This window comes from Streptomyces roseolilacinus, assembly GCF_014649335.1.
Classification (GTDB): domain Bacteria; phylum Actinomycetota; class Actinomycetes; order Streptomycetales; family Streptomycetaceae; genus Streptomyces; species Streptomyces roseolilacinus.
In genome coordinates this window covers 1-54,767 of sequence record NZ_BMSV01000005.1, presented here as the reverse complement: position 1 = coordinate 54,767, position 54,767 = coordinate 1, and the positions used below count along the sequence as shown (strand labels likewise).

At 75.6% G+C, this 54,767-nt stretch carries 54 protein-coding genes (1 of these 54 running past the window's edge); 23 read left to right on the top strand and 31 right to left on the bottom strand.

Annotated features, from left to right (window positions below):
• Window positions 1–85 carry the 3' portion of a DUF1360 domain-containing protein gene (locus IE106_RS13145; RefSeq protein WP_189533347.1) on the top strand. It extends 440 nt beyond the left edge of the window, so only the last 85 of its 525 coding nucleotides appear in the window; its start codon lies off the left edge, out of view; the stop codon is at window positions 83–85.
• 61 nt (window positions 86–146) lie between these two features.
• Here IE106_RS13145 and IE106_RS13140 read toward each other — a convergent pair whose 3' ends face one another.
• Both IE106_RS13140 and IE106_RS13135 read right to left on the bottom strand, forming a co-directional pair.
• Entirely contained in the window at window positions 147–611 is a 465-nt protein-coding gene (locus IE106_RS13140; RefSeq protein WP_189533344.1) for an SPW repeat protein, read from the bottom strand.
• A gap of 57 nt (window positions 612–668) precedes the next feature.
• The gene (locus IE106_RS13135; protein WP_189533342.1) at window positions 669–1,637 is read right to left on the bottom strand and encodes a Rieske (2Fe-2S) protein; all 969 of its coding nucleotides are present in this window, start codon (window positions 1,635–1,637) and stop codon (window positions 669–671) included.
• Window positions 1,638–1,836: 199 nt separating this feature from the next.
• Here IE106_RS13135 and IE106_RS13130 point away from each other — a divergent pair, with 199 nt between their 5' ends.
• Window positions 1,837–2,508, top strand: a complete 672-nt coding sequence (locus IE106_RS13130; protein WP_189533340.1) for a GNAT family N-acetyltransferase — start codon at window positions 1,837–1,839, stop codon at window positions 2,506–2,508.
• A 58-nt stretch (window positions 2,509–2,566) separates the two neighbouring features.
• Window positions 2,567–2,956: a thioredoxin gene (gene trxA, locus IE106_RS13125; RefSeq protein ID WP_189533338.1), complete on the top strand. Its 390-nt coding sequence runs from the start codon at window positions 2,567–2,569 to the stop codon at window positions 2,954–2,956.
• A 66-nt stretch (window positions 2,957–3,022) separates the two neighbouring features.
• Here the strand turns inward: trxA and IE106_RS13120 are convergent, their stop codons facing one another.
• The 3 genes from IE106_RS13120 to IE106_RS13110 form a co-directional block, all read right to left on the bottom strand.
• Entirely contained in the window at window positions 3,023–4,207 is a 1,185-nt protein-coding gene (locus IE106_RS13120) for a thiolase family protein (RefSeq protein ID WP_189533336.1), read from the bottom strand.
• 135 nt (window positions 4,208–4,342) lie between these two features.
• The gene (locus IE106_RS13115; RefSeq protein ID WP_189533334.1) at window positions 4,343–4,630 is read right to left on the bottom strand and encodes a hypothetical protein; all 288 of its coding nucleotides are present in this window, start codon (window positions 4,628–4,630) and stop codon (window positions 4,343–4,345) included.
• A 239-nt stretch (window positions 4,631–4,869) separates the two neighbouring features.
• Window positions 4,870–5,694 carry a TIGR02452 family protein gene (locus IE106_RS13110; RefSeq protein ID WP_189533332.1) on the bottom strand — a complete coding sequence of 275 codons (825 nt, stop codon included), beginning with the start codon at window positions 5,692–5,694 and terminating at the stop codon, window positions 4,870–4,872.
• A gap of 138 nt (window positions 5,695–5,832) precedes the next feature.
• On the opposite strand from IE106_RS13110, the gene egtA reads away from it, so the two are divergent.
• From egtA to egtD, 4 genes are read left to right on the top strand one after another with little or no spacing between them, the layout of a single operon-like run.
• A complete protein-coding gene (gene egtA / locus IE106_RS13105; RefSeq protein WP_189533330.1) occupies window positions 5,833–7,218 on the top strand; it encodes an ergothioneine biosynthesis glutamate--cysteine ligase EgtA in 1,386 nt (461 codons plus the stop codon).
• Complete coding sequence (gene egtB, locus IE106_RS13100) at window positions 7,215–8,537, top strand: ergothioneine biosynthesis protein EgtB (protein ID WP_189533328.1); 1,323 nt, start codon at window positions 7,215–7,217, stop codon at window positions 8,535–8,537. Before egtA ends, egtB begins: the two co-directional genes overlap by 4 nt.
• Window positions 8,538–8,544: 7 nt before the next feature.
• Complete coding sequence (egtC, locus tag IE106_RS13095) at window positions 8,545–9,363, top strand: ergothioneine biosynthesis protein EgtC (RefSeq protein ID WP_189533326.1); 819 nt, start codon at window positions 8,545–8,547, stop codon at window positions 9,361–9,363.
• A complete protein-coding gene (egtD, locus tag IE106_RS13090) occupies window positions 9,360–10,325 on the top strand; it encodes an L-histidine N(alpha)-methyltransferase (protein WP_189533324.1) in 966 nt (321 codons plus the stop codon). The genes egtC and egtD overlap by 4 nt, the downstream gene beginning before the upstream one ends.
• On the opposite strand, the gene IE106_RS13085 is transcribed toward egtD, so the two are convergent.
• From IE106_RS13085 to IE106_RS13075, 3 genes are all read right to left on the bottom strand, one after another.
• Window positions 10,220–11,227 (bottom strand): lysophospholipid acyltransferase family protein, encoded by a 1,008-nt coding sequence (locus tag IE106_RS13085; RefSeq protein WP_189533322.1) that lies wholly within the window; start codon window positions 11,225–11,227, stop codon window positions 10,220–10,222. The genes egtD and IE106_RS13085 overlap by 106 nt on opposite strands.
• Window positions 11,227–12,009: a GNAT family N-acetyltransferase gene (locus IE106_RS13080; protein WP_189533320.1), complete on the bottom strand. Its 783-nt coding sequence runs from the start codon at window positions 12,007–12,009 to the stop codon at window positions 11,227–11,229. The genes IE106_RS13085 and IE106_RS13080 overlap by 1 nt, the downstream gene beginning before the upstream one ends.
• 156 nt (window positions 12,010–12,165) lie before the next feature.
• Window positions 12,166–13,416 carry an extracellular solute-binding protein gene (locus IE106_RS13075; protein WP_189533318.1) on the bottom strand — a complete coding sequence of 417 codons (1,251 nt, stop codon included), beginning with the start codon at window positions 13,414–13,416 and terminating at the stop codon, window positions 12,166–12,168.
• Window positions 13,417–13,625: 209 nt separating this feature from the next.
• Between IE106_RS13075 and IE106_RS13070 the strand changes: the two genes are divergently transcribed.
• Complete coding sequence (locus IE106_RS13070) at window positions 13,626–13,853, top strand: dodecin (protein WP_189533316.1); 228 nt, start codon at window positions 13,626–13,628, stop codon at window positions 13,851–13,853.
• Between the two features lie 104 nt (window positions 13,854–13,957).
• Here IE106_RS13070 and IE106_RS13065 read toward each other — a convergent pair whose 3' ends face one another.
• Entirely contained in the window at window positions 13,958–14,446 is a 489-nt protein-coding gene (locus tag IE106_RS13065; protein WP_189533314.1) for a phosphatase domain-containing protein, read from the bottom strand.
• 47 nt (window positions 14,447–14,493) lie between these two features.
• Here IE106_RS13065 and IE106_RS13060 point away from each other — a divergent pair, with 47 nt between their 5' ends.
• Complete coding sequence (locus tag IE106_RS13060; RefSeq protein ID WP_189533312.1) at window positions 14,494–15,534, top strand: MsnO8 family LLM class oxidoreductase; 1,041 nt, start codon at window positions 14,494–14,496, stop codon at window positions 15,532–15,534.
• Window positions 15,535–15,583: 49 nt separating this feature from the next.
• On the opposite strand, the gene IE106_RS13055 is transcribed toward IE106_RS13060, so the two are convergent.
• A complete protein-coding gene (locus IE106_RS13055; RefSeq protein ID WP_189533310.1) occupies window positions 15,584–17,686 on the bottom strand; it encodes a laminin G domain-containing protein in 2,103 nt (700 codons plus the stop codon).
• A 790-nt stretch (window positions 17,687–18,476) separates the two neighbouring features.
• On the opposite strand from IE106_RS13055, the gene IE106_RS13050 reads away from it, so the two are divergent.
• The 3 genes from IE106_RS13050 to IE106_RS13040 are packed head-to-tail and all read left to right on the top strand — an operon-like array spanning window position 18,477 to window position 22,063.
• Window positions 18,477–19,565, top strand: coding sequence for a radical SAM protein (locus tag IE106_RS13050; RefSeq protein WP_189533309.1), 1,089 nt, complete (start codon window positions 18,477–18,479; stop codon window positions 19,563–19,565).
• Window positions 19,565–20,878 (top strand): preATP grasp domain-containing protein, encoded by a 1,314-nt coding sequence (locus IE106_RS13045; RefSeq protein WP_189533307.1) that lies wholly within the window; start codon window positions 19,565–19,567, stop codon window positions 20,876–20,878. The genes IE106_RS13050 and IE106_RS13045 overlap by 1 nt, the downstream gene beginning before the upstream one ends.
• A 12-nt stretch (window positions 20,879–20,890) precedes the next feature.
• The gene (locus tag IE106_RS13040) at window positions 20,891–22,063 is read left to right on the top strand and encodes an MFS transporter (RefSeq protein ID WP_189533305.1); all 1,173 of its coding nucleotides are present in this window, start codon (window positions 20,891–20,893) and stop codon (window positions 22,061–22,063) included.
• A 38-nt stretch (window positions 22,064–22,101) separates the two neighbouring features.
• Here the strand turns inward: IE106_RS13040 and IE106_RS13035 are convergent, their stop codons facing one another.
• The 12 genes from IE106_RS13035 to IE106_RS12980 all read right to left on the bottom strand — a co-directional run bounded on the left by IE106_RS13035 (window position 22,102) and on the right by IE106_RS12980 (window position 33,564).
• A complete protein-coding gene (locus IE106_RS13035) occupies window positions 22,102–23,325 on the bottom strand; it encodes an MFS transporter (protein ID WP_189533303.1) in 1,224 nt (407 codons plus the stop codon).
• Window positions 23,326–23,361: 36 nt separating this feature from the next.
• A complete protein-coding gene (locus tag IE106_RS13030; protein ID WP_189533301.1) occupies window positions 23,362–24,186 on the bottom strand; it encodes a class I SAM-dependent methyltransferase in 825 nt (274 codons plus the stop codon).
• Window positions 24,183–24,767, bottom strand: coding sequence for a flavoprotein (locus IE106_RS13025; protein WP_189533299.1), 585 nt, complete (start codon window positions 24,765–24,767; stop codon window positions 24,183–24,185). The genes IE106_RS13030 and IE106_RS13025 overlap by 4 nt, the downstream gene beginning before the upstream one ends.
• A 2-nt stretch (window positions 24,768–24,769) precedes the next feature.
• Window positions 24,770–25,819 carry a hypothetical protein gene (locus IE106_RS13020; RefSeq protein ID WP_189533297.1) on the bottom strand — a complete coding sequence of 350 codons (1,050 nt, stop codon included), beginning with the start codon at window positions 25,817–25,819 and terminating at the stop codon, window positions 24,770–24,772.
• A gap of 6 nt (window positions 25,820–25,825) precedes the next feature.
• Entirely contained in the window at window positions 25,826–26,875 is a 1,050-nt protein-coding gene (locus IE106_RS13015) for a MarR family transcriptional regulator (RefSeq protein WP_189533295.1), read from the bottom strand.
• A gap of 1 nt (window position 26,876) precedes the next feature.
• Window positions 26,877–28,325 carry a YcaO-like family protein gene (locus tag IE106_RS13010; RefSeq protein WP_189533293.1) on the bottom strand — a complete coding sequence of 483 codons (1,449 nt, stop codon included), beginning with the start codon at window positions 28,323–28,325 and terminating at the stop codon, window positions 26,877–26,879.
• Window positions 28,322–29,080, bottom strand: coding sequence for a SagB family peptide dehydrogenase (locus tag IE106_RS13005; RefSeq protein ID WP_189533291.1), 759 nt, complete (start codon window positions 29,078–29,080; stop codon window positions 28,322–28,324). The genes IE106_RS13010 and IE106_RS13005 overlap by 4 nt, the downstream gene beginning before the upstream one ends.
• An 11-nt stretch (window positions 29,081–29,091) precedes the next feature.
• Complete coding sequence (locus IE106_RS13000; protein ID WP_189533289.1) at window positions 29,092–30,168, bottom strand: SagB/ThcOx family dehydrogenase; 1,077 nt, start codon at window positions 30,166–30,168, stop codon at window positions 29,092–29,094.
• 21 nt (window positions 30,169–30,189) lie between these two features.
• Window positions 30,190–31,278: a SagB/ThcOx family dehydrogenase gene (locus IE106_RS12995; protein WP_189533287.1), complete on the bottom strand. Its 1,089-nt coding sequence runs from the start codon at window positions 31,276–31,278 to the stop codon at window positions 30,190–30,192.
• A 4-nt stretch (window positions 31,279–31,282) separates the two neighbouring features.
• Window positions 31,283–31,879 (bottom strand): GNAT family N-acetyltransferase, encoded by a 597-nt coding sequence (locus IE106_RS12990; RefSeq protein ID WP_189533285.1) that lies wholly within the window; start codon window positions 31,877–31,879, stop codon window positions 31,283–31,285.
• Window positions 31,880–31,958: 79 nt separating this feature from the next.
• Window positions 31,959–32,108, bottom strand: a complete 150-nt coding sequence (locus IE106_RS12985; protein ID WP_189533283.1) for a hypothetical protein — start codon at window positions 32,106–32,108, stop codon at window positions 31,959–31,961.
• Window positions 32,109–32,469: 361 nt separating this feature from the next.
• Window positions 32,470–33,564 carry a ParB/RepB/Spo0J family partition protein gene (locus tag IE106_RS12980; protein ID WP_189534085.1) on the bottom strand — a complete coding sequence of 365 codons (1,095 nt, stop codon included), beginning with the start codon at window positions 33,562–33,564 and terminating at the stop codon, window positions 32,470–32,472.
• A 522-nt stretch (window positions 33,565–34,086) separates the two neighbouring features.
• Here IE106_RS12980 and IE106_RS12975 point away from each other — a divergent pair.
• The 4 genes from IE106_RS12975 to IE106_RS12960 all read left to right on the top strand — a co-directional run bounded on the left by IE106_RS12975 (window position 34,087) and on the right by IE106_RS12960 (window position 37,327).
• Window positions 34,087–34,611 (top strand): hypothetical protein, encoded by a 525-nt coding sequence (locus IE106_RS12975; RefSeq protein ID WP_229840365.1) that lies wholly within the window; start codon window positions 34,087–34,089, stop codon window positions 34,609–34,611.
• Between the two features lie 139 nt (window positions 34,612–34,750).
• Complete coding sequence (locus IE106_RS12970; protein ID WP_229840363.1) at window positions 34,751–35,284, top strand: hypothetical protein; 534 nt, start codon at window positions 34,751–34,753, stop codon at window positions 35,282–35,284.
• Window positions 35,274–36,449: an MAB_1171c family putative transporter gene (locus tag IE106_RS12965; protein ID WP_189533281.1), complete on the top strand. Its 1,176-nt coding sequence runs from the start codon at window positions 35,274–35,276 to the stop codon at window positions 36,447–36,449. Before IE106_RS12970 ends, IE106_RS12965 begins: the two co-directional genes overlap by 11 nt.
• A gap of 113 nt (window positions 36,450–36,562) precedes the next feature.
• On the top strand, window positions 36,563–37,327 hold the full coding sequence (locus tag IE106_RS12960) for an SDR family NAD(P)-dependent oxidoreductase (protein ID WP_189533279.1): 765 nt from the start codon (window positions 36,563–36,565) through the stop codon (window positions 37,325–37,327).
• A gap of 93 nt (window positions 37,328–37,420) precedes the next feature.
• Here IE106_RS12960 and IE106_RS12955 read toward each other — a convergent pair whose 3' ends face one another.
• The 4 genes from IE106_RS12955 to IE106_RS12940 form a co-directional block, all read right to left on the bottom strand.
• A complete protein-coding gene (locus IE106_RS12955) occupies window positions 37,421–37,573 on the bottom strand; it encodes a hypothetical protein (RefSeq protein ID WP_189533277.1) in 153 nt (50 codons plus the stop codon).
• 289 nt (window positions 37,574–37,862) lie between these two features.
• The gene (locus IE106_RS12950) at window positions 37,863–38,609 is read right to left on the bottom strand and encodes a succinate dehydrogenase/fumarate reductase iron-sulfur subunit (RefSeq protein WP_189533274.1); all 747 of its coding nucleotides are present in this window, start codon (window positions 38,607–38,609) and stop codon (window positions 37,863–37,865) included.
• Window positions 38,606–40,555, bottom strand: coding sequence for a fumarate reductase/succinate dehydrogenase flavoprotein subunit (locus tag IE106_RS12945; protein ID WP_189533272.1), 1,950 nt, complete (start codon window positions 40,553–40,555; stop codon window positions 38,606–38,608). Before IE106_RS12945 ends, IE106_RS12950 begins: the two co-directional genes overlap by 4 nt.
• A gap of 1 nt (window position 40,556) precedes the next feature.
• The gene (locus tag IE106_RS12940) at window positions 40,557–41,288 is read right to left on the bottom strand and encodes a succinate dehydrogenase cytochrome b subunit (RefSeq protein ID WP_189533270.1); all 732 of its coding nucleotides are present in this window, start codon (window positions 41,286–41,288) and stop codon (window positions 40,557–40,559) included.
• A gap of 96 nt (window positions 41,289–41,384) precedes the next feature.
• Between IE106_RS12940 and IE106_RS12935 the strand changes: the two genes are divergently transcribed.
• Window positions 41,385–42,293, top strand: a complete 909-nt coding sequence (locus IE106_RS12935; RefSeq protein WP_189533269.1) for a LysR family transcriptional regulator — start codon at window positions 41,385–41,387, stop codon at window positions 42,291–42,293.
• Between the two features lie 23 nt (window positions 42,294–42,316).
• Here IE106_RS12935 and IE106_RS12930 read toward each other — a convergent pair whose 3' ends face one another.
• Window positions 42,317–44,485 carry a putative bifunctional diguanylate cyclase/phosphodiesterase gene (locus IE106_RS12930; RefSeq protein ID WP_189533267.1) on the bottom strand — a complete coding sequence of 723 codons (2,169 nt, stop codon included), beginning with the start codon at window positions 44,483–44,485 and terminating at the stop codon, window positions 42,317–42,319.
• Complete coding sequence (locus tag IE106_RS12925) at window positions 44,482–45,294, bottom strand: SAM-dependent methyltransferase (protein ID WP_189533265.1); 813 nt, start codon at window positions 45,292–45,294, stop codon at window positions 44,482–44,484. The genes IE106_RS12930 and IE106_RS12925 overlap by 4 nt, the downstream gene beginning before the upstream one ends.
• A 1,410-nt stretch (window positions 45,295–46,704) precedes the next feature.
• Here IE106_RS12925 and IE106_RS12920 point away from each other — a divergent pair.
• The gene (locus tag IE106_RS12920) at window positions 46,705–47,469 is read left to right on the top strand and encodes a bestrophin-like domain (protein ID WP_189533263.1); all 765 of its coding nucleotides are present in this window, start codon (window positions 46,705–46,707) and stop codon (window positions 47,467–47,469) included.
• Window positions 47,470–47,632: 163 nt separating this feature from the next.
• A complete protein-coding gene (locus tag IE106_RS12915; protein ID WP_189533261.1) occupies window positions 47,633–48,154 on the top strand; it encodes a hypothetical protein in 522 nt (173 codons plus the stop codon).
• A gap of 105 nt (window positions 48,155–48,259) precedes the next feature.
• On the opposite strand, the gene IE106_RS12910 is transcribed toward IE106_RS12915, so the two are convergent.
• Window positions 48,260–48,745, bottom strand: a complete 486-nt coding sequence (locus tag IE106_RS12910) for a hypothetical protein (protein ID WP_189533259.1) — start codon at window positions 48,743–48,745, stop codon at window positions 48,260–48,262.
• Window positions 48,746–49,055: 310 nt separating this feature from the next.
• On the opposite strand from IE106_RS12910, the gene IE106_RS12905 reads away from it, so the two are divergent.
• Window positions 49,056–49,733, top strand: coding sequence for a class F sortase (locus IE106_RS12905; protein ID WP_189533257.1), 678 nt, complete (start codon window positions 49,056–49,058; stop codon window positions 49,731–49,733).
• A 55-nt stretch (window positions 49,734–49,788) separates the two neighbouring features.
• Here IE106_RS12905 and IE106_RS12900 read toward each other — a convergent pair whose 3' ends face one another.
• Together IE106_RS12900 and IE106_RS12895 are read right to left on the bottom strand one after the other, a co-directional pair.
• Window positions 49,789–50,640, bottom strand: a complete 852-nt coding sequence (locus IE106_RS12900; RefSeq protein WP_229840362.1) for a polysaccharide deacetylase family protein — start codon at window positions 50,638–50,640, stop codon at window positions 49,789–49,791.
• Window positions 50,641–50,750: 110 nt separating this feature from the next.
• Window positions 50,751–51,938 (bottom strand): CapA family protein, encoded by a 1,188-nt coding sequence (locus IE106_RS12895; RefSeq protein WP_189533255.1) that lies wholly within the window; start codon window positions 51,936–51,938, stop codon window positions 50,751–50,753.
• Window positions 51,939–52,198: 260 nt separating this feature from the next.
• Between IE106_RS12895 and IE106_RS12890 the strand changes: the two genes are divergently transcribed.
• The 3 genes from IE106_RS12890 to IE106_RS12880 all read left to right on the top strand — a co-directional run bounded on the left by IE106_RS12890 (window position 52,199) and on the right by IE106_RS12880 (window position 54,691).
• On the top strand, window positions 52,199–52,774 hold the full coding sequence (locus IE106_RS12890; protein WP_189533253.1) for a sigma-70 family RNA polymerase sigma factor: 576 nt from the start codon (window positions 52,199–52,201) through the stop codon (window positions 52,772–52,774).
• A gap of 194 nt (window positions 52,775–52,968) precedes the next feature.
• Complete coding sequence (locus IE106_RS12885; protein WP_229840361.1) at window positions 52,969–53,451, top strand: hypothetical protein; 483 nt, start codon at window positions 52,969–52,971, stop codon at window positions 53,449–53,451.
• Between the two features lie 139 nt (window positions 53,452–53,590).
• Window positions 53,591–54,691 carry a carboxylate-amine ligase gene (locus tag IE106_RS12880; RefSeq protein ID WP_229840359.1) on the top strand — a complete coding sequence of 367 codons (1,101 nt, stop codon included), beginning with the start codon at window positions 53,591–53,593 and terminating at the stop codon, window positions 54,689–54,691.
• Window positions 54,692–54,767: the final 76 nt, after the last annotated feature.

Below are 54,767 nucleotides of genomic sequence, written 5' to 3'. Positions count from 1 at the left end.
CGCCCTCACCGCCCTCGCCGGGGCGGACGTCCTCCAGCTGGCCTACAGCGCGCTGACCGAGAAGGTCACCGGCGGAGACGACTGACGGCGGCCGCGCACCGGCGCGGCCGCCGTCGGGAGCGTGGCGGGGCCCCGGCCCCGCCACCTCACCGTTTCCGGTGCCGTCCGCTCCCGGCGCCGCCCCGGGCGGAGGCGCCGCCCCGGGCGGAGGCGCCGTACAGCAGGAGCGAGACGGCCGCCAGGACGATCAGGACGCTTCCCGCGGCCACGTGGAACACGTGCGCCCCGTCGGCGAAGATCACGGTGTCGCCCAGTCCCAGCAGCCATGGGGAGGCGACCAGCCAGACACCGGCGGCCAGTACCGTCAGGTCCGCCCACCTGCCCAGGTGCCACTTGAAGCGGGCCATCGCCACGAACAGCACGAGCATGCCGACGGCCAGCTCGTTGCGGTGGGCGTCCTTGGCGCTGTCGGGCTCCCCGTTGACCCACGGGGCGACGAACAGCGCCACGGCGGTGAGCACCAGCAGCAGACTGACGAGCTGGTCCCGTTGTCCCTCCCTCAGCACCCGCCGGGTCTCGGGTGTGAGCGGTTCACGCGTTCTCGATACCACTTGTCCGACCATGTCCTGCGCTCCCTTCCACTGCGCTTCCCCCCGCGCCGTGCTGCCTCACGCCGCCTCGCCGGCGTCGTCGCCCGCCTCGGCGAGGTGCCGGAGACGCACCTCCAGGCGGTCGCCGACGACACGGGTGTCGAAGGACGGCTGGGGCGCCGTCGCGGGCCCGCGGACGTTCCATCCGTCGGCCAGCCGGAACACGCTGCCGTGCCAGGGGCAGCGCACGCAGCCGTCCTCGACGTCGCCCTCCGACAGCGGCCCGGCCATGTGGCTGCACCGGTCGGCCAGCACGTGGACGGCGCCGCCGTCCTCCCGGACCACCATGACCGCCACCTCGCCGACGTGGCGCCGTACCGCGCGCCCCACCGGGAAGTCCCCGAGGTTCCCCACGGCGTGCCAACCCGCCTCGGTCACGTGCGCGACGTACTCGGCGTGGTTGGCGCCGGACGCCTGGCGGTAGGCGAGGTGGCCGCCCAGCGCGCCGCCGACGCTGACCACGGACAGCCCGGCGAACCCCAGCGCCTTGCCGCGCCCCGCCCGCCCGCGGCGCCTCGCGGCGTACGAGGCCGCGTACAGGGCGACGGCGGTGACGTTGGCCGCCGCGTGCACCAGCCCCACCCGCTGCTGCTCCCTCGGCAGCTCGGCCCAGTCGGTCCAGCCGGCCAGCGCCGCCGGCCCCGCCGCGGCCAGCCCCACCCCGACGAGGGTCCGCGCTCCGCGGCGGTGGCCGGGCAGTGCGTCGAGCACCGCCGCCGACAGCCACGTGCCGAGGGGCAGCTGCACCATCAGCGGGTGCACGGGGTGCCCGAGCCAGCGCCCGTGCAGCAGGTCCCGGCCGGCGCCCAGGGGGGCCGCCCGGACCGCCGCCCGGATCCCACCGATCAGCCGGTCCGCCCCGGGCCACCGTTCCAGCCGGTCCACGCTCCGCAGGACGCGCCCGGGCCCGTCGGACGGCGGGAGGAGCCGCCGCGCGGCCTCGGCCGCGCGACGAGGGGTGAGTGAACCCGTGAGTGATCGTTCCATGCCATGGCGAGTAGCCCGTCGCGGGCGGGGGAAACGGCGGGACCGCCGGCTTCCGGCGCGCGGCCGGACCGGCACGCCCCCGAGCCACCGGCCCGGCGCCGGGAAGGGGGCACGAGCGCGTCGCCCGACCTCGCCCCCCTCTTTTGCACTAGTACATTCACCGGTTGAAGCTAGTGCAATGACCGACTAGGGTGCGTCCATGACCGCCACGAGACCCTCGCCCACCACCCTCACCGGCCGCCATGTGCGTCTGGAGCCCTTGGACCCGCGGCACCTTCCGGACCTGTTCGCCGCCGGCGGGCGGGACGAGGAGGTGTGGCGGTGGCAGGGCGGGCCCGCGCCGCGCACCGAGGAGGAGCTGGCCGTCAAGCTCCGGGAGGTACGGGCGGGGGCCGAGCGCGGGGAGCTGGTGCCGTTCGCCGTCGTGCACCGCGCGGAGGACCGGGCCGTCGGGTGGACCTGCTACATGGACGTCGCCGTGGACGACGAGCGCCTGGAGATCGGCTGGACCTGGTACGGACGCGCCTACTGGCGCACCGCCGTCAACACCGAGTCCAAGCTGCTGCTCCTGACCCACGCCTTCGAGGAACTCGGCATGGGCCGCGTGCAGTGGAAGACCGACCACCTCAACCACCGCTCGCAGGCGGCGATCGCCCGGCTCGGCGCGCGGCGCGAGGGGGTGCTGCGCCGGCACCGGCGGCGGCCGGACGGCACGTGGCGGGACAGCGTCTACTTCTCGCTCCTCGCCGACGAGTGGCCGCCGGCGAAGGAGCGGCTCTCCGCGCGGCTTCGAGGAAGCCTGGCGGACGGGCGGGACGGCGCGCCGCAGGGGCCGGCCGCGTGGCACCGCTCCGGAGGGGCAGGGGAATAGCGACGGCCCCGGGCACCGTTGTGCGGGGCACCGACGGACCCCCTGAGAGGCGGACGGCATGAGCACGATCGAACTGACCAAGGAGAACTTCGACCAGGTCGTGTCGGACAACGACTTCGTCCTGATCGACTTCTGGGCGTCGTGGTGCGGCCCGTGCCTCCGGTTCGCTCCCGTCTTCGAGAAGGCGTCGGAGCGCCATCCCGACCTGGTGTTCGCCAAGGTCGACACGGAGGCGCAGCAGGAGCTCGCCGCCGCCTTCGAGATCCAGTCGATCCCGACCCTCATGATCGTCCGGGAGAACGTCGCCGTGTTCGCCCAGCCCGGCGCGCTGCCCGAACCCGTCCTGGAGGACGTCATCGGGCAGGCCCGCGGACTGGACATGGACGCCGTGCGGAAGTCGATCGACGAGGCCGCGGCGGACGGCCGCGCCTCGGGCGCCGACCGCTGACGCTCCGCGGGGGGCGGGTGCGGCGGGGCCCCGCCCCCGGCGTCGCGGGGCGGGGCCCCGCGGCGCTCACCGCTCCAGGACCACCGCGATGCCCTGGCCCACCCCGATGCACAGCGCCGCCACGCCCGTGCCCGAACCCGCAGCCGCCAGCTGGTGGGCGACCGAGCCCGCGAGGCGGGCGCCGGACGCGCCGAGCGGGTGGCCGATCGCGATGGCGCCGCCGCGCGGGTTGACGATCGCCGGGTCCAGGTCCGGCCACTCCGCCAGGCAGCCGAGCGCCTGCGCCGCGAACGCCTCGTTCAGTTCCATGACGGCCAGGTCGGCGAAGGTGCGGTCGGACCGGCTCAGGGCCCGCTGGACCGCCTCCACCGGGCCGAGCCCGAACAGCTGCGGCTCGATGCCCGTCACGGCCGACGTGCGGATCCGGGCGAGCGGCTCGCGGCCGCAGGCGCGCAGACCCGCCTCGTCGACGAGGAGGAGGGCCGCCGCGCCGTCGTTGAGCGGCGAGGCGTTGCCCGCGGTCACCGTGCCGTCCGTGCGGAACGACGGCTTCAGCTTGGCCAGGGCCTCCATGGACGTCGTGTCGCGGACGGACTCGTCGCGGGCGAGCTCCACGCCCTCGTACGGGGCGATCTCGCCGTCGAAGAGTCCGTCCGCCCAGGCCCGGGCGGCCTTGCGGTGGCTGTCGAGCGCGAAGGCGTCCTGCTGCTCGCGGCTGATGGCGTGCTTGTCGGCGATCTGCTCGGCGCCCTCGCCCAGCGACACGGTCCACTCGGCCGGCATCCTCGGGTTGACCATGCGCCAGCCGAGCGTCGTCGAGTACATCTGCTGGTGTCCGGCGGGGAAGGCCCGCTCGGGCTTCGGCAGCACCCAGGGGGCGCGCGACATCGACTCGACACCGCCCGCCAGGACGACCGACGCGTCGCCCAGGGCGATGGCGCGGGCGGCCTGCACGACCGCTTCGAGGCCGGAGCCGCACAGGCGGTTGACGGTCACGCCGGGGACCGTGACGGGCAGTCCGGCCAGCAGGACCGCCATGCGGGCCACGTCGCGGTTGTCCTCGCCGGCGCCGTTGGCGTCGCCGAAGTAGACGTCGTCGATGCGCGCCGGGTCGAGGTCGGGCGTACGGTCGACCAGCGCCCGTACGACGTGCGCCGCGAGATCGTCGGGGCGCACCGAGGAGAGGGCGCCGCCGAACTTGCCGATCGGCGTGCGGACGGCGTCGACGATGTAGACGTCGCGGATGCTCATCGGGGCTCTCCCACGGCCTGGTGCGCGCATGCGGGCCCGCACGCGCGCGTACGTACGGTGAACGGATGTTCACTACCGACGGGGCGAGTCTCCGGCCCCGGGGCGGTCGGTGTCAACGGCCGCCCGGCGCCGGCCTCAGTCCCCGCGCGGCCGCGCGACCCGCGCCGACAGGCCGTAGTCCAGCTCCGACCCGTCCACCAGGAGCGCCTCCACGGTGGAGGTCTCCGGGTCGATGTCCGCGACCATGCCGCCACCGGCGTACCGGGGGTAGCCGGAGGCGCCCGTCTCGCCGGTGGCGTCCACCACGGCCGAGCGGATCGCCACCTCCGCGAGGTGCGCGGCGTCGTGCCCCTCCGCGTGCTCGGGCACGATCAGGATCTCCAGGCGCCGCGGGGGCTGGGGGTGCTGCCGATGTGTGTCCATGGTCGTGACGCTAAGGAGGTACGGCGCCCCGCGCACGCAGGGACGTGTCGGAAGGGTGCGCGCGCCGTCGGGCGGGAGGGCCCGCGGCGGGCGCCGTGACGGCGCGCTCCCCCGCCGTCCGGGCGGCCCGGCCCGGGTGGTCCGGTCCCGTCCCGGCGGTCGGGTCCCGTCGTGCCGGTCCGGTCCGGGCGTGGCCGCCGAGGCCGCCGACGAGACCGGCCGGGGCGTGGCCGCGCCCCCTACGCCGCCGCGAACACCGTGCGGAACGCCGTCAGCGTCCGCTCCTCGCGGGTCCGGTCCAGCACCGCGAACACGACCTCGTCGAAGTGGCCCGCGAACCGGCCCTCCCCGGTGAGCAGCGCCCGGAAGGCGCCCGCCACGTCGGCCGGGTCGTTGCGGAAGACGCCGCAGCCCCAGGCGCCCAGCACGAGGCGCCGGTAGCCGTGGGCGACGGCGGTCTCCAGGACGCGCTCGGCGCGCGACGCCAGGGCGCCCGGTATGCGGGCGGCCCGTTCGGGCGTACGGGCGCGGATGACGCCCGCGTTGGGCGCCGGCGAGGTCAGGAAGCCCACCGTGTAGGGGCGGTCGAGGAGCCGGCCGCGGTCGTCGCGGAAGACCGGCACGTCCGGCGAGTGGATGACCCGGTCCGTGTAGAACGGGTCGCGGTCGGCGCGGTGGTGGTCGTAGTACCCGGGGGCGCGCAGCAGCGTGGCGTAGAGCGCGGAGGCGCGGCACAGGGCCTCCTCCTGGGCCTGGGCACCGTTGAGGTAGCCGCCGCCGGGATTGCGGGCGGAGGCGAAGTTGAGGACGGCGACGGGGTCGCCGGGGGCGGCGGCGGTGAGCCGGCGCGCCGCCTCGGTGCTGGACTCCCCGGTGACCTCGACACGGGTGGCCCGCCCGGTGTCCGGGGTGGCGGGGACCGGATCGGGACCGTGCAGGGCGGTGCCCTCGACGGCCCGGGCGACCAGCTCGGCGATGCGGACCTCTCCGCCGGGGGTCCGGTACCAGCCCGCCGCGACGATCTCCTCCGTCTCCCGTGCGATACCGCGTAGACGTGCGCTCATACCCCGCATCCTTCGCGGTCATACGGACGGACCGCAACGGATTTACCCGGCACGGGCCGTTCACCCAGGCGCTCTTGTGCGGGTCCGCCACGGTGGCTTAGGTGGGACGGTACGCCCCGCGACACGAGGAGCCGCCCCATGCCTTCGAACGCCTTCCCCGACGGCGGTCCGCCGCTGTCCGAGGACGAGGCCGAGGACCTGCTTCGGTGCATCTGCTTCAAGACGGGCCCGCCCCGCGCGGTCGGGGTCGAACTGGAGTGGTTCGTCCACGACCTGCACCATCCGTACCTGCCCGTCTCCCCCGACCGCCTGCGCGGCGCCTTCACCGCCCTGCGCGCCCTGGGCCCGGGGTCGTCGCTCACCCTCGAACCCGGCGGACAGCTGGAGCTCAGCTCGCCGCCCGCCGCCTCGCTCGCCGAGTGCGTCGCCACCGTCTCGGCCGACCTCTCCGCCGTACGCGCCGCGCTCGCCCGCCTCGGGCTCGCCCTCACCGGCTCCGGCACCGACCCCTGGCTCCCCACGAGGGACCGGCTGCTGCGCGAGCCGCGCTACGACGCGATGGAGGCCTACCTCGACCGCTGGGGATCCGCCGGGCGGTCCATGATGCGCGACTCGGCGTCCGTGCAGGTGTGCGTGGACTCCGGGTACGAGGAGCCGGGCCCCCTCGGGTACGAGCGGCGCTGGCGGCTGGCCCACCTGCTGGGTCCGGTGCTCGTCGCCACGTTCGCCAACTCGCCCTCCCTGCACGGCCGTCCCACCGGGATGCGGTCCGCGCGGCAGGCGCTGTGGGCGGACATCGACCCGTTACGGGGCCTGGCGCCGCCCCTCGGCCGGGAGCCGCGCGCCGCGTGGGCGCGGCACGTGCTGGACACGCCGGTGATGTGCGTCCGCACGGCCGACGGGCCCTGGGTGGTACCGGAGGGGTTGACGTTCCGCGAGTGGCTGCGCTCCCGGGTGCCGCGGGAGCCGACCCGCGCCGACCTCGACTACCACCTGACGACGCTGTTCCCGCCCGTACGGCCGCGGGGCAGCCATCTGGAGCTGCGCATGCTGGACGCGCAGTCCGGCGACGACGGCTGGGTCGTCCCCCTGGCGGTGACGACGGCGCTGTTCGACGACCCGGAGGCGGCCGACGCCGCGTACCGCAGGCTGCTGCCGCTGACGGAGACCGCCGGGCCGCTGCCCCCTCCGAGGGACGCGCACTGGCGGGCGGCGGTCCGGGACGGGCCGGACGCGCCCGCGCTGCACCGGGCCGCCGTGGAGTGCTTCCGGCTCGCCCTCGGGGCGCTGGACCGCTCGGGCGCGCCCACCTCCGTGCGGGACGCGGTGGCCGCCTTCCAGGAGCGGTTCGTGCTGCGGCGCCGCTGCCCCGCCGACGAGCAGCGCGCCACCCCCCGCCCCCGCCCCTCTGCGGCACCGGCCCCCGCCCCGACGTCGTCTCCCCCGCGTTCCGGCCGTCCCGCCCCCACCGCCACGACCGCTTCCGGTTCCGGCCCCGACTCCGGGAAGGACCCCCGCACATGACCGTTACCGCCTCCCCCGAGACGCTCCGGCGACGGGCGTACGACGCGCTGGCGGCGGCACGGGCGCGCACCACCCTGCTCACCGACTGCGTCGACGACGGCGAACTGGCGGCCCAGCACTCGCCGTTGATGTCGCCGCTGGTCTGGGACCTGGCGCACATCCCCAACCAGGAGGAGCAGTGGCTGCTGCGCGCCGTGGGCGGCCGCGCCGCGTTGCGGCCCGAGATCGACCCGCTGTACGACGCGTTCCGCCACCCCCGCGCCACCCGCCCGTCCCTGCCGCTGCTGTCGCCGCGCGAGGCGCGGGCGTACGCCGCCGAGGTGCGCGACCGGGTCCTCGGCGTCCTCGACGAGTCCCGGCTGGAGGGCGACCCGCTGGTCGACGCCGCGTTCGCGTTCGGGATGGTCGCCCAGCACGAACAGCAGCACGACGAGACCATGCTGATTACCCATCAGCTGCGCCGCGGACCCGTCGCGCTGACCGCGCCGGAGCCGCCGCGCCCCGCCGACGACCCGGCCGGGCTCCCCGCCGAGGTGTGGGTCCCGGGCGGGGCGTTCACGATGGGCACCTCGCACGACGAGGAGCCGTGGGCGCTGGACAACGAACGCCCCGGGCACGTGCGGCACGTGCCCGGCTTCCACATCGACACGGTGCCGGTGACGTGCGGCGCGTACCGGCGCTTCGTCGACGAGGGCGGCTACCGCGACCCCCGCTGGTGGGCGCCCGAGGGCTGGGAGCAGATCCGGCGGCACGGCATCGGTGCGCCGCTGTTCTGGCGGCGCGAGGGCGGGCAGTGGCTGCGGCGGCGCTTCGGCACCGTGGAGCCCGTACCGGACGACGAGCCGGTGCTGCACGTCAGCTGGTACGAAGCCGACGCCTACGCGCGCTGGGCGGGCCGGCGGCTGCCGACGGAGGCCGAGTGGGAGAAGGCCGCCCGGTACGACCCGGTGTCCGGCCGGTCGCGGCGCTACCCGTGGGGCGACGCCGAGCCGTCCCCGGACCACGCCAACCTGGGGCAGCGGCACCTGCGCCCCGCGCCGGCCGGCGCCTACCCCGCCGGGGCGTCCCCGCTGGGGGTGCGGCAGCTGATCGGCGACGTGTGGGAGTGGACGGCCAGCGACTTCCTGCCGTACCCGGGGTTCGTGGCGTTCCCGTACCGGGAGTACTCGGAGGTGTTCTTCGGGCCCGAGCACAAGGTGCTGCGGGGCGGTTCGTTCGCGGTCGCGCCGGTGGCGTGCCGGGGGACGTTCCGGAACTGGGACCTCCCGGTGCGGCGGCAGATCTTCGCCGGGTTCCGCACGGCGCGGGACGCGGGGTGAGGCGCTGATGTGCCGTCACATCGCCTGGGTCGGTGACGAGCCGGGGCCGCTCGGGGAGCTGCTGGTGGCACCGCCGCACGGGCTCCACCGGCAGTCGTGGGCACCGCGCCGCCAGCGGCACGGGACGGTCAACGCGGACGGTTTCGGCGTCGGCTGGTACGCCCCGGACGACCCGGTGCCGGCGCGCTACCGGCGGGCGGGGCCCGTGTGGGCGGACCCGTCGTTCGCGGACCTGGCCCGCGTGGTGCGCTCGCACGCGGTGCTGGCCGCCGTGCGGGACGCGACCCTGCCCGGCGCGGACGGGGAAGCGGCCGCCGCGCCGTTCGCGTCCGGGCCGTGGCTGTTCAGCCACAACGGGGCGGTGGCCGGCTGGCCCGGCACGGTCGCCGCGCTCGCGGCCGGGCTGCCGCCCGCCGAACTGCTCGCCCTGGAGGCCCGCAACGACTCGGCGCTCGTGTGGGCGCTGGTGCTGCACCGGCTGCGGCGCGGCGAGGCGCCGGCCGACGCGCTGGCCGGGGTGGTCCGCGACGTGGCCGCGGCGGCGCCCGGGTCGCGATTGAACCTGCTGCTGACGGACGGCCGGGCGGTCACCGCGACCGCGTGGGGCGACACGCTGTGGTACCTGGCCGGGCCCGGCCGCCGCGCGGTCGTCGCCTCGGAGCCGTACGACGACGGCCCCGGCTGGCGCGAGGCGCCGGACCGGACGCTGCTGACCGCCACGGCGGACGGCGTCACGGCCCGCCCCCTGGACGCGCCTCCCTCTCCCTCCGCTGATCCGCACGCCCGGCGTGCTGCCGCCGAACCGCTCGAGGAGTCCCCCGCGTGAGCCCGTTCCTGCTGACCCGCACCCTGCCCGAGGGCACCACCGGCGCCGATCTCCGCGCCGACGTGCTCAACGGCCTGACCCGCACGCCGAAGGAGCTGCCGCCGAAGTGGTTCTACGACGCGCGGGGCAGCGAACTGTTCGAGGAGATCACCCGGCTGCCCGAGTACTACCCGACCCGCGCCGAGCGGGAGATCCTCGTCGCGCGGGCGGCGGAGATAGCCGCGGCGACCGGCGCCCGCACCCTGGTGGAGCTGGGGTCGGGCTCGTCGGAGAAGACGCGGCACCTGCTGCGGGCGCTGCGGCCCGGGCTGGTGGACTACGTGCCGGTCGACGTCAGCGAGTCGGCGCTGACCGGCGCGGCCGGGGCGCTGACCGAGGAGCTGCCCGAGCTGCGGGTGCACGCGCTGGTCGCCGACTTCACGCGGGGCCTGGCCCTGCCGGGCGCGCCGGGGCCGAGGCTCGTGGCGTTCCTCGGCGGCACGCTGGGCAATCTGCTGCCGCGCCAGCGGGCGGTGTTCCTGCGGTCGGTGCGGTCCCTGCTGGAGCCGGGGGACGCGCTGCTGCTCGGCACCGACCTGGTGAAGGACGAGGCGACGCTGGTGGCGGCGTACGACGACGCGGCGGGGGTGACGGCGGAGTTCAACAAGAACGTGCTGTCGGTGCTGGCGCGGGAGCTGGGCGCGGACGTCGATCCGGACGACTTCGACCACGTCGCCGTGTGGGACCGGGACAACGAGTGGATCGAGATGCGGCTGCGGGCGCGGCGCGCGCTGACCGTGAAGATCCCGGAGCTGGACCTGGTGGTGCCGTTCGCCGCGGGTGAGGAGATGCGGACGGAGGTGTCGGCGAAGTTCCGTCAGGAGGGCGTCGCGGCGGAGCTCGCGGCCGCCGGGCTGGAGCTGTCGCGGTGGTGGACGGACGAGGAGGGGCGGTTCGCGCTGTCCCTGGCGGCGGCGGTCTGACGCGGCGGGACGGCGGTCCGGCGCGACGGGGCGGTTGCCTGGCGCGGTAAGACGGCGGTCCGGCGCGACGGGGCGGTCACCTGGCGCGGCGGGGCGGTGGTCGCGGTGGTCCGGGCGGCCGTGACCGCCGGGCCGGCGACCGCCGCCCGGGCGGCGCGGGCCAGGGCACGGCGGTCGGGGTGGGTGCCGTACGGGATCGGGGCGAGGAGCCGGATCTCGGCGGTGATCCGCCCGGCCGTCGCGATCCGCCACAGTGACGCGACCAGCGGGTCGTCGCCGACGAACGCGGCGGGGCCCTGGGGCCGGTAGGCGATCCGTACGGGCTGGACGGGGGCGCCCGCGTCGAGGGCGGCCTGGAAGGCGGCCGGGCGGAACCTGCCGTGGGTCCGGCCGCACCACGTGGAGCCCTCGGGGAAGACGACGACGCGGTGCCCGGCGGCGAGGGTGCGGGCGAGGGAGCGGACCGCGCCCGGCAGGGCGCGCAGGCGGTCCCGGTCGAGGAAGAGGGTGCCGCCGAGGGCGGCGAGCGGGCCGAGCAGCGGCCAGTGGCGCACCTCCTTCTTGGCGACCATCCGTCCGGGCAGGACGGCCGCGACGAGGGGCACGTCGAGCCAGGAGACGTGGTTGGCGACGACGAGGAGCGGTCCGGGCGGCGGCGGGGTGCCGGTGACGCGCACCCGGACGCCGAAGGCGCGGACGGCGGTGCGGCACCACAGGCGGGTCAGCCGGTGGCGGGCGGCCGGGGCGAGCGGCGCGGTGAGCGGGGCGAGGACCACCCCGGCGAGGACGGCGGCGAGCCCGGCGGCGAGGCGCAGGGCCGCGCGCAGGGGCCCGGCCGCCGGGCGCGCGGGGGTGGCGCACCGCTCGGGGGTGCAGGGCGCGGACGGCAGCCAGACGCTCATCACTCCGCGCCGAGGGAGAGGAAGTGGCGCAGGTAGCGGGGGTTGGTGCGGCGCAGCGACAGCAGGACGTACAGGTCGGCGACGCCGAAGTCCGGGTCGTGGGCGGGGGCGCCGCACACCCAGGCGCCGAGGCGGAGGTAGCCGCGCAGCAGCGGCGGGAGTTCGGTGCGGGCGGCGGGGCGGGTGACGCCGTCGGGGGACCACAGGCGGTGCGGGGTGACCCAGTACTCCTCGGGGGCGAGGTGCTTGGCCTTGACGGTGTCCCAGGTGGCGGCGGCGAGGGTGCCTCCGTCGGCGAGCGGCAGGGAGCAGCAGCCGGCGAGCCATTCGTGGCCGGTGCGGGTCATGTAGCGGGCGATGCCGGCCCAGATGAGGGAGATGACGGCGCCGTTGCGGTGCGCGGGGTGCACGCAGGAGCGGCCGACCTCGACGAGGTCGTCGCGGATGGGGGCGAGGCGGGTGAGGTCGAACTCGCCGTCCGAGTAGAGGCGTCCGGCCACGCGGGCCCGCTCGGGCGGGAGGAGGCGGTAGGTGCCGACGACCTCGCCGGTGGTGTCGTCCCGTACGAGGAGGTGGTCGCAGTAGGCGTCGAAGGCGTCGCTGTCGAGGCCGGGCTCCGGGCCGTCGAGGTGCGCGCCCAGCTCGCCGGCGAACACGAGGTGCCGCAGGCGTTGCGCGGCCCGTACGTCCTCCTGCTCGCGGGCGAGGGAGACCCGGTAGCGGAGCGCGGGTGCCGGGGCGGGCGGGGCGGTGGTGACCGGGGCGGAGGTCGTGGTGGTCATGGGGGCTCCTTGGCCGGGCGGTGGGGGCGGCCGCGGGGGTGCGGTGGCCCGTACCCCTACTTGTGCCGTCGTCGCCTGGACTCGGCGTGACCGCCCGGCGGAGCGGGGATGTGCGGCGGCTGAATGCCCGTGTTCGCCGGCCGCCGCGCCCGGGGGTCAGCCTGACAGGGCCTCGGTGATCTGCTGGGAGGCCCTGCGCGCCGCCGCCTTGGGGTCCGCGCCCTGGAGGACGGCCGTCATGTACGGCTTGATGGGGTTGTCCGCCTCGACGTCGGCCCACTTCGGCGAGTTGGGGGTGGCCCGGCCGCCCGCCGCTCCGGCGGCCATCGCCGCGGTGGCCTCCTCCCCCTCGACGACGGAGGCGAGGGAGGTCTTGTTGGGCACGTGGTTCATGGTGCGGGCGAGGTCGGTCTGCCACTGCTTGCCGGCGAGGGCCGTCACGACGTCGATCGCGGCGGCGCGCTCGCCGGCGTTCACGGGGACGACGAGGTCGGAGCCGCCGGTGAACACGGCGCCCGGCCTGTCGGCGGTCTTGCCGGGGATGGGGAAGAAGCCGAGCTGGGAGGCGAGGCCGGGGTTGCGCTCCTGGACGGCGGCCGCGGCGGCCGGGGTGGCGATGATCTGGGCGACCCTGCCCTTGGCGAAGACCTCGGCCTGCGGCGGGTTCTCCTCGTCGGCGTCCTTCGGTCCGGAGCCGAGGGACTGGAGCTCCTCGTAGAACTCCATGCCCTTGAGGGCGGCGGGCGTGTCGAGCGCGCCGACCCAGCGGCCGTCCTTCTCGACGGCGAGTTCGCCGCCCTCGTCCCAGATGAACCCGGAGAGGGTGTACCAGTCCTGGCCTGCGAGGTAGATGCCCTGGGCGCCGGTTTCGTTGATCTTCTCGGTGTCCTCCAGCCACTGCTCGCGGGTCTTGGGCGGCTCCTCGACGCCGGCCTGCCGGAAGAGGTCCTTGCGGTAGACGACGACCCGGTTGGCGGCGTACCAGGGGATCCCGTACTGGCTGCCGTCGATGCTGCCGGGCTCGGCGAGGCCGGGCACCCAGTCCTCGTGGCCGAGGTCGCGCACGGACTCCAGCGTCAGGTCGTACAGCAGTTCGGTCTCGGCGTACTGGGCGACCTGGGTGTTGCCGACCTCGATGACGTCCGGGGCGTCCTCGCTCGCCAGGACGGCGGTGACCTTCTTGCCGATGCCGGTCCACTCCTGGATGACGACCTCCAGCCGGACACCGGGGTTCTCCCGCTCGTACGCGGAGGTGAACCGCTTCAGGAACTCCTCGGAGGCACTGCCCTTCATCAGCCAGACGGTGACGGTGCGGGTGCCGCCGTCCTGCCCGGGGACGAGGCCGCAGCCGGCGAGGGCGAGGGTGGACACGAGCGCGACGGGACAGGCGAGCAGGCGCTTCTTCACGTAGGTCACCTTTTGCTTCTGGTGCAGGCAGGACGGACCCGACGTGGGGGGAGCGAACGCGTTCGCACGGGCGATGGCTGGATTTTGGTATGTACCAATGGGCGGGTCAAGCCCGGTGCGTCCCGCCTCGCGGTCCCGGGCGGCCTGGGGCACCGTGGAAAGGGCGCGCCAGCGGGCGCGCGCGCACCGCCGGCGAGGAGGAGACCGCCATGTCACACCACACGTACCGCGTCACGGAGATCGTGGGCACCTCGCACACGGGTGTGGACGAGGCGATCCGCAACGGGATCGCGCGGGCCGCGCAGACGCTGCACAACCTGGACTGGTTCGAGGTGACGCAGGTGCGGGGGCACCTGGAGGAGGGCAAGGTGGCGCACTACCAGGTGGGACTGAAGGTGGGTTTCCGGCTCGACGGGCCGGACACCGACGAGACCTGAGCCGCCCCGGCACCCGGACCGCGCGGGCGCCGGGGACGGGGCGGGATCGCCGCTCCGGCCCCGGCCGGCGCGGCACGCGCCCGGCCCGCCCGGGACGGGCCCCCTCAGGTGCGGCCCTCCTTCTCCTGCGCCCGGTGCAGCGCGGGGGAGCCGAGCGCCCAGTCGGCGCGCACCACGTGGAAGCCCGCCTCCCGGGCGGCCCGGCACACCAGCTTGTCGTCGTCGACGAGCATGCGGACCTCCCGGTTCCGGCTGATCCGGCGCAGCACCTCCAGCTTGGCGAACCGGGCGGGGCGCCGGTCGTCGTCCCGGCGCATGTGGAGGCGCCCCTCGGGCAGGCCGTGCGCCGCCAGCCAGTCGAGGCTGTCCTGCCGGCAGCGCTCGGGGCGCCCGGTCAGGTAGCGGATCTCGCACTGCCGCGCCGCCTCCAGGCACAGCGCGACCCCGGGCGGGAGCGGCGGGTCCTGCGGGGCGGCGTCGAAGAAGGCGTCCCAGGCGCGCGGCGTGCGCTCCAGGAAGTGCTGCCGGTGCCGCGCGTCGGAGAGGGTGTTGTCCAGGTCGAACACGGCCAGGGGCCTGCTGTTGCTCGTCACCCCGCCAGCGTAGGGAATCCTTCCGGACCGGAGGCGTTGAACCCGGTGTGAGCCCTGACGCCGTCGCCCCGCCGCCCCTCCGCCTGTCCGTCCTGGACCGCTCCCGCATCCGCGAGGGCGGTGACGCCGCCGGGGCCCTGCGGGACACCGTGGCGCTCGCGCGGGAGGCGGAGGCGCTGGGCTACCACCGGTTCTGGGTGTCCGAGCACCACGGCGTGCCGGGCGTGGCCGGTTCGGCGCCGACGGTCCTGGCGGCCGCCGTGGCCGCGGCGACCTCGTCCATACGGGTGGGGACCGGCGGGGTGATGCTGCCGAACCACCAACCGCTGGTGGTGGCCGAGCAGTTCGGGGTGCTGGAGTCGCTGTTCCCCGGCCGGATCGACATGGGGGTGGGCCGTTCGGTGGGCTTCACCGACGGGGTGCGGCGGGCGCTGGGGCGGGGCAAGGAAGACGCCGGGGACTTCGCCGCGCAGCTGGACGAGCTGCTGGGCTGGTTCCGGGGGGCGCCGAGCGCGCACCCGGGGGTGCGGGCCCTGCCGGCGGAGGGGCTGCGGGTGCCGCCGTTCGTGCTGGCGACCGGCGGGGGGGCGGGGATCGCGGCGGCGGCCGGGCTGCCCCTGGTGATCGGCGACCTGAGGGACCGTCCGAAGCTGCTCGCGGCGGTCGACCGGTACCGCGCCGGCTTCCGCCCGTCCGCGTGGGCGCCGGAGCCGTACGTGGTGGTGGCGGGCACGGTCGCGGTGGCCGGGACGGAGGAGGAGGCCGCGCGGCTGCTGCTGCCGGAGGCCTGGGCGATGGCGTACGCGCGGACGCACGGCGCGTTCCCGCCGCTCGCCCCGCCCGAGGCGGTGGCCGCGCGGTCGATGACGGCGCGGGAGCGGGAGTACTACGAGGCGGGGCTGCGCGGCCACGTCCACGGCACGGAGGAACGGGTGCGGGCGGCGCTGGAGCGGGTCGTGGCGGAGACCGGCGCGGACGAGCTGCTGGTGACGACCAGCACGTACGACCGGGCGGCGCTGCGCGACTCCTTCCGCCGGCTGGCACGCCTCGCGGGCCTGCGGCCGCCTTCCGGCGGGGAGGCGGGGTAGCGCTTCGGGGCCCGTTCCCGCACGCGGGAACGGGCCCCGAAGTCCCGGGTCAGCGGAGCGGAGCGGTCGCGCCCGTCCGCAGGTGCGCGATCTGGCTCTCGCTCAGCACTCCGGCGTACGCCTGCACCTCGTCGACGTCGCCGCGCAGGTGCTCGCCCCAGCCGCCGGCGGTCTTCGCCCGGCCCACCTGCAGGGCGCCGAAGCTCCGCAGGCCGCGGGGGACGGACGCGGTCGCGGCCGGGCCGGTCTGGCCGTCGAGGTAGAGGCTCATCCGGCCGGTGGCGGCGTCGTGGACGACGGCGAGGTGGCAGCCCGGTCCCGTGCCGCCCTCCGGGACGTGGCTCTGGGCCACCACCGTCTCCGGCGCGCCCACCTCGTCACGCTGCGCCACCACCAGCTGCCACGCGTACGCCGCCGGGTCGTAGCGCACCTTGAAGACGTCCGTGTTCTCGCCGGCCTGCGACAGCACCGTCATCGGGCGGTCCGGGGCGGAATCGGCGAGACGGACGGCCACACCGACGGTGAAGCTGTCCTCGGTGTCCACGACGGTGGTCCCGGTCGTCGCGTGCCCGGTCGCCCCGTCCAGCTGGAGGTGGCCGTCGCCGAAGAGGGCGTAGGGCACGTCGGGGCAGTCCGGGTCGATGCCGGGGATGCAGGAGCCGTCCGGTCCGCGGTGGATCGTGGCACCGGTGCCGAGGGTCATCGGCTTCCCGCCGTTCCGCTCCGGGCTGGCGCCGTCCACCGCCTCCTCCAGGGACCAGCGGCCGAGCAGGACCGGCGCGCGGCGGGCGAGTTCGGCGGCCTCGGCCGGCACCACGACCCGGTCGTGGGCCCGCACGTCGCCGATCGCGCCGTGCCAGTGGTCGCGGTGGCCGTCACCGTCGCGGGCGCGGCCGATCTGGAAGGCGCCGGCGGTCCCGGGGGACGCGGCCCCGGTCCCGGTGCCGACCTCGTGGCCGTCGACGTACAGCCGTGCCTGGCCGGTCTCCGCGTCGTACAGGCCGAGCAGGTGGGCCCACTCGCCGGTCTCCGGGGCTCCGCCGCTGACGCGTGCGCCACCGGCCGCGAAGGACCAGAGCGGTCCGTCGTCCCCGGTACGCAGGCCCAGCGCGAACCCGGGTCCGTCGCCCTCGTCCTGGCTCGCGACGGTCATGGTCCGGTCCGTGCGCGCGGGACGCGCCCAGGCGCTGACGGCGAAGGTTCCCCGGAGGTCGAGGACCGGGGCGTCCGGGGTGAGGAAGCCCCGGCCGCTGCCGTCGAGGGCGGCCACGGAGGTGACGGACGTGCCCTGGGGGCCGTCGGCGCCGAAGACCACGCCGGAGCCGGCGCGCGCGGCGGGCCCGGACCGGGCGGCGGCGGTGGTCGACCCGGGCGCGTCGGACAGGGGCCAGTGGGCGACGGGGGCCCGTCCGGCCCTGACCGCGAACGCGTACCCGGCGGTCCCGCTGACGCGGCCGGCCCGGTCCACCGCGTGGACGCTGAGGGAGTCCGGGCCCTCCCTCAGCGGCAGGTGACGGATCGTGACGGGACCGCCCGGTTCGCCGGGGCGCACGGTCACGCGCGTGCCGCCGGTGAACTCGTAGCGGTACGCGACGACGTCGTCCGACGGGGAGTCCACGGTGAAGCCCCCGTACACGCCCACGCCGCCGTGGTACCCGCTGTCCGGGTAGTCGGAGGAGGTGACGACCGGCGTCTGCGGGCTGACGTCGTCGTAGACGAACTGGCAGACGGAGCCGTCGCCCTCGTCGCTCCAGGCGGAGACGGCCGTACCGGCGGTGGCGCGCACGTGCCACGAGACCACCGTGTTCGCCGGGACGTCCTCCGGCATCCGCCACGTCTGCGGCGTTCCGGACACCGCGTCCGTGGAGGTGGTGTACGTCCGGCGCTGCCCGGTCCCGTCCGCGGCCGTCCACCACGCCTCGAACTCGCCCCCGACCATGTTGCCCTCGCCGGGCCGGTCATCCTCCTCGGGGTCGCGGAGCACGGCGCCGAGCGTGGGCGGCCCGTCGACGTACGGTCGCGCGTCGCCCGCGGCGCACGGCCGGCCGTCGGTCCGGAGCTCCTGGACGAGCGGCTGGAGCGGCGGCAGGTCGGTGGCGGCCCGGGCCGTGCCCGGCACGGCCAGCAGCCCGAGGGCCAGTCCCCCCACCACGAGGCCGCGGTGTCTTTCCCGACCCCTCTTGTTCCTCACGGACTTCACGTTCCCCTCCCCCGGATCCCCCCACGGGTGATCCGTGCCGCAGGAGGCTAACAGGGCCCACCGGCACCCGCCGTCCCGTTTTGCGTCAGGAGGGGACCGCGTGGCGCGACGGCGACCGGGGCCCCCTCTGAAAGCTCCGGCCACGACCCCGCGTCGACGGCCGCGGCCGGTACGGCCTCCTCGTGGCGGACGGCGGGCCCCTCTCCCCCGTCGGTGGGCCACCGACGCCGCGCTTCTTCCGCTCCCCAGGGGGATCCGTCCACCCCTCCCCCACCGCGGAGCGGGCGTCCTCGCCGGGAGTACGACGGGCCGGGCGGCTCCGTCACGGAGAGCGGACACGGCCGAACGGGGGTGAAGCCGGTTCCCCGGTACCGGAACCGGGCCGGCCGCCGGGTGGCGGCACGTGGGGGAGGCGCGCCGGGAAATGGCCGGATCCGGCGGAGGGGACGGCCCGCCGGGACCGGCCGGCCGGGGCGCGCCCCCCGGCCGGCCGCCGGGGGCCTTCGCGCCCCTCGGCGGTGCGAAAAATGACACTCACCCTCTCCCCCGCGTCTGGCATATGTTCTGACGGGTTTCAGTGATCCTCCGTCACCTCGTAGGCGCGCCAAGGGAATTACTGGAACGCCGGGCCGCCGGAACGGCCACCCGCCCCGGCTTCCGTCGGTCCGCGCCGCCTCGGCCCGCACCCAGGGCGAGGTGCCGTGTCCCGTTCAGCGATCCTGGAAGGACAGGTCATACCGCCATGGCCGGAGCCAAGAACGGCGTGTTCGCCGAGAAGATCTCCCCGTACCTGCGCAAGAAGATCGACGAAGCCGGTGAGCCGCTCCCGTTCCTGGACCTGCAGTACGTCGTCGACCCGTCCGAGGCCGTCGAGCAGACCTTCGAGGTCGCGCGCCACTACCAGTCGGAGATGCGCCCGGTCTTCGAGGGGCGCGAACTGCGCGGCGTCGAGAAGCTGTACCGGCGGACCCTGCTGGTCGAGCCCACCACGATCTGCGCCGCGCACTGCCGCTGGTGCATCCGCGGGCAGTACGACACCTCGACGCTCTCCCGCGAGGACCTGGAACGCATCGCCCGCTACTGCGGCACGGCCCCCGAGAACCGGGACGTGCGGGAGGTGCTCGTCACCGGCGGCGACCCGCTGATCCTGGTCGACCGGGTCGAGTGGCTGCTGGACGCGCTGGAGGAGCACGCGCCCCAGGTCGAGACCGTGCGCGTCGCCACCCGGGTGCCGCTCCAGGACCCGCGCCGGGTCGACGCCCGCATGCAGCGCGCGCTGCGGCGCCGTTCGACGTTCCGGGTCGAGATCGCCACCCACATCAACCACAAGGGCGAGCTGTTCCCCGAGGTCAGGGAGGCGTACGCGGCGCTCCGGGAGGCCGGGGCGCGCATCTACGACCAGACGGTGCTGCTGCGCGGGCTCAACGACGATCTCGACACCCTCGTCGAGCTCTTCGACGAGCTGCGCTCCCTGGACATCGAGGCGCACTACCTGTTCCACTGCGTGCCGATCCGCGGCATGGACCACCACCGCACGTCCGTCGAGGAGGGCCTCGCGCTGCACCGCCGGCTGGGCGCCTCGGGGCTGGTGTCCGGCCGTGCGCGCCCGCACTTCACGCTGATGACGGACGTCGGCAAGGTGCCGCTGTACGAGGGTTCGATCATCGACCGGGACGAGCACCGCCGGATCCTGGTCCAGACCGGCTACCGGTACGAGGAGAGGATGTCCTGGGTCCCCGGCTGGCGGCTCCCCGACGGCGCCCGCGTCGACGACGAGGGGTTCCTGCAGGTCTGGTACCTGGACGCCCTCGGCGGGAAGGCGGAGCTCTGATGCCCCGTCTCTGGCTCGGCAACGCCTGCACCGAGCACATGGTCGACCGCATGGACCTGCTCACCCGGGAGGACTTCGACGGCACCCTGTTCGTGATGAAGCGCCTGGTGTGGCTGATGCGGGACGGTGACGCCCTCGTCCTGCCGCGGCCCGTTCCCGACGCCTTCCTCGCCCACGTCACCCGGCACACGGGCACCTCTCCGGACCGCATCCACGTGATCGCACCGGACGCGGACCTCCTCACCCAGGACCTGCTGCACTCGGAGGGGGTCCTCGGCCGCCTGCGGGAACTGGTCACCCCCGACTGGGAGTTCCGCCCCTACATCCACGACCGGGGCGCCGAGGTGTTCGCGCGGGAGCTCGGCCTGGTCACCGGATCGCGGTTCGTGGCGGAGGGCGGTGCGGAACTGCTCAACAGCAAGGTCGTCTTCCGCGCCCTGGCGGCGGGGGCCGGGTTCGCCGTCCCGGACGGCATCCCGTGCCGCACCAGCGAGGACCTGCGCCACACCCTGCGCCGGCTCCTGGCCGCGCACCGGGCCGTCATCCTCAAACGCGACCGCGCGGTCAGCGGCCACGGCAACGTCGTGGTCACCACCGACCCGGACCTGAAGGGCGCGGGGGCCCTGCGCACGATCGTCCTCGACGACCCGGCCGACCACGGGCAGGTGCTCGGGGAGGCCGGGCTCACCGCCACCCACGCCCCGCAGGGGGAGGTGGTCCTCGAGGTGTTCCACCCCGACTGCACGTCCGTGTACGTGGAGGTGGACTGCCCGGAGGACGGGGAGCCGGTCCTCCTCAACGGAGGACAGCTCCGCATCGACCGGCACCCGCCGATCCTCGCCGGGCTCGCGCTGCCGCCCAGGAGCGTGCCCGCGCCGGCCTGGGAGCGCTTCACCGGGGAGGCCCTGCGGATGGCCCGCCTCGTGCGGGACCTCGGCTACCGCGGCCTGGTCAACATCGACGCGGTGATCGACCCGGTCGGCGACGTCTGGTTCAACGAGGTCAACGCCCGCCTGGGCGGCAGCACCCACCTGCACCACATCGCCGAGACCCTCGTCGGCCCGGACTGGACGGACAGCCACGTCCTGATCAGCAGGTTCAACGTCCGGGCGCCCGCGCTCGAACGGCTCCTGCCCGCCCTGCGGGAACACGGGCTCGCCTGGGACCCCCGGCACCGGCGCGGCGTCGTCGTCGCCTCCGACGACACCGCCGCCAGCGGCACCCTCGAGTACGTGGTCCTCGCCCACGACGACGGGGAAGCCGACGCGCTCGAAGACCGACTGACCGCCCTCCTGCACCAGTACGACCAGTAAGGACCACCGCCCGTGGCGTACCGCGGCCTGTTCACCAAGCACGTCTCCCTCTGGGCCGCGGTCGTCACGGCCGGCCGCCTGCCGGTGGCGATGGCGCCGCTCGCGTTCCTCTTCCACGGGCGCGGCACGGACGCCGGGTACGGCGGCGGCGCCGCCATGGCCGCCGCGTACGCCCTCGCGGAGGCGGTGGGCGCCCCGCTCCTCAGCACACGCCTGCGCACCCGGCCGTACCGCCGGGAGATCGCCGCCGGGCTCGGGGTGTCCGCCGCCGCCTTCGCCCTCCTCGCGCTCCTCCCGGCCCCCGGTACCGCGCTCGCCGTGTCCCTGGCCGCGCTCGCCGGCGGTGCCGCGGCCGCCGCGCCCGGTGCGCTGCGCACCATGGTCGAGGACCTCGCCCCCCGGGATCACCTGCACACCGCGCTCAGCCTGGAGTCCACGCTCAACATGGCCGTCTGGGCCGCCTCACCGGCCCTGGTGTCCGCGCTCGCGCTCGGCGTCGCCCCGCAGGCCCCGTTCCTCCTCGCCGCGGTCGCCGCGCTCGCCGCCACCGCCTCGCTGTGGCTGCTGCCCGACAGGACCGGCGCCGCGGACGGCGGGCGGCGCGCCCCCCTCAGGCAGCTCCTGGCGGCCTGGCCCGTCTACCTGACCAGCGCCGCCGCCATGTACCTGCTGGCCGGCGTCGAACTCACGCTGCCCGCGCTGCTCGAACACCGGGACCTGCCCGTCGCCCACAGCGGCCCGATCCTCACCGGCTTCGCCCTCGCGAGCATCCTCGGCGGTCTCGTCTACGGCGCCCGTACCTGGCCCGGCACCGTGGAACGCCAGAGCACCCTCCTGCTCCTCGTCATGATCGCGGGCGTCGCCGCCACCGCGTTCGCCCCCGCGTGGCCCGTGATCGCCGGTCTCCTCGCCCTCACCGGCCTGCTGCAGGCAGCCGTACTGATCACCCGCAACCTCACCCTCCGCGAGCGGCTGCCCGCCGACCTCCACCCCGTCGGTTACTCCGTCCTGTACGCCGGCAGCGGCGTCGGCTACGGCGTCAGCGCCGCCGCCACCGGCGTCCTCCTCGCCTCCGCCACTCCCGTCACCGCCGTCCTCGTCACCACCGGCGCCGCGTTGCTGCTGACCGCGGTGACGTGGCTCGGGCGGAGGGCCCCGCAGCGCGAGCGGTCCGCCCCCGGGTAGCCGGGGGCGGACCGCCGGGGCGCGGCCGCGGCGGCGTCTCAGCCCGCCTCCGCCCCGTTGGTGATCCGGGTGCCCGCCCGCGGCAGTTCCCGGCGCATTCCCGCGCAACACGCGGCGCCCGTCAGGGCGATGGCGCCGAGCACGCCCCACATCAGGGTGTTCCCGGCGCCCAGCAGCCAGGTGTGGAGCGCGGGCGCGAGGGCCCCGGCGGTGGAGGTGGAGAGCTGGAAGGCGGCGAGGTAGCGGCCCCGCAGGGCCTCCGGGGGCGTCTCGGCGGCGAGGGCGTCGAGGACCGGGTCGGCGGTCATCTCGCCCAGCGTGCACACCACGGCGGCCGCCAGGACGAGGACGGCGCCCACCACGGCCCCCGTCGTCCCCGCCGCCCAGAACAGGGCGTACGAGCCGGTCGACAGCACGGCGCCCGCGACGAGGACCCGCGACCGGACGGCGCCCGTCAGGGCGGTGACGACGCGGCCCTGCGCGACGGCGATCAGCAGGGTGTTGACCACCAGGACCGCGCCCGACAGCCAGCCGGGCAGGCCCAGCCGCGTCACCACGTAGACCGGGACGGCCACGGCGAGGGTCATGCCGGCCATCGCGTGGCAGAAGGCGCAGCCCAGCAGCCAGCGGTAGCCCCGGTCGCGCAGGACCGTCCTCCAGCCGCCGCCCCGGGCACGGCGGGGCGGGCCGGCCGCGGCCGGTACCCGTGCCATGGCGCAGAAGGCCACCCCGAAGGACAGGGCGTTCAGCAGCACGACCGCCTGGTGGGCCGCGAAGGTGTCCGCGCCCGCGGCCGCCCCGCCGACGAGGGCGCCGACGGCGAACCCGGCGTTGCGGACCGCCCCGAGGAAGCCGAACCACCTCTCGCGCTCCCCGGGCGGGCTCGCGGCCGCCACCAGAGGGCCGAAGGACGTCCAGAAGCAGGTGCGGCCCACGGCGGCCAGGCCGGTCACCAGCGTCACGCCGGCGAACGAGTCGGCGAAGGGGTGGGCCGCGAACCCGGCGAACTGCAGCACGTTGCCCGCCTGGAGCACCCGCTTGGCCCCGTAGCGGTCCACGCACTGCCCGGCGAGCGCCGTCATCGGCAGCGCGACCAGGGAGGCGACCGTCAGGGCCAGGCCCACCTCGACCAGCGGCAGCCGGGTGCCGCGCAGGAAGTACAGCAGGGACACCGGGATCCAGGTCCCGGTCCCCAGGGTGTCGATGGCCACCGCGAGCACGAGCCGCCGGTGGGCTCCCGTCACGGGGAGGGCAGAGCGCATGGGACCGTCCTCACGAGGGTGGGGCGGGCGGCGGGATCAGCCGAACCCGTAGAGGTTGAGGCGGTACGCCCGCACCCGTCCGGGGCTCCGTGCCCCGTACGCGGCGAGGGCCCGGCGGTGCTCCGGGCGGAGCCGGCCGGCGACGGAGGGCGGCAGCCGCCCGAAGTCGACGGAGCACCGCAGCACCACACCGGGGTGCCACCGCTGCGCCGCGCGCGGATCGTCCGTGGACCAGCGCATGCGCGCCGACAGCCGGCCCAGCACCGCCGGGTCGTCCTGCTCCGCGAGGAGTTCGCGTCCGACCGTGTCCACGGCGAGCACGCTGCCCGGGAGCCGGTCGCCGGCCAGCGCGAAGACCCGCCGCACGCCGTCCTCCGGCAGGTAGGCGAGGACGGCCTCGGCGATGAGCAGGTACGGCGGCGGCAGGCGCAGCACGTGCTCCGTCCACGCGGGGTCCGTCACCGAGGCCGCGACGGCCCGGCGGCGCTCGCCGTCGGGGAAGAACGCGCCGCGCAGGTCGACGACGTCGGGCAGGTCCACGTCGAGCCACCGCACCCGCCCGTCGTCCACCCGCTCGAAGCGCGTGCTGAGCCCCGCGCCGAGCTCCACCACCGTGCCGCCCGGCGACCGCTCCATGAACTCCCTGGTCCAGGCGTCGAAGACGAGCGTGCGCAGGACCGTGCCGAAGAGGTTCCCGGTGCCGGCCAGCCGCCCGAAGTCGTAATCGAGGGAGTCGACGACGGCCACCGCGTGCGGGTCGTCCAGCAGGCCGTCGCCGGTGCGTGCCGCGGCCGCGCGGGCGTACAGCGGGACGAGGAGCGACTCCTGGACGGCACCCAGCCGGGGCACTGTCTTCCTCACCGGGGCCCCTCCGCGTCCGCGGCGGTGACGCGGGCGAGCGTCGCGAGGACGCTGTCGACGGAGGGCATCGCGCCGCTCTCCCGCGTCCCGCTGTGCGCCGACACGCCGCTGCCCGTGGCCACCACGTGGACACCGTCCTCGCGCAGGGTCCGCAGGTTCCGCAGGGTCGCGGGCCGTTCCGCCAGCGGGCCGAGGGAGGGGGCGACGACGACGGGCGCCGTGGTGAACGCCGTGGTGGCGAGGGCGAGGGAGTCGGTGATGCCGTGCGCGTACTTGGCGATCCAGTTGGCGGTGGCGGGCACGACGAGGACGGCCTCCGCCCACGCGGCGGCCTCGCGGTGGTCGACCCGTCCCGTCGCCGGCCGCCAGTCGGGGCCCAGTACGGGGTTGCCGCTGGTCGCCGCCAGCGCGTCGGCGGACACGAGGCGCGTCGCGGCGTGCGTGACGCACACGCGGACGTCCCAGCCGTACCACTCGCGCAGGCACAGGATCCAGCTCGGTACGAAGGCCGCGGGCAGGGCGCCCGTCACCACGATCAGCACCCGGCCGTGCCGCAGGGGGATGTCGGGTCGTCGTGCCATGGTCACCACTCCTCTTCCCCGGCGGGCCCCTCCGGGCCGCCGGCCGTAGCCGGGTGCGCGCCCCGGGACGCCGCTTCCTCCAGCCACGCGCCGAAGCCCTCCGCCCCGCCCGCCGCGCCGATCACGCGCACCGCGTCCCTGAGCAGCCTCCGCGCCCCGCCGCGCCACCGGTCGGAGTCGGCCCGCGACGGCTCCTCCCCCGCGTACGACCGCCACGCGGCCATCGTCGCCTCGGCCGCACGGCCGGGGGGCGGGCACGGCGGGGCGCCGGGCGGGCCGTGGCGGGCGGGCGGGTCGTGGCGGGCGGGCGGGGAGGGAGGCGGGCCGTCGGCCCGGCACGTCGACAGGTACAGCCAGCCCGCCAGGAGTCCGGTCAGTACCGCCGCGGCGTTCCGGTCCTCGGCGGTCCCGCCGCGGGAGGCGGTCCTGGTGGGGTGCAGCGACCCCTCCCGGCCGAGGAAGGCCGCCAGCGCGACCCACCGCGCCCGGGCCCGCGCGTCCGGTCCGCCGGCCCGCGCGCCCGGGTCCGCGACGAGCACCTCCGTGCCCGGGCAGCACAGGCAGCCCGGGCCGCTCCCGCACGGCGAGACGCCCAGTCTCCCCAGCGGGTGGACGAGATCCCCGGGTCGGGGATGGCGCAGCAGCCGCGCCACCGTCACCAGGGACGCGGCCGGTTCGCCGGCGTAGCCGTAGAGCCGGCCGGTCGCCGACGGGACGTGGCGGCGCGCCCAGGCGACCTGGCGTGCGCCCTCCGTCCACGGTTCGGTCCACAGCAGCCGCGGCAGCGGCGCGCCGGAGGGGTCCGGCACCGCCACGACCCACGGCCGCGCCGAGGTCCGCACGACGCGGAACCCGTCGTCCCACACGGGGTGCCAGCGGCCCGAGCGCAGGGCCTCCCGCAGCGCGTGCAGGGTGCTGCCGCGCAGCGCGGGACCGGCCACCCGGGCCAGCCGGGTCACGGCCGCGTCCGCGGCGGGCCCGCCCGCGCGGACGGCCCGCTCCGCGCGTTCCAGCTCCGCCGCCGTCCCGGCGGCGCGAGTCGGTGCGCTCATCCCCGCTCAGCTCCCCTCGTCCACGGCGGTACGCAGGACCCGGGCGGCCAGCACCGGGCCGGCCGCGCCGGCCTCGCCGCCGCCGAGGGGTCCCCTCGCGGGCACCGGGACGTCGTTCACGGCGGCGCCGTGCCACTCGGCCGCGCCGCGCAGTGCCTCCAGCAGATGGCCGAGGTCGAGGAAGACGGTCGGGTAGGCGGCCCCGGTGCGGTAGCGCCACTGGACGCGGCGGATCGCCAGGTGCACCGCGATCACGGCGTCGCCGGGGCGCAGGGCGGCCGCCGCCGCGAGCCGGCGGACCGGGCCGGCGACGTCCGGCCGGTCGCCGTCGGCGAGCCCGGCCAGGGCGTGGGCGTCGGGGTCGTACGCGTGGACCGTGGTGGAGCCGTCGGCCCAGCGGCAGCCGACGGACAGGTCGAAGGGGTGCGCCGCCCCGTGGGACGGCGGCACCCGCCTGCTGCGCGGCAGGGGGCCGATGGCGGCGTCGTCGATCACCGCGTGGCTCAGGTACAGCACCCCGCCGAGCACCCGCAGCGGGTGGCCCCCGGGGTCGGCCACCGGGTGGGGCAGGTGGACGCGCGGCGCGTGCTCCGACAGGTCGGGAAGGGCGGGCGGGGGAGGGTCGCCGTCCGCGTACGAGGTCATGAGCGCGATGTCGTCGTCGACGAGGGCGGGGTTCCGGTAGTCGGCCGGGGGCGCCAGGTTCGCCAGGGCCCAGTCGTGCAGCGCGGGCGCGTCCCGCGGGGGCGGGTCATCGGGGGCCTCCCGGCGGAGGAGCCCGGCCCTCTCCAGGGAGGTGAGGCAGCCGGCGACCGCGTGCGCCGGGACGCCCGCCTCCTGCGCCAGCAGGCGCAGTTCCCCCGGGGTGCGGCCGGGCCGCCGGGCCAGGGCGCCGAGCAGCCGCCACACGGCCGGGTCCCCGAGGGCGACGCCGCGGGCCCCGCCGCGTCCGGGCACGTCGAGGAGCCAGCGGCCCCGCCAGTGGACCAGGCCGGCGGAGCCCGCCGGTGCCCACCGCTCCTCCACCGGGCCGGACGGCCGTGTGGTCGTCTCCATGTCACACCCCCAGGAAGTCGGGACGTACGCCGCCGGTGACGGACCGGCAGGCGGCGGTGAGGCGGGGCAGGCCCGGGCACACCACGCGCACGACGTGCAGCCCCAGCGCGTCGGTGAGCGGATCGCCGCAGTCGGTGTACGCGGCGGGCGCCCCGAGCGCGTCCAGCACGGAGGCCACCGGGCGCGGCGGGGCGGGTTCCGGCCGGGCGCGGCCGCCGCCCGGGGCGGCGGGGCCGTGGGGCTCCGGCCGTTCGGCGCCCGCGCCGCCGCCGAGGGCGGGGCCGGTGCCGGGCGGCGTCGCGGCGGGCCCGTCCGCTGCGCAGGAGCCGTCGGCCGGGAAGGCCCGGCGGAAGCGGTCGCCGTAGTCGCCGGGCACCTCGGTGTGCCCGGTGGCGGGGCCGAACCGCGCCCCGCCCGTCCGGGTCAGCGAGATCCCGGGCGCCGTGTGCATCTGGTACGCCTCGCGGCACGCCGACCGCACGGCGGCCTCGACGTCCGTGGCGGCGCCGCTGCCGAAGGCGGCCCGCGCCGTCCCGCCGTCCCCGGGGGTCAGGACGAGGCAGCCCGCCACGTGCCAGTCGCCCCGGCGGACGTGCCACACGTCGACACGGGCGCCGCGGAGCACCTGGGTGCCGTCGAGCAGCCACGCGAGGGCGGCGGCGCCGTGCCGGGCGCACCGGCGGCTTCCGGGGGAGGTCCACCACGCGTGCAGCGCGGCCCGCTCCAGGTGCTCGCGGGCGCCCCGGAGAAGGGCCTCGTCCTTGTCCGGGTGCGCGGCCATGCCCGTGGAGTCCGTGCGGACGTCCGGGGCCGGGCCGCGGCGCTGGGAGTCGACCACGGTGTGTTCGAGGGGGACCCAGGAGGCCCGCGCGTCCCGGACGTCGCGGGCCGACACCCACCAGCGCGGCCGGTCGTCGTCCCCGGAGCCGTGGGAGCGCCGCGGGGCGCCGCCGGGGTGCCGGGTGAAGCGCAGGCGCTCGCGCGGGCGCCGCAGGGTGCAGCGGCGTTCCAGGGCCTCCACCCAGCCGACGGCCAGGGCCGTCTCGGGGTCCTCGGCGATGCCGCCGCCGACCACGGCGGGGTGCGCCCGGGTGCCCGCCGGCACCGTCATGACCACGTCGGACGACCACAGCCGCAGCCCGGCGTCGTACACGACCCGCTGGCCGAGCAGCGGCCCGTGCGGCGGCGGGGTGCCGGTGCCGCCGGCGGCGTCCGTGCCGGGCCGGGCCGGCACGGGCCGGTGGGCGGTGCCCGCGTGGCGGGGGCACCACGGGTGCAGGACGGCCCGGTGCCGCGGCCCGGTGCCGCGGTCCGCGCCGGGTCCCGGGAGGTGCGCGCGCTCCCCCTCCCACAGGGCGGCGCAGGTCGGGCACGTCGAGACGGGCAGGTGGAGCCGCGGCGGTGGAGCGGCGGCGGTGCGGGTCCGGTCCGGGCGGCTGGTCACCGTCATGGCAGCACCACCCCGTACACGGGGAGCAGCAGCGGCCGGTCCGGGTGCAGCAGCCGCGCCGCGCGGTCGTCGAGGAAGCCGCCCACCGGGCAGTTCGCGATTCCCAGCAGGTGCAGGGCCAGGGTGAGGTTCTGCCCCATGTGCCCGGCCTCCAGCAGCGCGTACCGGTATCCGCGCTCCCCGTAGCGCGCCCCGTAGACCTCCAGGTCGGCGGTGAGCATCAGCACCGCCTGGACCTGTGACGGGCGGATCACGGTGGTGCGCAGGAGGCCCGGCACGTCGGCGTCGGCGTCCGGTCGCCGGGGCGCGAGGGCGCCGGTGGCGGGGTCCCACGGGTGGACGCCGCGCGCCAGCCCGGCGACGTCCTGGACGACGGCGTGCAGGGACACCGCGTAGCAGCCGCCGGCGCTCGGGTACGGGTACCGGCCGGTGGCGGGGTCCGGTGCGAGGGCGGCGCCCAGGGCGCGGGTGAGGGACCGCGCGCTCAGCCTCCCCGTCCTCGTCCTGCGGGAGCGCCGCCCGGCGACCAGGCGGACGAGCTCCTCGGGTCCGCCGTGTCGGGGGGCGCCGTCGGCCCCGGGGGGAGGGGCGTCGGCGTCGTCCGGTGCGCCGCCCGTCCCGGAGCCGGGGAGGAGGCCGGCCGGCGCCGGTTCGGGGAAGTTCCCGTAGGTGCTGTGCCGGTGGAAGCCCAGGGCCGCCTGGACGAACCACTCCGCCGGCGGATCGGCGTCGTCGAGCCGCTGCGCCGCGCTCATCGGACCGCCCCTCACCCGGCCGCGACCAGGTAGACGCCCGACTCCTCGAACCGCCGCGTGCCGATCAGGGCGTCCGTCTCCTCCGGGAGGTGGGCGGGCGTGGGGAAGGTCGTGAACCCCAGGGCCGTCAGCGCCACCAGGTAGCGCTGCGCGAACTGGCCGAGGATCGTCATGACGGTCCGGTACGCCCGCGAGTCGTGCGCGTACCGGAACATGTGGCGCTCCCACACCACGGACAGCAGCAGCGCGCAGGAGCCCCCGGCCGCCCTCTCCTGACCGGTGAACGCGGTCCGGACCTGCTCCCTGAGGTCGCCCCGCCGCACGAGCGAGAGCCGGTGGCCGGCCGGGTCGTAGTGGTAGAGCCCGGGTTCCACGCCGTCGACGTCGAAGGCCGCGAAATACGTCTCGATGTCCCCGTAGGTGTTCTCCAGGAGGACCGAGGGGCGGGTGGTGTACTCCCGCTCCGCGCGCCTGCGCATCTCCACGAGCGGGCGGTTGACGTCGCGCAGCAGCCGGCTCACGCGGGGGGCCGTCATGGGCACGCCGGTCCAGGGGACGTGGGTGCGGCGCGCCAGCAGCACCTCCCCCAGGTCGCGGTCCGGGTAGTCGGCCGGTTCGGGCAGGGCGACGTGGTGGTCGGTGTCCACGTGCTTCCAGAAGGACGGCGGCCCGTGGCGGTCGACGCGCTCCCGGAGCACCGCGTCGGGGTCGCTCGGCCGGGCGGCGTCCACGACGTCGCCGTACGGTTGCCCCTCCGTCCGGCAGTGCAGGATGAGGGCGTCGAGCCACCCGTACTTCCGCCAGCGCTCCGCCTCGTCGAGGAGGGGGTGCTCGAAGGACGACTCCCGCAGCACGCCGGACGTGATGAGCCGGGCCACCACCGCCCGGCACCGCTCCCGGTCCCATCCCGTGGCGTCCGCGCAGAGCCCGGCCAGGGCGTCCTCGTCCCGCGGCTCCGTGAGCCCGCCGAGGAACGCGAGGAGGCGCGTGTCGGGCAGCCGGACGGAGGTGCCCTCCAGCAGGAGGTCGCACACGAGCGGTTCCTCGATCCGGACCCTCATCAATTCATTGAGGGTGTACGACGCCATGACTTCCACCTTTCTCTCTTCCTAAGCGAGCGCCATGAAAGCCAGAGCGGGATTGAGCAGCCGGTCGTTGCCCAGTGCCTGGGCCACCGCCGCCTCGTTCACGGAGAAGGCGCGCAGGGTGCGCCATCCCATTCCCGCGGCCACCATCGCCATCGTTTCCAGGACGTGTCCGGCGTCGTAGTGGAGAACCCGGTACGAATGGCTCTCCCGATACCTGTACATACTGAGTTCGGCGCGGCTGGTGAGGACCAGGACGGCCGAGGGGCGCGCCATGTCCCAGCGGGACACGCCGACGACCTTCTTCTCGACCCATTCCGGATCGATCCCGTCCGCGATGCACTCCAGGGCGTGTTCCTTGACGGAGTAGTGGTACATCCCGTTGTCGAGGCCCTCGATGTCCAGGGCCAGGACGTACGCCTCGGTGGGGTGCCGGCTGCCGCCCGACGGGCTGGCCTTGCGGATGTGCTCCCCGGTGACGGGCAGCCTCTTGGTGCCGACCTTGCCGGCTCCGAACCACAGGACCTGCACGAGGTCCTGGAGGGTGCGCGGCGACGGCGCGCCGGACGTGGGGCGTCCCGGGGGATCCAGGACGTCGGCGATCGGGACGCCCACGGCCGTGCGGGGTGGGGGGAGGGGGACGAGGCGGTCGGCCACCGGCGGCATGTGGAGGGGCGGCGGTTCCTCCTCGCGGGTGTACTCCCGCATCAGCGCCACGTCGTGGCGCTGGCCGTCCTGGTGGCCGTAGTCGACCCGGGGGATGGCGTCGGTGGCCGCCTGGTAGCTGAACGCGTCGGCCCAGCCGTACGCGTGCCACCGCTCGCGTCCGGCGAACAGGTCCCGCTGCCCGGGGTCGTCGGCGACGAGCACGCCGAGGTCCAGCAGGCGGTCGATCTCGCGCTCGGCGGCCTCGCGGGACACACCGGTGCGCCCGGCGATCCGGCCGGCCGCGTCGTCCCGCGGCGTCCACTGCCGCAGGCCGGTCAGCAGGGTGAGCAGGTGCTCGTCCCGCAGGAGTCGCACGCTGTACGAGCGCAGCCCGCAGGGGCTGTGCACGTAGGACCGCTCGCCCACCCGCCGTAACTGGAGGTCCATCGCACAGCGGACGCGCACCGCGTCACCGTCCTTTCGTCCGGAAGTCGGGCCCTGTCCCCGCCGCCGTGCGGCGCGCCCGCGGCTCGGACAGGAGGTAGCGGATCTCCATCGCACCGGGTTCGGACCCGGAGGGCGCGGCCGCGGGGTCGGGCCGCCAGCCGCCCTTCTCGTAGAAGGCGCGGCCCCGTTCGTTGCGCTCCAGCACCCACAGGTACGCGGTCCGCGTGCCCTTCCCGGCCCACACGGAGAGGGTGGAGCGCATCAGTTCGCGCCCCACGCCCCGGTCCCAGCGCTCCGGCCGGGCGTAGAAGGCGTAGAGCTCCTCGGTGTCCGGCCGCTGCCGGAGGTCGTCGTCGCGGGCCGGCCCGAAGGCGGAGAAACCCGCGACCCCCTCCCCGTCGTCGTGGACGAGCACATGGGCGGACGCCTCGTCCGCCGCCGCGATCTGCGTGCGCCAGAAGCCGGCGAGCGCGGTGGTGTCCAGGCCGTCGAGCTCCGCGGCCGGGAGGATGCCCGCGTAGGCCGCGCGCCACGCGGCCGCCTGGACCTCCGCGATGGGGCCGGCGTCGTCCTCCCGGGCCCGGCGGGTGACCGCGGAAACCGAGTCGTGCAGGTTCATGTGCCGTTGCGTCCCTTTCGTACGGGGGTGGGCCCGGGGGCCCGACGCGGCTCGCCGCGCCGGGCCCCCGGAGTCGTGTTCAGCAGATGCAGCCCTGCTTCAGGAGCGTGGGAAGCATCTCGACTTCCTCGATCTCGATCTCGAAGACCGCGGCGTCGGCGCGCTCCACGTCGACCTCGCGCATCGCGTTGATCTGAGTCGTCGAGGGGTCGGCGAACTGGGAATTCATGGGAACTCCTTTCTCGGTTCGATCAGGACGACTTCAGGTTATGGAGCGAGGTTCGGGGCGACAAGGGAGTGAAATTGCCCGCCCGGGTCGGCATTCCCTTCGGCTGCGTTCCGCATTTCCGCTCCCGGCTGCCCGGACGGGGCGTGCCGGTGAAATGACAGGGCGCCCGCATTCCCTCGCGTGAGGAATGCGGGCGGCCGCCGTGCCGGTGTGACGGGCCGCGGCCGTGGGGCCGCGGGCGCGGGTGCGGGCAGGGGTTCGGGGGCGGGCAGGGGTTCGGGGGCGGGCAGGGGTTCGGGTACGGACGCGGGTGCGGCGTCGGCGACGCCGTGCGGGCGGGGGTGGGCGCGGCGTGCCGCGGTCACTCCGCCGCGGCGGCGCACTCCTCGAGCCGATGGGCGATCCGGTGCCAGTTCCGGGCGCACTCGCGCGCCAGTTGGGCCACCTGACCGGTGCGGTGCGGCGGCACGCGGGCCACCACCTCCGCGCAGTCCGCCGGCCTCACGACGTGCGTGCCCAGCCAGGACAGCAGCGACCGGCCCGATCCGCTGAGCCGGATCGACGGGTCCTTCCTCAGCTGCTCCACGATCGCCCCGGACCCGCCGGCCGGATCCGGGGCGTCCTTGCCGGGGGCGCCCCTGCCCGGAGCGCCCCCGTACGACGCGTCCTTGTCCGGCCCGCCCTTGTCCGGCGCGCCCTCGTACGACGCGGGGGGACCGGCCGGTACGGGCCCGGAGCCGCCGGCGCTCCGCACGGCGCGCCGGCGCGGCGGCACCGGGTCCTCCCCGCGGCGCATGCGTATGCGCACGTCCCGCGCGGTGGCGGGCGAGATGCCCGCGAGCCGGGCCACTTCCCGCAGCGTCGCGTCGGGCCGTTCCGCGAACAGCCGGCCGGCCAGGGCTCTGCGCCGCGCGCCGTCGGTCGGCCGGAGCCGGCCGTCGCGGCCCAGCCGGGCGTCCGGCGGCGGGGTACCGGCCTCCGGGGTCTGCGACCTCGCTTCCGGTGCGGTGTGCAACTGCGAGGGGCGCGCAGTTGAACGCTTGCGCACCGCGGCCACGGTGTGCTCGGACAGCCCCGTCTCGGCGGCGATGGCCCGGTCGGACCAGTGCGGGTGGGAGGCGACGATGCGGGCGGCGGCGCTGGTGCGGTCGGCCAGCGTCAGCGGCAGCCCGTGGGCGATGTTCGCGCGCACCGCCAGGACGAACGCGTCCTTCTCGTCACCGTCGAACATGCGGGCGCGCACGTGCGTGTCACCGCGGAGCCTCGCGGCGTGCACCCGGTGGGCGCCGTCGATGACCCGCATCGTGGCCCGGTGGACGACGATGGGCGGAAGCGGGTCGCGCGAGGCGCTGAGCATGCGGGCGTGCTCGTCGTTCCGGCCGGACAGACGCGGGGACCCCACGGTCCGCAGAGCGTCCAGGGGCAGCGTCTGTGTCGGTAAGTGCTCGATCTCCATCACGTTGTCGGACGTACCTTCCTGCGAGGTCGAACGGGTGCGGCTCGGCCGCGACTCGCATTCCCCACCGTGTCCGGCGCCGGCGCGTACGGCCGCGCCCGCGGTGTTCCGGCAGCCCCGTCCCTGACGGCGGGGGCGGACCGCGGCGCCGCACGGGGTACGGCCGGGAGCCTGTGGACACGGGCGCGGAGCCTGCGGCCTGTCGCGGTACCGGAGAGTGGTGCGCACGGTGACTGCGGTGCGTGAGCGTCGCATAGCGGACAAGGGACGGTCAACCCGTCCGCTGGAACGGATGGCCGGAATGCGCCAACCCCACGACGCGGTCGCATTTTCAACCAACTGCGCTGGTCACACCGCCTGTTCGGGTGGTGAAACGAAACGATCAGGCCATCGCGGGGCGCGTGTCTCCGCTCACCCTTGTCAACTACAGCGGACGCCTGTTTCGATGGCCGCGGCCGGTCGCCGTCCCCCGGGGACGGTGCGCCGCCCCCGCTTCCGCCACCTCTCCCTCCAGGACCTCCCATGGGACCCAGCGAACCCGAGCCCCCCGCCGCCGGCGAGTCCCCCGCCCCCGGAAGGCCGTTGCTGCGAAAACTCCAGCAGCGGCTCAACGAGCTCCTCGATGCCCACTACCCGGACGAGCGCAGGCGTCCCGGCTACGCCCGGCTGGCCAAGGAGATCCGCGACGTGACCGGGGGCACCATCTCGGGGACGTACCTGTGGGAACTCGCCACCGGCAAGAAGCGGAACGTCACCCTGGAGCAACTGGACATCCTGGCCTCGTTCTTCGGGGTTCCCCCCGAGTACTTCCTCAACGACGACGTGGCCGAGCGGGTCAACACGCAGCTCGCCCTCGCGTCGGCGCTGCGCGACGCGCGGGTGCGGAACCTGGCCATGCGCGCGGAGGGCCTGTCGCCCGCGAGTCTCGACGCCCTGCTCGCCATGGTCGACGAGGCCCGGAGGATCCAGCAGTTGTCGTCCCCGGCCTCCGGGCGGGACCCGGGCGCGGGGGACGCGGACGACCCGGGGGCCGGCACGACGTCCTGAACCGTCGCCGAGGCCCGCGACGTCGACCACCGTCGCGGGCGGCAGCCCCGCGTTCCGGGGCCCGCAGTGGGGAGTAGCGATGCCCTCCGACACCCACACGTACCGACGCTGCCCGGGACGGGGCAGAGGGGGAACACACATGCTGCACGGGGACATGGCCTTGCGCCGGCGATGTCGGGCCGTTCTGCGCGGCTTCCACATCCCCCAGCCGTTTTCGGTCGAGGCCCTGTGCCGGCGGCTGGGAGAGGAGCGGCGGCGGCCCATCCACCTGCACGCCCTGCCCCTGCAGGCGGCCAGGGCGGGCACCTGCGGCCTGTGGCTGTCCACCGCGACGGACGACCACATCTTCTACGAGCAGCGGACCACCCGTGTGCACCAGGACCACATCGTGCTGCACGAGATCGGCCACATGCTGTTCGACCACCACGCCCTCGACGAGGACGACTCCTGGATCGCGGCCCTCCTCACCGATCTCGACCCCCGGGCGGTCCGCCGCATGCTCGCCCGCTCCGACTACTCCACCCGCCAGGAACGCGAAGCCGAGATGATGGCCAGTCTCATCCGTACCGACCTGCCGTCGTCGGCCGCCGCCGCACCGGCCTCCGGCCAGGCGACCGGCGTGCTGGCGCGGCTGCGGGACGGGCTCGGCTTCGGTGGGTGCGATGAGGACTGACACGGCGGCCTTCGCGGCGTGGCTGTCGGTCGTCAGCACGGTGGCGCTGTGGAGCGCGGTGCTGCTGCGTGCCTCGTCCGCGCTGCGCTCGCCCAACCAGCGCGGCCTGTGGCTGGCCGTCGCCACGGCCGCGACCGCCATGACGCTGCACCTGCCCGCCGTCCACCGGCGCGTCGCGTGCGGCGGGGACCACGTGTACGACGTCGCACTGGCCAAGAACCTCATCGGCGTCGTGTCGGCCGCCGCCGTCCTCCACTTCGTCACCATGGCCACCGCGAGCCGGCGGCTCCGGTACGGCCTGCACGCCGTCACGGCCGTCGTCCTGGGTTCCCTGGTCCTGCTCCACGCCGTCGCGCCCGCCCACGAGGCGCACACCATCCGCGGCGCGGGCGCCGCCGCCCCGTCGGTCCCCTACTGGCTGGTCCTGATCGGGGCGCACCTGCTGACCAACGCGGTGTGCGTCGCGGTGTGCTGGCGGTACGGGGCGCGGGCGGAGAGCCCGCTGCTGCGCTCGGCGCTGTGGCTGTTCGGTCTGGGCACGGCGGTCGCGGGCCTGTACTGGGCCGGGCACCTGGTCCGCCTCCTGTCCGGCGCGACGTGGGTCTCTCCGCTCCTCGCGCCGGCCATGGGCGTCCACGGGCTGCTCCGGGCGGCCGCCCTCCTGGTCCCGGCGATCCCCGCCGTGCGCCGGGCCGGTACGGACATCGCCACCATCTGGCGTCTCACGCCGCTGTGGCGGGAGCTGGTCGAAGCGGTGCCCACGGTCGCGCTGTCCCGCCCCCGGGCCAGGTCGCTGGACGTCCTGTGGCCCCTCGCCCCGTGGCGGCTGCTCGCCTACCGCAGGGTCATCGAGACGCGGGACGCGATCCTCGTGCTGCACGGCCACGTCGACCCGGGCACCGCCGAGGCCGCACGGGCGCACGCCGCCGGGCACCTGCCGGAGAGCGGACGGGAGGCCTTCGTCCTGGCCTGCCTGCTGCGGGCCGCGCGGGCCGCCAGACTCGCGGGACGGAGCGAGGCGTCACCCCCGCGGGAGCCGTCCGGCGGCGCCCCCCGGGACCTGCCGGACGAGCGGAGGTTCCTGCTCCAGGTGGCCGAGGCGTACCGGTCGCCGGCAGCCGCCCGCTTCGCCCGGACGCCGGACCGGGCCGCCGCCTCGCCCTGAGCACCGCCGGGCCGCCCGGCCGCCCGGCCCCACGGCCACCCGAACGACCCAACCACCCGGACGCCCCCGGACCCGCGGGGGCCGCACACCGACGCAACCAGGGAAGACCTGCCATGACCCGTGTCCTGATCACCGGTGCCACCTCGGGCATCGGCGCCGCCTTCGCCCGCCGGTTCGCCGCCGTCCGCTTCGACCTCGTACTGGTCGCGCGTGACGAGGAACGTCTCGCCGGCACCGCCCGGAGCCTCCGGGACCGCCACCGCGTGCGGGTCGAGACGCTCGCGGCCGACCTCCTCGACCCCGCGGGGCGCTCCGCCGTCGAGGAGCGGCTCTCCGACCCCTCCGCTCCGGTGGACGTCCTGGTCAACAACGCCGGATTCGGCCTGCCCGCGCCCTTTCCGCACAGTCCGGTCGAGGACGAGGAGCGCATGCTCGACCTGCTCACCCGGGTGCCCCTGCGCCTGACCCACGCCGCCGTGCCCGGCATGACCGCCCGCCGCCGGGGCGCCGTGATCAACATCGCCTCCGTCGCCGGGCTGCTGCCCACGGGCACCTACGGCGCCGCCAAGGCCTGGCTCATCGCCTTCAGCGAGTCCCTGCGCGTCGACCTCGCGCCGCACGGCGTCAAGGTGGTGGCCGTGTGCCCGGGGTTCACGCGTACGGAGTTCCAGCGCCGCGCCGGAATGGACGTGAGCGGCCTGCCCGAGTGGGCGTGGCTGGAGCCCGACCGCGTCGTCGCCGACGCGCTGAAGGACCTCGCGCGCGGCCGGCCGGTCAGCATCGCCGGCCGGCGGTACCGGGCCTACGCCTTCGCGGTCCGCCACCTCCCGCGCACGGTCGCCGCGCGCATGGCCCTCTCCCGCGCGCCGCGGGACTGAGGCGCGTTCCCCCGCGGTACCCGGCCGTGGCCCGTGGCGGGCCGGCGCGTCCCGCCACGGGGCGCCCGGCCGGGTGCCGCCGCGCGCCGTCCGTCAGGCCCCCGCGCCCTCCGGCAGGTGGGCGCCCGTGGACGGGGCCGCCGCGCGCGACCGGGCCCGGCGGCCGCCGGGAGCGGCCGCGTGGAGTTCCCAGTCGGGCTCGCCGAAGGGCCTGGGCGGAACGGTGGCGGGGGTGGTGGTGCGCATGGGGACTCCCGGGGACGCGGTGATCGGCTGCCCGGGGCCGTGGTCGGCGGCCCCGGTCGGTCCCATGCCTACCGGGGGCGTACGGCCGGAGGGAAATCGCCCGGACACCGACGGCCGGTAAGCGGACGTCTCCCCCTTAACGATGAAAAATTCAACCACGGAGATCTTGTTGCGGAACGGCCCCCGGGCGCGCCCCGGAACGAAGTCCTCCGCGGAACGTGACCGTCGCACGGAGATTCTTTCGCCCCGGGGCCGGCGCCGTGACGGGTGCCACAGCGCGAAGGTGTCCTTAAACCACCCGGCGCCGCGTGGCGCGCAGCCACTCCCTGTTCATGGCCGAGATGGACGGCAGCGGGATGCCCTTGGGGCACGCCGTGGCGCACTCGCCGGTCAGCGTGCAGCCGCCGAAGCCCTCCGCGTCCATCTGCGCCACCATGTCCAGCACCCGGCTCTCCCGCTCGGGCGCGCCCTGCGGCAGGACGTTGAGGTGGTTGACCTTCGCCGAGGTGAACAGCATCGCCGAGCCGTTGGGGCAGGCCGCGACGCAGGCGCCGCAGCCGATGCACTCGGCGTGTTCGAAGGCCCGGTCGGCGTCGGCCTTCGGCACGGGCGTGGCGTGCGCCTCGGGGGCGGAGCCGGTCGGGGCGCTGACGTACCCGCCGGCCTGGATGATCCGGTCGAACGACGACCGGTCCACGACCAGGTCCTTGACGACCGGGAACGCGGCGGCCCGCCACGGCTCGACGTCGATCGTGTCGCCGTCCCGGAACGACCGCATGTGGAGCTGGCAGGTGGTGGTGCGCTCCGGGCCGTGGGCGTCGCCGTTGATGACGAGGCTGCACGCCCCGCAGATGCCCTCGCGGCAGTCGTGGTCGAAGGCGACGGGCTCCTCTCCGCGCAGGATCAGCTCCTCGTTGAGGGTGTCGAGCATCTCCAGGAACGACATGTCCGGGGAGATGCCGTCGACCTCGTAGGTGGCCATGGTGCCGGGGGCGTCGGCGTTCTTCTGGCGCCAGACGCGCAGGGTGAGCCTCATGCGTAGCTCCGCTGGGTGGGGTGGACGTACTCGAAGACGAGGTCTTCCCGGTGGAGGACGGGCGCCCGGCCGGTTCCGGTGAACTCCCAGGCCGCCGCGTACGAGAACTCCTCGTCCTTGCGGGCGGCCTCGCCGTCCGGGGTCTGGGACTCCTCCCGGAAGTGGCCGCCGCAGGACTCGGTGCGGTGCAGCGCGTCGAGGCACATCAGCTCGGCGAGTTCGAGGTAGTCGACGATCCGGTTGGCCTTCTCCAGGGACTGGTTGAGCTCCTCGCCGCTGCCCGGCACCTTGACGCGCCGCCAGAACTCCTCGCGGATCTCCGGGATGCGGGCGAGGGCCTCGCGCAGGCCCCGGTCGGAGCGGGCCATGCCGCAGCGGTCCCACATCAGTTCGCCGAGCTCGCGGTGGAAGGAGTCCGGGGTGCGGTCGCCGTCGACGGCGAGCAGCCGCCGCAGCCGGTCCTCGGTCTCCGCGACCGCTCCGGCCACCGCCGGGTGGTCGCCGGCGACGGGCGGGAGGCCGGGGACCCGGGCGAGGTAGTCGTTGACGGTGGACGGCAGGACGAAGTAGCCGTCCGCGAGGCCCTGCATCAGCGCGGACGCGCCGAGCCGGTTGGCGCCGTGGTCGGAGAAGTTCGCCTCGCCGATCGCGAACAGGCCGGGGACGGTGGTCTGGAGGTCGTAGTCGACCCACAGCCCGCCCATCGTGTAGTGCACGGCGGGGTAGATCCGCATCGGCACCTCGTACGGGTCCTCCGCGGTGATCCGCTCGTACATGTCGAAGAGGTTGCCGTACTTCTCCTCGACCTTCCCGCGGCCCATGCGCCGGATCGCGTCGGCGAAGTCCAGGTAGACGCCCTGCCCGCCGGGGCCCACTCCCCTGCCCTCGTCGCAGACGTTCTTCGCGGCGCGGGAGGCGATGTCGCGCGGGACGAGGTTGCCGAACGAGGGGTAGATCCGCTCCAGGTAGTAGTCCCGCTCGTCCTCGGGGATCTCGTTCGGCGGACGGGTGTCGCCCTGTGCCCTGGGGACCCAGATGCGGCCGTCGTTGCGCAGCGACTCGCTCATCAGCGTCAGCTTCGACTGGTGGTCGCCGGTGCGCGGGATGCAGGTGGGGTGGATCTGGGTGAAGCAGGGGTTGGCGAAGTACGCGCCGCGGCGGTGGGCCCGCCAGATCGCGGTCGCGTTGGAGTTCACGGCGTTCGTCGACAGGTGGAAGACGTTGCCGTAGCCGCCGGACGCCAGGACCACGGCGTCCGCGACGTGGGTGGTGATCTCGCCGGTGACCAGGTCGCGGGCGACGATGCCGCGCGCCCGCCCGTCGACGACGAGGAGGTCGAGCATCTCGGTGCGCGGGTGCATCTCGACGTTGCCGGCGGCGATCTGCCGGGACAGCGCCTGGTAGGCGCCGAGGAGTAGCTGCTGGCCCGTCTGTCCGCGGGCGTAGAAGGTGCGGGAGACCTGGACGCCGCCGAAGGAGCGGGTGTCGAGCAGGCCGCCGTACTCGCGGGCGAAGGGGACGCCCTGGGCGACGCACTGGTCGATGATCTGGACCGAGATCTGCGCCAGGCGGTGGACGTTGGACTCGCGGGCGCGGAAGTCGCCGCCCTTGACCGTGTCGTAGAAGAGCCGGTGGACGGAGTCGCCGTCGTTGCGGTAGTTCTTCGCGGCGTTGATGCCGCCCTGCGCGGCGATGGAGTGGGCGCGGCGCGGGGAGTCCTGGTAGCAGAACTGGACGACGTGGTAGCCCTGTTCGGCGAGGGTCGCGCCGGCGGACCCGCCGGCCAGGCCGGTGCCGACGACGATGACGGTGTGCTTGCGGCGGTTGGCCGGGTTGACCAGCTTCGCCTCGAAGCGGCGGGTGTCCCAGCGCTCGGCGACGGGCCCCTTCGGGGCCTTGGTGTCGGCGATCGGCTCGCCGGTCGTGTACGAGGTGTAGGCGCTCATGTCAGCTGACGACTCCGGTCATGACGGCGACGGGTACGGCGACGAAGCCCGCCGTGAGGACCAGGGCGAGCGTGGTGGCGGCGGCCTTCAGGGCGCGGTCGCGGCGGGCGCTGCCCACGCCGAGGGTCTGCGCGGCGCTCCAGAACCCGTGCCGGACGTGCAGGCCGACCGCGAGCATGGCCACGAGGTAGATGACGTTGCCGTACCAGGTCGAGAAGGTCGCGACGACGTTCTCGTAGGGGTGGCCGGGCTGGGCGTTGCCGTTCACGGTGAGCGTCGTCAGGTCGAGCAGGTGCCAGACGACGAACAGGGCGATGATGACACCGCCCCAGCGCATGGTGCGGGTCGCGTAGCTCGCGCGCCGGCGCTTGTGGACGTAGCGGGTGGGGCGGGCCCTCCGGTCGAGCCGGCTGAGCTGGTACGCCGACACCCCGTGGGCGATCACGGCGGCGAGCAGGCCCACCCGGACGATCCACAGGGCCCATCCGTGGTGGAGGACCGGGGCGCCCATGGTGCGCAGCCAGTGGCCGTAGGCGTTGAACTCGTCGGGGCCGAAGAAGACCTTCAGGTTGCCCATGACGTGGGCGACCAGGTAGGCGAGGAGGATCAGGCCGCTGACGGCCATGACCGCCTTCTTGCCGACGGTCGATCCGAGGAAGGTGCGCCGGGGAGGGCGCCGGGGGGAGGGTTGCCGCTCCGCTCCCGAGGAGTGCGTCCGCGTTGCCAGAGCCATGGGACCCGACGCTAGGGCCGGACGGGCCAGAGGTCCAAGACATGGCCCGGCTGATCTCGATAGCCTGCGCCTATCATGGCCGCTTACCCTGGGCTCATGCAGTTCCAGCAGCTCGTGTACTTCGTGGCGGTCGCCGAGACCCGGCACTTCACCCGGGCCGCCGAGCGGGTCCACGTCTCCCAGCCGTCGCTGTCGCAGCAGATCCGGGCGCTGGAGAGGGAGCTGGGCGCCGAGCTGTTCAGCCGGGCGCGCGGGAACATCGCGCTGACGGACGCCGGCGAGGCCCTGCTGCCGCTGGCCCGGCGCATCCTGGCCGACGCGGACACGGCGCGGCACGAGGTGCAGGAGCTGGCCCGGCTGCGGCGCGGGCGGGTGCGCCTGGGGGCGACGCCGAGCCTGTGCACGGGCCTGCTGCCCGATGTGCTGCGGGCCTTCCACGACCTGTACCCGGGCATCAGGCTGTTCGTCGAGGAGGGCGGCTCCCACGACCTGGTGCGGGAGCTGGCGCGCGGTGCGCTGGACCTCGCGCTGGTGGTGCTGCCGCTGCCGACGCCGTCGCCCGCGCTGACGACGGTGCGGCTGCTCCAGGAGGACCTGGTGGTCGTGTCGTCGGCGGCGGACCCGGCGCCGCGGCGGCCGGTGCGGATCGCGGACCTCCAGGGGCGGCCGATGGTGATGTTCCGGCACGGGTACGACCTGCGGGAGCTGACGGTCGCGGCGTGCCGGGCGGAGGGGTTCGAGCCGTCGTTCACGGTCGAGGGCGGCGAGATGGACGCGGTGCTCGGGTTCGTACGGGCCGGCCTGGGCGTGGCGGTCGTGCCGAGCATGGTGGCGGCGCGGGCGGGGCGGGACCTGCGGGTCACCGCGCTCGCGCCGCCGGGGCTGCGGCGGACCATCGCGCTCGCGCACCGGAGCGACGTCGCGCCGCCGCGCGCGGCCCGCGAGCTGCAGCGGGTGCTGCTGCGGTCGACCGTGGGGGCTGAGGACCGGCCCGTGGGGGGCTGAGGGCCGGCCGCGCGCGGGGGCCGCTACACCGCGTCGGCCAGGAGCAGCGAGTGGATCCGGTCCGGGGCGCCGGGGCGGGCGTAGTACCAGCCCTGGGCGGTGTCGCAGCCCAGCGCCCGCAGCTGCTCGGCCTGCGCCGCGGTCTCCACGCCCTCGACGGTGACGGCGAGTTCCAGGCTGTGGGCCAGGGAGACGATGCCCTCCACGATCTTCATGTCGACCGGGTCGGCCGGGTGCTGCTGCATCCCGCGGGTGAAGGAGCGGTCGAGCTTCAGGACGCTCACCGGGAGGCGGCGCAGGTTGGCCAGGTTCGAGTAGCCGGTGCCGAAGTCGTCGAGCGCGATGTCGACGCCCATCTCGGCCACCTGCCGCAGCGGCTTGAGGAGGTCCTCCTCGGCGCCGATCAGGGCCGACTCGGTGACCTCCAGGCACAGGGCGCCGGGAGCGAGGCCGGAGCGCTCCAGGACGTCGGTGATGTCGCCGACCAGACCCGGGTGGTGGAGCTGGGTGGGCGACAGGTTGACGTTGATGCGCAGCGGGCCGCCGTCGGCGTGGCGGTGCGTCCAGAACCTGGCCTGGCGGACCGCCTCCTCCAGGACCCAGCGGCCGAGCGGCACGATCAGGCCGGTGTGCTCGGCGAGCGGGATGAACCGGTCGGGGCCGAGCACGCCGTGCTGCGGGTGGCACCAGCGGACCAGGGCCTCCGCGCCGTGCACGGTGCCGTCGCCGAGGTGGACGAGCGGCTGGTACTCGATGAAGAACTCGCCGCGGTCCAGGGCGGCGGGCAGCGCGGTCGTCAGTCCGTGCCGGGTGATGGCGCGGGCGTCGGCCTCCGGGTCGGCCCGCTCGTACCGGTTGCCGCCCGCCGACTTGGCCCGGTACATGGTGATGTCGGCGCTGCGCAGCACGTCCGCCGGGCCGCGTTCGCCGGCGCGGCCCTCGACGATGCCGACGCTGCCGCGCACGGTGATCTCGCGGCCGTCCAGGCTGATCGGGGTGGACAGGGCGCCCAGGATGCGGCCGGCGAGCTCCTCGGCGTCCCGCGCCGTGACGTCGGGGCCGGTGGTGAGCGCCACGAACTCGTCGCCGCCGAGCCGCGCGACCATCTCGCCGGGCGCGGTGGCGCAGGACTGCAGGCGGTCGGCGACCTCGACGAGGAGCCGGTCGCCGGCGGCGTGCCCGAGGCTGTCGTTGATGGCCTTGAAGCCGTCGAGGTCGAGGTAGCAGAGGCCGAAGCGGGAGTCCTCGCCGGCCGTGAGGGCCTTCTCCAGGCGCTCGGAGAACAGGGTGCGGTTGGGCAGCCCGGTCAGCGCGTCGTGGGTGGCCTCGTAGCGCAGGCGCAGGTTCAGCAGCCGCCGCTCGGTGGTGTCCTCCATGAGGGCGAGCTGGTACTGGGGGCGGCCCTCGGGGTCGCGGAGCAGGGACACCGTCAGGTTGGTCCACAGGACGGTGCCGTCGGAGCGGTAGAACGGCTTCTCCACGCGGAAGTGGTCGCGTTCGCCGCGCACCAGCTCTCCGTACAGGTTCCAGACGTGCGGGGCGTCCTCGGGGTGGACCCACTCGGTGACCCTGCGGCCGCGGACGACCTGCTCCAGGCCGCCGAACATCCGGGTGAGGGCGCCGTTGACGTCGAGGACGTTGCCCTCCAGGTCGGCGATGCCTATGCCGATGGCCGCGTCCTCGAAGACGGCGCGGAAGCGGGCCTCCGTGGCGTGGAGGGCCTGTTCCGCGAAGGCGCGGGCGGCGAGCGCGGACCGGGCGATGGCCTCCTGCTCGCTGAGGGTCCGCTCGCGCAGCGCCCGGGCGAACCCGGCGGCCAGGGCGTGCTGGAGGCGGGCGCAGCGGGCCCGCAGGTCGTCGACGGGCGTGTCGGCGCCCGCACCGCAGTACAGCACCAGGTACGAGTCGACGACGCCGAGCGTACGGCTCAGGGCGTCCGGGTCCGTGCAGTGCGCGGCGACCAGGGCGGCGCCGACCGACTGGGCGGGCGCCACGTCGAACGGCCGGGCGCGCAGCGCGGCGCTGAGCAGCCGGGCGAGCGGCAGCAGGTGCTGTTCGAACTCGATACGGGTCATCGACGTGGCGGTGACCGGGAAGATGGCCCGGCTCCATATCGTCGCGAACCGCTGGAGTCTGTCCTCCAGGTCGTCGGGGTCCGCCGCGGGACCCGACGCCTGCGCCGGCGTGCTCACCCCTTGCGCCCCACCCCGGCGAAGCCCGAGAAGGCGTAGGGATCCTCCTGCTCGGGCGGGGTGTCGGGCCGCCAGTGCGGCATCGCCACGAGGCCGGGGTCGACCATCTCGCAGCCGTCGAAGAACCGGGCGACCTCGTCGCGGGAGCGCATCACCAGCGGGTTGCGGATGTCGCGGTACACGCCGACGGTGCCGCCGGCCTGCTCCTGCGGCACCGGGAGGCCCTCGAACGACGCGTGGGTGAGGATGATGAGGCTGCCCGGCGCCAGGGCGTCGCGGAGTTCGGCGACCGCCTCGTACGGCCGGTCGGAGTCCTCCAGGAAGTGCAGGACGGCGACGAGCAGCAGCGCCACGGGCCGGTCCAGGTCGAGGAGCCGGGACACCTCGGGGCTGCGGAGGACGTCCTGCGGCTTGCGCAGGTCGGCGGCGGCGATCGCGGCGCGGTCGTTGCCGTCGAGTACGGCCTTGCTGTGGGCGACGGCGACCGGGTCGTGGTCGACGTACACGACGCGCGCCCGGGGGTCGGCCTGCTGGGCGACCTCGTGGACGTTGCCGAACGTGGGGATGCCGGAACCTATGTCGAGGAACTGCGCTATGCCCTCGTCGACGGCGTGGCGCACGGCGCGGCGCATGAACGCCCGGTTGGCCTGCATGATCTTGGGCAGGCCCGGCAGGAACTCCATGGCCCTGCGGGCCGCTTCGCGGTCGACCTCGAAGTTGTGGGAGCCGCCCAGGTAGTAATCATAGATACGGGACACGCTCGGCACCGACAAGTCGATGCCCGGCGGGGCCCAGGCGGGACGGTCCATCAAATCTCCAACAGTCGCCACGGTGTTCGGCCTTGGTGATGGCCGGTGTTCGAGCCGAGGCTACTGATCGCCCGCCTGGAGGGCGAGGGGAAACGGAAAAATCCGGTCCGTTCTCGGTCACAGGCCGCTGGCACGTGCGCGCGTCGACGAGCGGCCCGCCGGTCCCGCGGGGGAGGGGCGCGGCGGGTCGCCGTCCGGGCCCGAAGTCGCGTGGGGGGACTCTACTCGGGTGCTCCGGCCGGCTTCCCGTCGGGTGACACGGCGTACCGACCGCCCTCCTCCCCTTGGCCGTCGGTGTCGCCGGGCGCCCTGTCGCCGGCGGAAGCGGGGAGCGGCAGACGGCCTGCCGGGCCTTGCCGCCGGTCCGGCCGAAGGTCGCGTGGCCCTCGGCGGTGACGCCCTCGGCGTCGTCCTCGGTGTCGTCCTCGGCGGTGGGTGCCAGGACCGGCCGCCGACGCGGTCGCCCGGTCCTGGGCGCGGGCCGTCGGTGCCGGCGGGGCTGCCACCGCGGCCGCCGCGAGCGCCGTGCCGCGCCGGTCCCTCCTCCCGGCTCCCGTCGTGTCGGCTTCCTGCGCGGCGTCCGCGGTGCGCCGTCTCCTGGCCCCGGGTACGGGCGCGGGGGCGGGAGCGTGCGACGTGCCGGAGAAATGGGGGCGTTCCCAGGGGTGACGAAGGGGACAGCCGTTCGAGAGGGGGCCACCATCAGGCGAACGGGGGCGGTTCCCGGCGTGGCGCGCCGCCGGTCCGCCCATGCTCCTCGGCGTGTACGGATCCCTTGCCGCACGGGGGTTGGCGAGCGCGGCGCTCGCCTGGCCGCTCGTGCTCTCCCCCGCCCTGTCGGCGCCGGTGTCGGCACACGCCTGCGCGTACGCGTCGACCGGCCCCGGCGGCCGTACGGTCGCGGTGGCCGTCGCGGGCGACCCGCACTGCACCCCTTCCCCGACGCCCTCGCCGACGCCGTCCCCCACCTCTTCACCCTCCCCCACCCCCTCGCCGTCCGCGACGCCGACACCGGGGCCCTCGCCGACTCCGTCTCCGACCCCGGCCCCGACCCGCCCGTCGCCCCCGCCCCGCCCGTCACCCCCCGGACCGGTGCCGCCGCCCGTGCCCGGGCCTCCGGCCGCTCCCCCGGCACCCGCTCCTCCCCCGGCACCCGCTCCTCCCCCGGCGTCCGCGCCGCCGCTCCCGCCCCCGCCCCCGTCCCCGCCGCCGGCACCACGGCCGGCACCACGGCCGTCGGCCGCGCCCGCCTCCCCGCCGCTTCCGCCGCCCGCCTACCGGGGCGCGCGGCGGCAGAAGGCGGAGGGCGGGCCGTCCATGGTGTCGGTGATGCTCCTGCTCACGGTGCCCGCCGTGTTCGCCGCGGTCGTCCTGCGCCCCCGCTCCCGCTGAGACCGAGAGGGAACCCCCGTGTCGGAATGGCTTGTTCTCGCCCTTGCGATGGCCGCCGCGTGCGCGGTCGTCCTCACCATCGCCGTCATCAACAACCGCCGGGTCGGCGAGGACGACGACCCGACCGAGACGCCGGACGTCATGGAGTACATGACGATGATGATCGGCGTGGTCTACGCGATCGTCCTCGGCCTGGCCATCGCCGGCGTCTGGGAGGGCCGCGGCGCCGCCCAGGAGAGCGTCCGCCGGGAGGCGCAGGCGCTGCACGAGGTGGTGGTGCGCTCCGAGGTGTGGCCCGACGGCGTGCGGCGGCGGATCACGGCCGACGTCGACGCGTACGTGCGGCACGTGGTCGGCCCCGAGTGGCGGGCCATGGCCGAGCGGGGCGAGGTCACCGCGGAGGGCGACGCGCTGCTGCACCGGGTGCGGCGCACGGTCGCCGCGTACCGGCCGGCCGACGCGCACGAGGCGGAGGCGTACCAGCCGCTGGTCGACCAGGTGGCGGCGGCCGACGACGCGCGCAGCGCGCGGGCCGACACGGCGGGCGAGACGATGCCGGGCGTGGTCTGGTTCGGGCTGGTCACCGGGGCCCTGACCGCGGTGGGCCTGATCTTCGCGCTGCAGATCCGGCGGACGTTCCGGGAGCTGCTGCTGGCGGGCCTGTACAGCGCGCTGATCGCGTTCCTGCTGTTCCTGATCTGGGCGATCGACGCGCCGTTCGGGCGCGGCGTGTCGGCGACGACGGAGCCGTTCCTGCACCACTTTCCGCATCTGGGCGACTGAGCGGGGCACGAATGTGGGCCGTCCGGGTGAGGGAATGCCCCATTCGCCCGTCCGGGGTCGCGGGTGTGGTAGAGCGCTTCTAGCGTTCCGGACATAGAGGGTCATGTCACAGCTTTCGCGGAAGTCGGTTCCGCACTGCCCCTCGGACCGGAGGACTCATCACATGCGTGCGATAGGTGCCGCTTCCGCCGCTCTGCTCGGAGCGGCGGCTCTCGCTCTCACCGCTCCTCCCGCGGCCGCGGTGGACCCGTTCGTCGTCTCCCCCTCGACCGTCAACCCGGGCGGCCGCGTCGTGCTGTCGGCACCCGGCTGCTCGGGCACCGCCATGGCCTCGTCGGGCGTCTTCGACACCGTGACCATCCCGGCGGGCGGCTCGACCATGGCCACCGTCGACTGGGACGCCCGGCGGGGCACGGTCTACACGGTGTCCTTCACCTGCGCCGGGGGCTCACCCGGCTCGGCGCAGCTGACCATCGCGTCCGCGAGGACGAGCTCGACCGCGGTGCCGACCGTGACCCGGACCAGCACCGTCACCGCCGCCCCCTCGGGCGTCCGGGGCGGCCTGGGCGGCAGCGTCGGCACCTGGAACGCCGGCGAACTGGCCGCGGGCGGGGCGCTGGTCGCCGCGGCGACCGCGGGCACGGTCTACCTGGTGCGCCGCAGGACCGCGAGCCGCCGCCACTGACACCCCCGACCCGGTACGGCCACCGCGTGGCCACGCCCGTCGCCCCGAGTCCTGGCCAGGACTCGGGGCGACGGGCGTAGTCGGCCGACCGGGAGGTTCGGCCGGTCAGGCCTTTCCGCCGCTCATGCGGCGCCGGCGGCCGACGAACACGGCACCGCCCAGAGTCGCGGCGCCGACGAGCGACGCCCCGACGGCCATCTCGGTGGAACTGGGCGCCAGGGAGCCGCCCAGGCCGCCGTCCGTGCCCCGGCCGCGGATGACGGTGAAGGACGCGGTGGCGACCCGCGGGCTGTCGCTGCACCTGACCGCGAGGTTGTACCTGCCCGGCGTGGCGTGGTCGTAGATCCGCGGCGTGGCCGCGGAGTGGCCCGAGTCGTTGACCGTGAGGGCCGTCTTGGGGAACGCGTTGGACGTGACGGTGCCACCGTGGCCGCACCCCATGGCGCTGACCGCCAGGCTGCCGCCCTGGTGCACCCGGGTCGGGGAGACCGTGACGTTCGTCGGACCTTTGGTGGCGTGGGCGAGCGGGGCCGTGAACCCGATCGCCGCGCAGGCGGTGGCGGCCACCGCGAGGGCGCGTGAAGCACGCATCGTTGAACCTCCAGCGGAAGGCGCCCCAAAGCGGTGCTCCGGGAAATCGACGGATGCGCCCTCCATGACGAACCCTCACCGGACATCGGCTTCCTCGCATTTCGGCGGTGCGCCACCCCGGTGAGGCGACACGCCCGGGAAACGGGGGCGCACCTGACGGAGCCGCAGGTCACGGACCGTCAGGGGATCCTCGCCGATGACCCGGACGGACCATCACCCGTCTGCCGCGCCGCCACCCGTTCGCCGCTCTGTGATCGCCGGTCGCGCGCACCGCGCTTACCGTGCGGGAAGAGGCCACGAAGGGAGAAGCATGGGCCTGGAGCGCAGAGGCGTCGGGGACCGGAGTGCCTGGGACGTGATCAGGGGACGCCAGCCGTGGGGCGCGTTGGCGCTCGTCCTGCTCACCGGTCTGGCCATGATGCGCAACGGGGTCGACGGGTCGTCGGGGCCGCCCCAGCCGGTCGGCGCGGTGTCGGCGGAGCGGGGGCGCGCGGTGGCCGCGCCGACGCCGTCGGCCGGGCTGCGGCCGCTGGCGTACGCGCCCGCGTCCCGGGTGCGGATCGAGGCGCTGAAGGTGGACGCCCCGATCATCGACGTGGGCCTGGACAACGAGGGCTGGATCAGCGCGCCCCCGCCGCAGGACCGCAACCTCGCCGGCTGGTACCAGAACGGCATCTCGCCGGGGCAGTCCGGTACGTCGGTCATCGTCGGGCACGTCGACAACGACTCGGGGCCCGCGGTCTTCTACTCGCTGGGCACGCTCAAGCCGGGCGACCGGGTGGAGGTGACCCGGTACGACGGCCGGGTGGCCGTGTTCCAGGTCTACGGCGTCGAGGTGTACTCGAAGGAGGGCTTCCCCGGCGTACGCGTCTACGGCGACACCGGCCACCCCGAGCTGCGGGTCATCACCTGCGGCGGCGAGTACTCGCGGGCCGGCGGCTACGACGGCAACGTGGTGGTCTTCGCCCGGCTGGTCGCCACCCGCTGAGCGCCGCCCGCCTCCGCCGCGACGGGGCGGGGGCGGGCGGCGGGGGCGGCCCGCGTCACCGGCGCGGCACGGTGAGGTGGTACCCCTCGTCGAGCAGCGCCGGCAGGTACGTGCGCAGGGCGCGCACGGTCTGCGAGCGGTCGCCGCCCGCGTCGTGGGAGAGCACGACGACGCCGGGCGCGGCGCCGTCCAGGACGCGTCGCACGATGGTCGTCGTACCGGGCTCCTGCCAGTCGAGGGTGTCGACGGTCCAGGCGAGCGGCTCCATGCCGAGTTCGGCGCCGATCTCGAAGGAGAGGCGGTTCCAGGCGCCGTACGGGGCGCGGTACCACAGGGGGGCGGAGCCGACCGACCGCTCGATCACCTCGCTCGTCGCGCCCAGTTCGTCGCGGATGCGGGAGGGCGGCAGCTTCGGGATCAACGGGTGCGACCAGGAGTGGTTGCCCACGACGTGCCCGTCGTCGGCCATCTCCCGCAGCAGGTCGGGGTGGTGGACGGCCATCTCGCCGCAGACGAAGAACACGGCCCGCACCCCGTGGTGGCGCAGGGTGCTCAGGATGGCCGGTGTGTAGCGGGGGTCGGGCCCGTCGTCGAAGGTGAGGACCATCGTGTTGCCGGCGCCGGACACCCGCAGGAACGGCCGCTGCCGCACCGGCGGCAGGGCGCGCCGGAAGCGGGGCGGGGCGTACGAGGTCATGGGCTGGAGCCGGTACGAGGAGGGGGCCATGGGCCGGTTCACGGCGGGGCCCCCGGCGGGGCCGGGCGCCGGGGGGCGGGGGGCGCGCGACGGGGAGGGGTGCGCGGTGGTCCCGGGACCGCCCGCCCGGTCCGGGCCGAAGAGGCCGACGGCGGTGGTGGCCCCCAGCGCGGCGGCGATGCGCAGCACCATCCGCCGCCCGGAAGGCATCTGGTCATTTTTCATGACCAATGCTCCGCACGGGCGACCCGCGGATCAGGGGCGCGACACCGGGCGCGCGGTGGGAAAGCACCCGTTGGGAGGAGCGGCCGGGCGGTCGGTCAGCGGGCCCGGACGAGGCCCTGGGCGCCCGCGCCGCGGCTGAGGACGACGCCGGTGATGCGGTCCCGTACGGGGGCGAGGGCGGTGTCGCCGGAGGCGACGGCGGCGTTCAGGTCGACGACGCGGTTGGCGGCGGTGTCGAACCACTGCGGGACGAACTCGGCCCGGGTGACCTCCCAGCGCCCACCGGGGGTGCGGGGCGGGCCGAAGGTGAAGCGGGCGATGGTCCCCTCGTTGCCGCGCGGGTCGTGGGCGCCGGAGTGGTTGACCATGGGGCCGGCGACCTGGTCGCCCATGCCGTAGACGATCCAGGTGCCGTTGACCTTCTCGTACGCCTGGGGGACGTGGGCGTGGGTGCCGAGGATGAGGTCGACGTCGGGGCGGCCGTCGGTGGTGGCCGCGGTGAGCGCGCGGCCGAGCGCGAGCTGCCGTTCGTCGGGCGCGGTCTGCCACTCGGTGCCCCAGTGGAGGCTCACCACGACGACGTCCGCGCCGGCCTCGCGGGCGGCCCGGGCGTCGCTGAGGACGCGGCCCTCGTCGATGAGGTTGACCGACCAGGGCCGGTCGGCGGGGACGGGGATGCCGTTCGTGCCGTACGTGTAGGACAGGTGGGCGACCCGGGCGCCGCCGGCGTCCAGCAGGGTCGGGATGGTGGCCTCCTCGGCGGTGCGGGCGGAGCCGGCGTGTTCGATCCCCACCCGGTCGAGGTGCTCCAGGGTGCGGCGGATGCCCTCGGCGCCGTCGTCGAGGGTGTGGTTGGAGGCGGTGGAGCAGGAGTCGTAACCGGTGGCACGCAGGGCGTCGGCGACCTGGGGCGGGGACTTGAAGGACGGGTAGCCGGTGAAGGGGCCGCCGTCCTCGCCGTACACGGTCTCCATGTGGCAGATGGCGAGGTCGGCGGCGGAGATGACGGGGGCGACCCCGGCGAACATGGGCCGGAAGTCGTGCCCGGCGCCGCCGGCGTCGGCGCGGGCCGCCCGGATGACCGAGTCGTGCGGCAGGACGTCACCGGTGGCGGCGAGCGTGAAGGGCCTGGCCGCGGGGGCGGCGCGGCCGCCGGCGGACGGGGCGGCGGGGGGCGCGGGGGCCGAGGGCGGGGCGGCCGTGCAGGCGGCGGCGGCGCCGAGCAGGGCGATGGCGGCGAGGGCCGTCCGGCGGGGCGCGCGTCGCGTCGTCCGGTGGGGCATGGGGACTCCCTGGGGGCTCGGGACGAGTGGAGGGACACCGGATCCACGGACGGACATATCACCCAATCAGCATGTAAATAGCATAAGTACGATAAATTAACCGAATCGGCCTCATGTCCTTGCGCCGACCACTCGGCGCACCACTCGCCGCTCGGTGCGACCGCTCACCGCACACCTCGGTGCGCCGCCTGTCCGGACGGGCCCGGATGCGTTCGGATACCGCTCGTGGGTCCTGGAGCCGGCGGGAAGGGATGTGAACGATGACGACGGCCACGACGACCACCGACGAGCGGGCGTTGGAGGAGCTCCAGCGGGAGCACGGACCGGCACTGCTGAGCTTCTTCCTCGGGCTCACCTACGGCGACCGGCAGCGCGCCGAGGACCTGCTCCAGGAGACGCTGGTCCGGGCGTGGCAGCACCCCGAGGCGTTCGAGGCGCCGTACGAGTCGATGCGGCCGTGGCTGTTCACGGTCGGCCGGCGGCTGGCGATCGACGCGCGGCGCTCCCGGATGGCGCGTCCGACGGAGATCGGCGACGGGGTCCTCGCCTCCACCCCCGACCCGGCCGACGCCACCGAGACCGCGGTCGCCGCGCTCGACGTGCGGGCGGCGGTCGCCGAGCTGAGCCCCGCGCACCGCGCCGTGCTGGAGCGGATCTACTTCGACGGGCTGACGGTCAGCGAGGCCGCCGAGGAGCTCGGCATACCGGCCGGGACGGTCAAGTCGCGGTCGCACTACGCGCTGCGGGCCCTCGGGCGGTGCCTGCCGGGGTACAGCCGGACGTTCCCGGCCGCCGACCGGGGCCGCCTGGCGCCCGCCGGGCGGGCCGGTGCCTGAGCCCCCCCCGCCCCTGGGGACCCACCAGGTGTGTTCCTTACCAGGCGTAACGGCACGGACGGGAACGTATGCGAAACCACACCGTCAAGTTGTGCAAAGAGTGGCCTCTCGCCCGGCCTTTCGGTGGAGGCTCGTCGTCTAGGGGTGCGTGGCCGAGTCACACGCGGAAGAACGTCCGGGAGAAGGTGGGAACGTTGCGGCCCGAGAGCACGAACGGCACCGGCGGGGGCGGCCTGGCCGTCCCGATGGACTGGCTGTGTGCCGAGTACCTGGCCGATGAACTGCTGCGGAGGGGCGGGCTGGTGGAGACCTGCTCCCTGGAGTACGTGGCGGGCCGCCGGACGCTCGCGCTGACGATCTACCTCAGCGACGGCGCGGGACCGGAGGAGCAGGTGGAGGAGTGGCTGGACCGCACCTCGTACGACCACCCCTGGCCGGAGTGGGTGCGGGAGCGGCTGGCCGAGCGGCGGGAGCGCGAGGGCGGGGACGAACCGGGGGTGGCCCTGGCCCTGGAGACCTGGCGGCTGCTGGAGGAGACCCAGCTGTTCGCGACGGACCTGGGGGCGCTGCCGCCGCCCTCGGCGGCCGGGGTCGTGGTGGACGAGTCGGCGCGGGTGTGGCTGCCGTCGTGGCGACTGGGCCTGCCGCTCGGCCACCTGGCGCTCCACCTGTACTGAGCCGGGGCTCCCGAAGGGCCTGAAACGCACCGTTGCCGGGGGCGACCGTGCCGGTCATCCTGTGGGGGGCCGCCGGCGGCCGCCGGCGCCGCACCGAGCACGTGCCCGTACGGCTGGGTCGGGAGTGGTGGTGGTCCTGATGGTCGCGGTGTCCGCGGCTCACGAGGTGACCCTGGGCGTCGAGGAGGAGTTCCTCCTGGTCGACGCGGTCGACGGCGCCCCGGTGGGCGGCGGCGGCGACGTCCTGGACGCCGACCGGGGGCGGCACCGGCCGGACGGCGGAGCGGGGCGGGAGCTCCAGCGCGAGCTGCTGTCGACGATGGTGGAGACGTCGACCGGCGTGTGCACCGACCTGGCGGGGCTGCGCGCCGAACTGGCCGCCGCCCGGGCCCGACTGGACCGGGCGGCCCGCAAGGCCGGGCTCCGCCCGCTCGCCAGCGGCACGGCGCCGATGGCCGCGCCGGCCCGCGCCGTCACCCCGACCCGGCACTACCGGCAGATGGCCCGGCTGTACGGCCGGCTCACCGACGAGACGGAGACCTGCGGCTGCCACGTCCACGTCGGCGTGCCCGACCGGGAGTCCGCCGTGGCCGTCCTCAACCACCTGCGGCCCTGGCTGCCGGTCCTGCTCGCGCTGTCCGCCAACTCCCCCTACCACCAGGGCGCGGACACCGGCCACGCGAGCTGGCGCACGCTCGTCCTGTCCCGTTGGCCGACCCACCAGATCCCGCCCCGCTTCGCGTCCGCCGAGCAGTACGACCGGACGGTCGCCACCCTGCGCCGCACGGGCGTGCTGCCGTCCGGCGCCACCAACGCGTACTGGTTCGCGCGCCCCTCGAACCACCTGCCGACCGTCGAGGTGCGGGTCGCGGACGTCACGCCCAGCGTGGACGAGGCCGTGCTCCAGGCCGGGCTCACCCGCGCCCTGGTGACCACCGCGCTCGGCGCCGTGATGCGTGGCCGGCCCGCGCCGCGGCTGCCCGACCACATGGCGGGAGCCGCCCTGTGGACGGCCGCCCGGTACGGGGTGCGCGGCCCCGCCCTGCACCCGGAGACCGGCGACCGCGTTCCGGCGGCCGAGGCGGTGCGGGCCCTGCTCGACCGGGTGCGCCCGGCGCTGGAGGCGAGCGGCGACGCGGCGGAGGTGCGGGAGCTGGCGCAGGGGGTGCTGGCCCGCGGCACGGGCGCCGACCGGCAGCGCCGCCGCGCGGCCCCGGGCACGCCGTGGACGGTGCTGTAGGGCGCCGCCGGGCCGCTAGGGGGTGTCCGGAAAGTCATGGGAGCCAGAGTTGGAGGCAGGCGAGGGTGACCATGGC

What these genes read in the sequence shown, in the direction of transcription:
- IE106_RS13135 (WP_189533342.1), bottom strand. Translation starts at nt 1,637, where the DNA reads ATGGAACGATCACTCACGGGTTCACTCACCCCTCGTCGCGCGGCCGAG.
- IE106_RS13130 (WP_189533340.1), top strand. Translation starts at nt 1,837, where the DNA reads ATGACCGCCACGAGACCCTCGCCCACCACCCTCACCGGCCGCCATGTG.
- trxA (WP_189533338.1), top strand. Translation starts at nt 2,567, where the DNA reads ATGAGCACGATCGAACTGACCAAGGAGAACTTCGACCAGGTCGTGTCG.
- IE106_RS13120 (WP_189533336.1), bottom strand. Translation starts at nt 4,207, where the DNA reads ATGAGCATCCGCGACGTCTACATCGTCGACGCCGTCCGCACGCCGATC.
- IE106_RS13115 (WP_189533334.1), bottom strand. Translation starts at nt 4,630, where the DNA reads ATGGACACACATCGGCAGCACCCCCAGCCCCCGCGGCGCCTGGAGATC.
- IE106_RS13110 (WP_189533332.1), bottom strand. Translation starts at nt 5,694, where the DNA reads ATGAGCGCACGTCTACGCGGTATCGCACGGGAGACGGAGGAGATCGTC.
- egtA (WP_189533330.1), top strand. Translation starts at nt 5,833, where the DNA reads ATGCCTTCGAACGCCTTCCCCGACGGCGGTCCGCCGCTGTCCGAGGAC.
- egtB (WP_189533328.1), top strand. Translation starts at nt 7,215, where the DNA reads ATGACCGTTACCGCCTCCCCCGAGACGCTCCGGCGACGGGCGTACGAC.
- egtC (WP_189533326.1), top strand. Translation starts at nt 8,545, where the DNA reads ATGTGCCGTCACATCGCCTGGGTCGGTGACGAGCCGGGGCCGCTCGGG.
- IE106_RS13085 (WP_189533322.1), bottom strand. Translation starts at nt 11,227, where the DNA reads ATGAGCGTCTGGCTGCCGTCCGCGCCCTGCACCCCCGAGCGGTGCGCC.
- IE106_RS13080 (WP_189533320.1), bottom strand. Translation starts at nt 12,009, where the DNA reads ATGACCACCACGACCTCCGCCCCGGTCACCACCGCCCCGCCCGCCCCG.
- IE106_RS13070 (WP_189533316.1), top strand. Translation starts at nt 13,626, where the DNA reads ATGTCACACCACACGTACCGCGTCACGGAGATCGTGGGCACCTCGCAC.
- IE106_RS13050 (WP_189533309.1), top strand. Translation starts at nt 18,477, where the DNA reads ATGGCCGGAGCCAAGAACGGCGTGTTCGCCGAGAAGATCTCCCCGTAC.
- IE106_RS13045 (WP_189533307.1), top strand. Translation starts at nt 19,565, where the DNA reads ATGCCCCGTCTCTGGCTCGGCAACGCCTGCACCGAGCACATGGTCGAC.
- IE106_RS13035 (WP_189533303.1), bottom strand. Translation starts at nt 23,325, where the DNA reads ATGCGCTCTGCCCTCCCCGTGACGGGAGCCCACCGGCGGCTCGTGCTC.
- IE106_RS13025 (WP_189533299.1), bottom strand. Translation starts at nt 24,767, where the DNA reads ATGGCACGACGACCCGACATCCCCCTGCGGCACGGCCGGGTGCTGATC.
- IE106_RS13020 (WP_189533297.1), bottom strand. Translation starts at nt 25,819, where the DNA reads ATGAGCGCACCGACTCGCGCCGCCGGGACGGCGGCGGAGCTGGAACGC.
- IE106_RS13015 (WP_189533295.1), bottom strand. Translation starts at nt 26,875, where the DNA reads ATGGAGACGACCACACGGCCGTCCGGCCCGGTGGAGGAGCGGTGGGCA.
- IE106_RS13010 (WP_189533293.1), bottom strand. Translation starts at nt 28,325, where the DNA reads ATGACGGTGACCAGCCGCCCGGACCGGACCCGCACCGCCGCCGCTCCA.
- IE106_RS13005 (WP_189533291.1), bottom strand. Translation starts at nt 29,080, where the DNA reads ATGAGCGCGGCGCAGCGGCTCGACGACGCCGATCCGCCGGCGGAGTGG.
- IE106_RS13000 (WP_189533289.1), bottom strand. Translation starts at nt 30,168, where the DNA reads ATGGCGTCGTACACCCTCAATGAATTGATGAGGGTCCGGATCGAGGAA.
- IE106_RS12990 (WP_189533285.1), bottom strand. Translation starts at nt 31,879, where the DNA reads ATGAACCTGCACGACTCGGTTTCCGCGGTCACCCGCCGGGCCCGGGAG.
- IE106_RS12985 (WP_189533283.1), bottom strand. Translation starts at nt 32,108, where the DNA reads ATGAATTCCCAGTTCGCCGACCCCTCGACGACTCAGATCAACGCGATG.
- IE106_RS12980 (WP_189534085.1), bottom strand. Translation starts at nt 33,564, where the DNA reads ATGGAGATCGAGCACTTACCGACACAGACGCTGCCCCTGGACGCTCTG.
- IE106_RS12975 (WP_229840365.1), top strand. Translation starts at nt 34,087, where the DNA reads ATGGGACCCAGCGAACCCGAGCCCCCCGCCGCCGGCGAGTCCCCCGCC.
- IE106_RS12970 (WP_229840363.1), top strand. Translation starts at nt 34,751, where the DNA reads ATGCTGCACGGGGACATGGCCTTGCGCCGGCGATGTCGGGCCGTTCTG.
- IE106_RS12965 (WP_189533281.1), top strand. Translation starts at nt 35,274, where the DNA reads ATGAGGACTGACACGGCGGCCTTCGCGGCGTGGCTGTCGGTCGTCAGC.
- IE106_RS12960 (WP_189533279.1), top strand. Translation starts at nt 36,563, where the DNA reads ATGACCCGTGTCCTGATCACCGGTGCCACCTCGGGCATCGGCGCCGCC.
- IE106_RS12955 (WP_189533277.1), bottom strand. Translation starts at nt 37,573, where the DNA reads ATGCGCACCACCACCCCCGCCACCGTTCCGCCCAGGCCCTTCGGCGAG.
- IE106_RS12950 (WP_189533274.1), bottom strand. Translation starts at nt 38,609, where the DNA reads ATGAGGCTCACCCTGCGCGTCTGGCGCCAGAAGAACGCCGACGCCCCC.
- IE106_RS12945 (WP_189533272.1), bottom strand. Translation starts at nt 40,555, where the DNA reads ATGAGCGCCTACACCTCGTACACGACCGGCGAGCCGATCGCCGACACC.
- IE106_RS12940 (WP_189533270.1), bottom strand. Translation starts at nt 41,288, where the DNA reads ATGGCTCTGGCAACGCGGACGCACTCCTCGGGAGCGGAGCGGCAACCC.
- IE106_RS12935 (WP_189533269.1), top strand. Translation starts at nt 41,385, where the DNA reads ATGCAGTTCCAGCAGCTCGTGTACTTCGTGGCGGTCGCCGAGACCCGG.
- IE106_RS12925 (WP_189533265.1), bottom strand. Translation starts at nt 45,294, where the DNA reads ATGGACCGTCCCGCCTGGGCCCCGCCGGGCATCGACTTGTCGGTGCCG.
- IE106_RS12915 (WP_189533261.1), top strand. Translation starts at nt 47,633, where the DNA reads ATGCGTGCGATAGGTGCCGCTTCCGCCGCTCTGCTCGGAGCGGCGGCT.
- IE106_RS12910 (WP_189533259.1), bottom strand. Translation starts at nt 48,745, where the DNA reads ATGCGTGCTTCACGCGCCCTCGCGGTGGCCGCCACCGCCTGCGCGGCG.
- IE106_RS12905 (WP_189533257.1), top strand. Translation starts at nt 49,056, where the DNA reads ATGGGCCTGGAGCGCAGAGGCGTCGGGGACCGGAGTGCCTGGGACGTG.
- IE106_RS12900 (WP_229840362.1), bottom strand. Translation starts at nt 50,640, where the DNA reads ATGCCTTCCGGGCGGCGGATGGTGCTGCGCATCGCCGCCGCGCTGGGG.
- IE106_RS12895 (WP_189533255.1), bottom strand. Translation starts at nt 51,938, where the DNA reads ATGCCCCACCGGACGACGCGACGCGCGCCCCGCCGGACGGCCCTCGCC.
- IE106_RS12890 (WP_189533253.1), top strand. Translation starts at nt 52,199, where the DNA reads ATGACGACGGCCACGACGACCACCGACGAGCGGGCGTTGGAGGAGCTC.
- IE106_RS12880 (WP_229840359.1), top strand. Translation starts at nt 53,591, where the DNA reads ATGGTCGCGGTGTCCGCGGCTCACGAGGTGACCCTGGGCGTCGAGGAG.